This window comes from Algoriphagus terrigena DSM 22685, assembly GCF_000429445.1.
Classification (GTDB): domain Bacteria; phylum Bacteroidota; class Bacteroidia; order Cytophagales; family Cyclobacteriaceae; genus Algoriphagus; species Algoriphagus terrigena.
Window position 1 is genome coordinate 1 of the sequence record NZ_AUBW01000014.1, and the last position, 57,671, is coordinate 57,671.

The window sequence follows — 57,671 nt, forward strand, 5'->3', positions numbered from 1 at the left end:
CCCGGTTCTCTAACGATCGAAATTAAACACTCGGGACAGGCTTTCTTCTACCTCATCCCTTCCTTCTCCTTAAGGAGAAGGCGATTGAGCAGTGGTAGGCTTTGAAATGCTGGTTCTTTCAGAGCTGCTTACATCCAAAGCCGAAGCGATCAGGAGCAAGAAAAGATATGTGCCGTCCCGATCGAATTTCTCTTAAAGACACATCCCAATTGGGAGACAAGGGATAGTAATCCATCGTTTCAAATCATCCCCAGCGGATTAAACAGTCGGAACGACCTGTAAACGGGCACGTCTAAAAACCTCTGCATCGGTGAATTACTTTTATCAGTGCCTTTCCCCTCCAGCCCTTTCGAGTATTGAAAGAGACGAACTGCTCTTAAACACATTCAATTGATGACAATTAGATGAAGAACAAACAGACCTTCAGGAATGTAGCGTTATTCTTCGGACTAATCTCCGTGATTACGGCATTCCTAGCTCCTGACGTAGCAGCGCAGGCAGAAAAGAAGCCCAATATCATCGTCATTTTCGGTGACGACATCGGTTATTGGAACGTCAGTGCCTATAACCGCGGGATGATGGGGTATCGGACTCCGAACATCGACCGCATTGCGAAAGAAGGAGCCATCTTTACCGATCATTACTCCCAGCAATCATGCACGGCAGGACGCGCAGCATTTATCACCGGGCAGTCCACCTTTAGAACGGGACTCCTCAAAGTCGGTTTGCCGGGAGCCAAAGAAGGTCTTTCTGAAAAAGACCCGACCCTTGCCGAATTGCTGAAGCCTCAGGGTTATGCCACCGGCCAGTTTGGAAAAAACCACTTGGGTGACCGCAATGAGCATCTGCCCACTGTGCACGGTTTCGATGAATTCTTCGGAAACCTGTATCACCTTAACGCTGAGAATGAACCCGAGCATCCCGATTATCCCAAGAGTCCGGATTTCCGTGCGAAGTTTGGGCCACGCGGCGTATTGAGGAGCACTGCCTCGGACACGGATGATGCTACCGTAGATCCACGCTTTGGCAAGGTGGGGAAGCAGGTTATTCAGGATACGGGGCCGTTGACGACAAAGCGAATGGAAACCATAGATGAGGAAGTGCTGAATGCGTCGCTCGACTTTATGGATCGCCAGAGTAAAGCGGAGAAACCGTTTTTTATGTGGTTTAACTCGACGCGTATGCACATCTACACGCACTTGCGTCCCGAATCAGAAGGAAAAACCGGTCTCGGCCTGGTGGCAGACGGTATGACGGAGTTTGACGGGATGGTGGGCCAACTCCTAAAGAAGCTGGACGACCTTGGCATTGCAGACAATACCATTGTGATCTGGACTACCGACAACGGTGCTGAGGTCTTTTCCTGGCCTGATGGTGGGACGACGCCATTTAAGGGAGAAAAGAATACAAACTGGGAGGGTGGATATCGGTCGCCTCTGGTCATGCGGTGGCCGGGTGTAATCAAACCGGGAACCGAGATCAACGAGATCACTTCGCACGAAGACCTGCTGCCCACACTGGTAGCGGCGGCAGGTGAGCCTAACGTAAAAGAGAAATTGTTGACAGGATATCAGGCTGCCGGAAAGACGTTCAAAGTTCACCTGGATGGATATGATCAACGTGAACTGCTGGCGGGCACCGGTATCAGTAAGCGAAAGGAATTTTTCTATTGGACGGATGACGGAAGTCTCGCAGCGCTGCGCTACGATCGCTGGAAAGTTATCTTTTTGGAGCAGCGGGCAGAGGGCTTCGATGTCTGGCAAGATCCAATGGTTCAGTTGCGCTTTCCCAAACTGGTGGATCTCCGTGCAGATCCGTTTGAGCGAGCGGGAGAAGGCGGAGCGTATGAACGCTGGCGAACTGAACATGCGTTCGTGCTCGTTCCGGCACAGGTATACGTAGGACAACATCTGATGACGTACAAGGATTTTCCTCCGAGGCAAAAGGCAGGGACCTTTTCGCTAGATGCTGTGTTGGAAAAGCTCCAGCAGACTGACGGAGCTAAATAAAGACCCATTTAAAAGACCCTTTGGACCGCGAGAACAAGGGGTCTTTTAACATTATCAGTAGGAGAAAATTCGAGTTCTTCGGAAGCTTCATCGTTGGTTGTCGGGGGAATTGCTGGTCTGTATCCGTCAAAGGCCAGGGTTTGAAGTCTCTCCCCAAAGTTGGCGGAACGTACTCCGTCGGTACGGCAGATGGGTAAATGAGAGTGGCCGTGATCCGCCTCGCACATAGATATCGGGACAAGATTACCCCTCTACTTCCAAAAAATCAGAGACAGATCAACCTTCTGATAGAGGGGTTAATTTAACCGTTAAATCACTGAATTGTACAATTCAAATGCAAAATCTCGGAGCAGCTTACTCTATCTTCGAACAAATTCAAGCTAGCTATTGAAGTCACACTGCTTGATCTCACCCCGTTCGATCCTCCGTTTTAAAGATGAAAAGACTGTTACCGCAAGTCTGTTTTGCCGTTTACTTGGTTTTGCCAATCTGACGTCAATTCAAGACGGGCCTCCTTTCACTTTGACGCTGCCAAACAAGCCGGGCGCCTGGATATGCCGGGTATGCTAAAGGCCCAAAACGCCTACCATGCCGGCGGGAGGGTTTGAAAAAAGGCAGAGACTTCGATTAGATTTTGTTTGAAAAAAAGCCGCTTTCCGCCAACTCAATGTCCGAATCAATCTTCAATATCCCCTGCGCTTCTTGTTCCAGTTGGAAACACTCGCTTTTCTCCGATTTGCACGATTCCGAGCTCTGCGCGGTCTCATCACGCAAGAAATTGGCTATACACCGAAAAGGGCAGGTTCTTTATAGTGAAGGAACCAAGCCTCTGGGGCTATTCTGCATCAACTCGGGTGTAGTAAAGGTGTATAAAACAGCGTCCAACGGAAAAGACCAAATTATTCACTTCGCACAAAGGGGGGAACTACTGGGAATCGCGGCACTTTTGGGAGCGGAAAACTATTCTAATTCTGCCACAATCGTCGAGGACGCGAAGATTTGTTTTGTGCCCCAGGATGTTTTTTTTGGCTCCTTGCTTCATAACCCGGACTTGAAGGCTAGGGTGGCAAAATCCCTGAGCCATGAACTAGGCGCCTTGGAGGAGAAGTTGGTCAATGCTACGCAAAAGAACATCAGGGAGCGGCTCGCCTTTATGTTGCTACAGCTTGGCGACACCTATAGGGTTGAAGGCGGTGAAAACCCAAAGATCGATCTTACACTCAGTAGGAGCGACTTGGCGGGGATAGTGGGGACAACCACCGAGTCAATCATCCGATTGCTTTCCGAGTTTAATAAGGACCGGTTGATTGAGCTTGAGGGGAAAAATATCGTTATCAGAGACCGAACAGGCTTATCCCGGATGTCGGATTTTTACGGAAAGTAAACGGAGCATACCTCAACCCTTTGCGTTTCCTTGAAGGGCAGTTTATCTACTGAAGCAAGTCCTCTATTTGTCGCGGTCGGGGCTCTACCCTGTTATTTGGACGCTTCAATCAGCCGGATCTTTTCGGTGACGTCACGGATGACCCCATCCAGATCATTGGCGGATTCCCTGATCATCTTCATGATTTCTTCCTTGGACTGGCCACCTCCGCCCAATTCCTCAGCGAGGTAGATCAGACTCATAATCCGGGAAAGAGGCGCCCGGATGACGTGTGACTGCATCCAGGCAATCTCGCGGAGGGCGTCGTTTTGACTTTTGATCCGCTCCAGCTGTTGGCGTGAGGAAGTAATATCGAGCGCAGCTCCGATGGAGCGTACCGGGCGTGCCCTGTCATCTCTCAGGATAAAGCATCTGTCTGCGAAGTAGACGAGCGAACCGTCGTCCAGACACATCCGGTATTCCGACTTCCAGGACGTCTCGTTTTTATCCTGAAGGGCGCGTTGAAAAGAGCTCCATACCTCCTGTCGGTCCTCCGGATGAATCTTGCTGAACCAGGAGTTATCGCTGGCAAAATGTTCGTTGGACTCGTAGCGGAGGCTTTTGCTATATCCTGCGCTTTTGAACATCGTGTTGTGCGTATGGTCTACCTCCCAGATCAACTCATTGCTGACCTGCACAGCCAACTTAAACCGCTCGTTGCTGATCATCAGCTGCCGCTCAGACTCTTTCCTTTCGGTAATATCCTGGATCGTACCTTCTATGCGAACGGGAGCTGCATGTCCATCAGTCATGAGCCTGACCTCCTGATGCACCCATTTTTCCACCCCCGTGCCGGTAATAATCCGGTGCTCAAAGCTCTGCACCTGACCGGGAACCAGATGTTGGCTGGGGTCGCCTTCTACCAGATGGCGGTCATCGGGATGGAAGGTCTTGGCGAGATTTTCCATGGTGGGAGAAAAATCCTCCGGAGAATATCCGTAGATCCTATAGGTTTCCTCACTCCACACGGACACTTCCGTATCGAGATTTCTCACCCAATAGCCCAGTTTAGCGATCTTCTGGGCTGTCTTCAATCGATCGTAAGCCGCCTGCAGCTCCTGCTTAGCCAGTTTTTCCTCCGTGATATCCTTGGCAACGGCAACGATGACCCGGGATTCGGGCAGGGCTGATCCGTTCCAAACCAACCAGCGGATGTGCCCTTGCTTGGTGATAAACCTTGCTTCAAATGACTCACCTACATCCCGATGAATCGATGAGAGGAGTTTCTCCCTCGATTCCGCCTGGTCAGCTTCGTGTATGAATTTGAAGATGGGCCTCTTAAGCAACTCCTTTTTTCCATACCCCAACAGTTCGCTGAAGGCTTTGTTGAACTTTCTGATGGAGCCGTCAAATCCAATGACGCAGTGAGGATCGGGGGTGATGTCAAAGAAGTTACGGTACTCTTCCTCGGTGGTTTTAAGCTTGATGACCGCTCCGAGTTGCTCGCTGACTTTAGTGAGTAGGTTGAATTCCTCCAAAAGCTCATTTTCGGGATTTTTGGAAAAACAGACCAGGCATCCGAGAAACTTATGGTTGTGGTTGATCGGCAAGACCATGCCCGTGTTCAGCTTTGCCAACTTGGCGGCAGCGGCACGGTGGAAGTGCTCACTATGGGCGATGTCTTTCCATAGCACTGCCTTGTTTTCGTTCCAGACACTTGCAGGGAAATGGGACACCGTCTCCCAATCCATGACTTCTCTGGCTGCCTGACAGAAAAAATCAAGCTCCTCCTCGCTGCAAAAACTTGAAGTCAGGTTTAACCGTGCGGAATCCTCAGAGACAAACCAGATCTCGGCAACATCGATCTTGGGAAGCTTTGCCAACCTGTGTAAAGCCTTGCTTAGGCAGGAAGCAAGTGTGCCGGGTCGTCCTATCGCAGCGGAGAGCGTTGCGGCGAGGTCGTCGACCCTTCTTTTCTCCACCTCCGCTGTGACCTCATGGGTGTTGGCAACTATCCCCCGGATCAAAGGGGTATTGAGGTGGTTGGATAGCTCCGTGCGGATCCACCGCCAGTTGCCATTGGAGTCAGCAAAGCGGTAGGGCTCGATGGATACGTAGTCCGATGTCAAGACTTCCTTAAGCTTACGTTTTACCCTGGGCACATCACCCTTGGAGATATATTCAAAGGCATTTTTTTGCAAAAATTCTCCCGGCGAGATCCCCAGAACGGCCTCTGTGGTGGGTGCTACGTATTGGTAATCTCCATTTTTGTCTATTATCGCAATGAGGTCTTTGCCGTTTTGGATGAGTGATTTGAATCTTGCTTCACGAAACAACAACTCCTGATGCGCTTCATGTTCTTTGATGACATGGCCGAGGTTGGTCGTGAGCGAAAACAGCAACTGGCGTTCCCTTTCGGTGAATTTCCTTTTCCGACTGTAATCCTCCAGACCGATAAAGCCGCGAAAATCTTCATCCACCCAGATTGGTGACACGACTAAGGATTTGACGCCTTGGTACATCAAAACTTCCCGGGCACGTGAAGGGGGAAGCTCTTCGATTACCACCTCAAAGTGACGCTGGTTGTTGAGCCTTTCCATGGAGAGGGGAAGGTCCGAAAAGGGAATATTTTGATGCTCGGGGTTGTCGATTTGAAGCCCGGTAGTGCCCCGTGTCCATTCCAGTTTTAGGGAAGTGGATTGTTGATGGCTGTCGTTCTGAAAGTAATAGATGCGGTCTATTCCGCTGGTCTCGCCGACAATCCTGAAACACGCACCGAGTGAGTCGAGCCATTCGTCTGATTTAAGCAACAGTTCGTTGATGTCGCCAATGGCCTTCAGGTATTCCTTTTGGGCCTCTATTTCCTGTTCTCTTTCGAAGCGTTCTGTCAGATCGACTGCGGAGACAATCCCTGCCTTTCTGCCCTGATAGTCGATTAAGTTGCTCCTGATCTGACTATAGATGATCGTGCCGTCCCGCTTCTGGTGTCTGAAGAGGCCTTCGTTGTACAGTTCGCTCCGATTTCTGGCTTTTCTCACCGCTTCCTCCACCTTTGGGATATCCTCCCTGGGCCGTATGTCTTTGATGGTCATGCTCAGGAACTCCTCTTCGCTATAGCCATAGTGACGAACTGCCTCTTTGTTTACGGCCAAGAAGCGGAAAGACTCCAAGTCGTAGATCCACATCGGGAATGGTGTGAGGTCAAAAATATTGAGGCCTTGATTGGACTGGTCCGAATTGGGATGGGACATACTCTTTAACGGTCATTTTGGAGACTTTGCTTGCGCAGCAAAGAACTCTTGGGTTTAGTCAGCGCTTCCTCCATCCAGCATCTCCAGAGCCATGTAATGAAGCGGACGGGGAATGTAAATCGAGCAAAAAAAGGTCCAGAGCCCGGGTTCGATGTTTACGAATAGCCCAACTTTAATATCCCGTCAGCAAATCATTTCCGAAACGGGCGTGGTGAGATTCTAGTTTTTCAGCCTCTATTAATCTTCTTTCATCTGGTTTAATTTAAAAAAGTAATCTTAGTATTCAACAGAAATCCGACATGTCTTCGCCCATAGAGATGTGATTAAATAGAGATCCGCATGAGACAAACCGCCTCGAATTGGGGAGTTTCAGTCACTGACTGCAATGGAAAGCGGATGCCTTGGGGAAACAATATGGCAGAAGCTCAGAAATACCCCCAACAGGATGAAGTTCGGGAAATGCCGATCACATCACCTTACTCGCCAGGTATCGCTGGACTTCGTAGACGTCGATGCTTCTGTTGAACTTCTTGCTGACGGAGGGAAGGCTTTCGCTGGAGATCCAGATCTTCAGCTCCGCCTCAAGGTCGAAGGTACCGGCAGTTTCGAGGGAGAATCTGGAGATACTTTTATACGGAAAGGATTTGTACTCCATCTTGCTGCCGGTGAGTCCCTGCACATCGATCAGGATCAATCGCTTGTTGGTAAACATGAATGTGTCCCGGATCAGCTGAAATCCCAGTTCGATCTGCTCGTGATCGCTGAGCAACCTACCGTACTTCTCCACCAACTTCTCGACGGAGACCTCGCTTGCATTTCCGAGTATTTTATTGAATAAGCCCATTGGATTGTATGTCGTTTAAGTTTTGGTATTCGGATAAAAGACAATGCGGCAGCCACCTGCGTGCTGCAGCACGGCTGATGCTTTTCGCCAGCATGCGAGCCCCACCTTTGTGGTGGCAAATGCCGGAACTCGGCCGTTGTAGAAGAAGGCTTTGCGAGATGCTAGGAGATGATGATTCCTGCTAGCTTCCAGTTTGTTAACCTTGGAAAAATCCCTGAGCGACCTTTTTCTACAACGAAAAACACCTTATCTTCAGCAGCCTGTTAGTTCAATAAACGAAGACATACCACATGAAACAACTCCAATCTGCCGTTTTTTTTGTTCTGCTATCGATCTTTTTCGGATGTGAAGACAAGTCCGAGTCCCCGAAGATGAGCGTGGAGCGCTACGCCGAGCAGCTAAAAGCCGGGAAATACGACAACATGGAGCTGCCGGATTTTTCCTCCGAGGACATTCCGGAGCTCCTTTCCTACAGAAATGAAACCGAGCTGATTACCGGTTTCCCCGTTAATTTTATTTCATCTTCCCTAACACAAGAATGCGCCTTAGGCATGTATGTTTTGTGGACAGTTGAATCCATCAGAGCAAGGTCAGTAGCAAGTGAGTTTCTGGTCGGCACATTTCCCTCCCAAAATCCTGTAGTAGAGAACAGGGCAGACTTCGGATTTATTGAGCAAAATCAACAAGTGCAGAAAGAGGTGGCTGACTCTTACTTCGAATGGTGGGAAAGCAATAAGACTCAGGACTTCTCAAAATTTCACCAGATAGATCCTCTGGGGACTACTGCGTTTCGCTGGCATTGATTGGCTTCAAGTGAAAATCTCTCCAGTAGGCCATGATAATTTTTTCCTGCAATCCGGGTTTAGAAGAGATTTAGCTGTGATCCGTTTGGAGGTTTTGACTTGCCAAACACCGTACGGCCGCCATATTTGTGAGCCTCGGCGCGTTCCTTCTCGATGACTTGGTCGAACGCATCGGGCACAGGTTCAAAACCTTTTTCAAGATGCTGAGCCACGAGCGTCAAATTTTTAAGAGCGTCAAATTTCTCTCGATCGCCGATCTTGGCTTTCTCTACCGAAGTCTTGAGATGATGGATGGTCTCGTCGTACACTGTAGTGAGTACCGGAAAGGGATGCCCGTCTTTTCCACCGTGGGCGAAAGAGAAGCGCGCGGGATCAGTGAAGCGTGACGGTGTGCCGTGGATGATCTCGCTCACCAGTGTGAGCGACTGTAATGTGCGCGGGCCAAGTCCCTCCAGAAGCAAGAGCGATTCAAAATCGCCGACTTCTTTTTCATGGGCAAGTGCGAGCACGCTGCCCAGGCGCTTTAAATCGACATCTTCTGCGCGGACATCGTGATGTGTTGGCATCACAATCCTGCGAATCTCGGGCAGCATGCGAGCGGGGTCTTCCTTTGCAATGTCCAGAATACCCGCCTTGGTAGGTTGAGCTCCTGCAGCGGTCAGATTCAAGATCTCACCCTGATTTCTCCCATAGATGGAGGTATGTGGATCTTCAATGTATGACTTCATCTGCTCAGAATGCCAGTGATAGCGTCTTGCCATACCCGTCCCATCATTCATCCCCTGCTGCACGACGGCCCATTCACCCTGGTTGGTGACGAGGAAGGAGTGTAGATAAATCTGGAAGCCGTCCTGTATGGCAGTGTTGTCCACCTTGGCAGAAAGCCTGCTGGAGCGCACCAGTTCGTCGCCATTTAACCCCGTGCGATCGGCCAGGGACAGGAGCTCCTGAGGCGTGTTGCGCGAATGCTTGCCCTTGCCGCCACAGATATAGATACCCAGGTCGTTGAACCGCGGGTTGACGGCCCGCTTGAGCGCGCCCATCACCGAGGTGGTAATGCCAGACGAATGCCAGTCCATGCCCATGGCAGCGCCAAGTGCCTGAAACCAGAACGGATCGCTCAGGCGCTGCAGCAACGATGATCTTCCGTACTCAATCACAATAGACTCCACAATTGCACCTCCCAGCTTAGCCATACGCTGCGCCAGCCACGGCGGAACGCGGCCATAGTGCAGAGGCAAGTCTGCATAGCGGGTGGAGTTAAAGTACAGTTTTGGCATGCTCTTGTGTAGTTACGCTGGCTAGGCTCACCTCATCGGGGAGCGGCTATTTGAACCGTCGGATTATTTAAAGACGATTAAAAAGGAAAAAGGATGGCTTAATTGTTATCCCTTCTACCCTCCGTTTTACGAATTTGTTTATGCCAAACAGTAAGACCAATTCCTGTCAAACCTGTGACGGAAGGTTCATTGAGCACTTTCCGTCCATTTGAAACCGGGAATCGCAATAAAGAGAACCCAGGGGATTTACGCTTTATTAGTTGCCTCCGCGGGCGCGTGGACAATTGCCTTTCAAGAGAGACATTTGACAGCAAGCTCTTTATATACCGCACCATCTTCGATCTCCTCGACCGCGGCCCCGACGAGGTTTTTGCGGTACTCGGCAAAGATCCCGAAGCCATCCATTACCGCCTCCACATAGGGCAAGTTTGCCATCCGGTCTTTGTCTTCCGTGAGATCCCAGAGGCCGCTGTGATGATAGCAATAGAGATTGTCCCAGTCAGGGCGGTCGACCAGAGGATAGAGGCAGATCCCACGGAGATCGACACCCAATTGAAGTGCCTTCAGCGATTCCGAAAAGATCTCATTGATCCATAATGCCCTACCGCTGCCGAAGTGTCCTGTTTCGCTGATGAAGATGGGTTTACCATACCTTTCCCAGACCATTGCCAGCAGTTGGGAAACCGGCCGACGAAACCCACAGGGATCCGGCCAGGGCAGTGAGCCGTATCCCAGCTGCCACTGGCAATTCCAATAATAGTTGGCGCCAATGCCATCGATCAGACTGGGATCACCTCCCAATTCGGGACAGATTCTGCCCGTCACGATATCTGCGGTCTGAAACTGGTAGCCGTTTTCAAGGTCCGCATGGTGAAGGTCGGCAGGAGTGCCGGCATGCACCCAAATCAAAGGTTCGACGAGAAAAACTTCCGCAGTTGGCATTAACGACCGGATCGCTTTGATCCCTTGGATGGCAGCTTTGCAGAGCTGATACTTTAGCTCCCAGCCGTTTCTCCTCATGAAAGGCGCGGCACCCGCCACCTCTCCGGACAGCCAGGAGATAAAACTGATTTCGTTGATTGGAACGACCTTCAATCGGGCCAGAGCATGCTGGGCATAAAAAGACGTGAAAGCCTGACACAGACCGACCAACCTAGCCGTAAAAAGCGGATGGCCGGGATAGATGTCAGCCGGGTAGCCAAAGTGGACAATATCCCAGATCTGCTCGATTCCGTACTTCTGAGCGCTTTTGATCCTCCCAAGGACCTCTTCAAAGTCATAACAGCCGGGTACCGGCTCCACCCTACTCCAGCAGATTCCCTCCCGGACGGTGAGGATGCCGAGTTCGCTCAGTTCGCTGTAATCTTCATCCGCCCGCCGGCTATGCTGTGTTTCTTCCAAGAGATCTACACGTTTTCCACGTGCGTTGATCTGGTCCGCGCATTCGAAGCCGCCGAATATGAAGGACTTAAATTTATCCATCATCAATCCAGTCCGGTGTTTGTCGTCACAACCGATTCCTCTTCAAGCTGATGGTAGAGATCGAGGCTACACCTAAAGGCTTGATCCATGTTGAAGTATTTATAACTGGCCAATCTGCCTACGAAGTAGACATTACTCAGCTTGTCCGCTTCCCTTCGGTATGATTCGTACACCTGCTGATTGCGTGGGTTGGGAACAGGATAGTAAGGATCACCGTGGTCGACGGTAAACTCCCGTGAGATCGTCGTCTTGGAGGATTTCTGGTTGCCAAAATGCTTGTATTCCACGATTCTGGTAAAATCCACTTCGGTACCGGGATAGTTTACCACCGAATTTTCCTGGAAGAATTCCATATCGAGACTTTCAAACTCGAATCGTATGGATCTGTACTCGAGTTTTTCCTGCAGGTTCTTTTTAAACTCAAAGAATCGATCGATCGGTCCGGTATAAAACAGCTTTTCAAAGCCGGTAAGATCATCGCGCAGGTCCGCATAATCGGTGTTGAGCATCACTTCAATGTTGGGGTGATCCAACATTCTCTCAAATAATCTGGTATATCCACCAATTGGAATGGCCTGATATCTATCAGAAAAGTAGCGTCCATCCTCGTTGAGTCTGACAGGGATCCTGTTGAGCACAGAGGCATCCAGTTCGTCGGGATACTTGTCCCATTGCTTTTTAGTGTAATGTTTAAACAGCTTTTCGTACAGCTCCAAACCCACGCTGTTCAATACTGCCTCTTCCCCGTTTGTGGGCTGATCTATCGGGATGCGGTTTTTTTCCAGCCATTGCTTCATGTCCTGATCCGTCTGCAGGTTTTCGCCAAACATCAGGTTAACCGTGTTTCGGTTGACCGGAACAGGAACCAACTGCTCATCAACCCTTGCCACCACCTGATGCTCCCAGGGCTGCCAGATGGTAAACCGGTTTACATATTCCCAAACTTCCCGATCATTGGTATGGAAGAGGTGGGCGCCGTACTTGGAGACGATGATCCCGTTTTCATCGGTATAGTCAAAGCAATTTCCCCCGATGTGATCCCGTTTTTCTATTACCAATACTTTCTTTCCCTGACAGGCGTATCGCTCTGCCAGGACTGAGCCGGAGATGCCGGCACCTACGATCACTATTTCCTGCTGTCTCATCTTTCTCTCACTTCAGCTATCACCTGTCTCATCTTATTTACCGTGGCGTTCCAAGAGGTGTTTTTTAGGATTTCTTCATACCTCGCGGATTCGGCGGATACGCCAGTTTGCAGGAGTAGCTTTATCAACAGATCCGCAAAATCCTCGTCATCTGCGACCAGATGGACGCAGCTGGAGTAGTCGCGTTCCACATCTTTTATCCTCGTGGATACGATCGGCTTTCCGGCGGCCATGTACTCCAGCGTTTTGGTGGGACTGATGAATTTGGTTGCGTCGTTGAGCGCAAACGGCATCATCGCTATCGTAAAGGCTTTTAGATAATTGGGGAGAGTCTGATAGGGCTTCATTCCCAGATAGTGGATGTTTGGAAGCCTCGGTAGCTCAGAGTCATGGATCTTGGCCAGCGGGCCGATGAAGACGAAAGAGAACTGCGGGAGTCGAAGGGCTGTTTTTTCGACAAGTCCGAGATCCAGACGCTCGTCAATCACGCCAAAATAGCCCACAATCGGCTTCGGTATGTCCATGATGTCCAGAGGGAGAGGTATTCCGTTTTTGGCTTTGGCAAAATGGTCGAAATCTACCGAGCTCGGAAAGCAGTGGACATTAGGATGAAGAGGCCGCTTGGATTCGAAAAGTGACCGACCGCCGGTGAAAACAATATCGGAGTGTTGCAGTAGAAAGCGTTCCTGATCAAGCAGAGCAGCGGGAGCTCCCTTGAACAGAGACAGCTCGTCCATGCAATCATAGATGACATGGTCGAAGTGGATCTCCTTCAGGACACCGCTGAAGGAAGCCGAATAAAACCAGGCCAGCGGAAACTGAGAACCTACCCCCAGTGTGGCGATCGCCGCAGACAATCCCTCCAGACTGGAGATGTTTGGTCTGAAGATATGGAGGTTAGGACCCAATACCTCAAGCGAGTGGCTTTGGTCGGTACGGGCAATGGGCTCTTCTACAAAGAGTATCCTGTACTCTTGCGCAAGCCTGCTGATGATGTGCTGTGGTCTCTGGTAGACAAAGTCCCACCTTAGGTGGCAAAAGACCAAAAGATCATAGTTAGGATTCCTGGATCCCCGGCTGCCACGGTCGGCTGTTTTGGTGTCTGTTTTTGCTTCTCTTAAAGCTGTCGTGTTATCAAACATTGTAAAACTGGTTAAATTCACCTTCGTCGGTCTATTGGATGGTGACGAGCATTCGGCCCACCTCCAAAACCTTTTTTTCTTTTATCCCCAGCGGTTTCTATACCTATTCCCAGCACGTAGAGGGTGTCTTCTATTGACTGTTCCCGCAGAGGATGGCGTGCATACAGATCTGATTTCCCGTCGCCTTCGGATGAGGTTACATTAGATCAACTGGATGAAGATGCTTCCAATTAGTCCACCAGATTTTTTACAAAAAGCCAAGATTTCCTCCAACGGTTTGAAACAGGCCAAAAAGCCGAATTTTGAAGCTTCTCCCGCGGTAACTTGTTTCACTCGGTCAAAAGGAGAAAAGGTGCAACTCCCCCCGGGCCACACTTAGGCGGTTTTTTGTTATACAATGGGCATTGTTTTTCCCGGGATGAACGCGATGCAGGCGGGGTTCCGGGAGTGATTAACCGGATCTCGAAAAGATGTTTAAAAGACTGGAATCCCATCAGCGGACCAGAGAGGCACCGGAAGTACGAGAGGAGACTGATATTGAAGAGATAGCCCGGGCCGACAGTACGCTTATTCTTGAAAAGAAAGAAATCACCTCGCGTGCCTAAGCCACAAGCTCGGTTCAAAACATGAACTCGCAGACACTGCCCCTGTGTGGAAAAAGTAGTGTTGTGTAAGCTTTTTGTAACACGGATACTGAAAAATCCACAGATTCCGCGCACCCGATAGCAAGATATGTCTCTCAGAGATAGCTGAGCGGGAAGCGATGGACATGGAACGGAATTAGGAGTTTTTTCACCGGATGTTTGATTTACACATCTTGAAAAAAACTGTGACTAAAACTACCACTACCATGAAAAATCAACGATCTATCAGGGCGATGTACCTGACGCTGGGATTTTGTATGCTGATCGCCGGCTGTGATCCCAATTCCACCGGATCAAAGGATACACAACAACTTGACAACGACAACGATCCCACCAAGGTGGAAGATCCGGGTGTGACGGACGACATGTCTTCAGGTGAATTGGAAAGGAGAGAGCGGGCAGAGGAGCTGGTGTTGGTGACTGACTTCGAGGATAGTGACTGGCAGGGGATCAAAGAGGAGCTCAAGTTGGAATCTGTCGAGGATTCTATCAGGGACAGCTTTGGCTCCGGGAACGTCGGGGCTGATGCATGGAGGTCCCGCGATAATTATGAGTATCGTCTGATCTATTACAGTGAAGATGGATATCTAAAAACAAAACCTCAACTAAGGTCCAAACAAGGGCAGAAAAGCAGCATAGCTATCAATTCTCTGGATTCTCTGGCCATGGAAGATCTCTGGGAGGAAATTGAAAGAAACACATCCAGGATTTCCGACTACCAGAGATGATGTCGGAACAAGGGAGGCTGACTGGTATCAAGGAATGTCTCCGGCAAAATCCAACATAAATAGTTCAGTTCATCAAACACATTGTATCATGAAAATTATCGATTCAAAAACACACGGAGTACTCGACTATCTGACCGCGGTGCTATTCATTGCCAGCCCATGGATCTTTGACTTCCACGATATAGAGGCCGCGATGTGGACTCCCGTAGTGATAGGTATCCTGGTGATACTGATGAGTTTTATGACAAACTATGAGTTGGGGATCTTCCCGGCGATACCCTTTACTGTTCATCTTACAGTAGATGTACTCGCGGGCCTGTTTCTAATGGCCTCGCCCTGGATCTTCGGCTTTGCTGAGGCGGTGATGTGGCCGCATATCGCCTTCGGGATCACGGCGGTGGCAGTAAGCCTGATGACCCGACATGATGTCCAGGATCCGCAGTTGCGCGAGGTATGAGGCGGAAGGATAGTTTACCTTGAAGTCAGTATGTCAAGGTTCGGACCATCCGAAGATGGGGGTATGCCCTCCTATTCCTTGAGGTCCGATTCCGTGTGCATGGCACAGCGCCACTCTTCGTTTTCTTTGATCCAAGTGGAAGTGCAGGCACATCTCATCGAGGAGCTCTTCCCGTCCATGGTTGCTTCAAGCCCGACAAGATAGCCGATCAGGGCATTGTTGCCTAGGGTTTGCGTCTGAACATCGTCTATGGCGAGAACCTTCCATTTTACGCCTTTGCCTGATTCAAACATCTTTTTGAAGGTGGCTTCATCTACCGTCCTGACTCCGTCTTTACCCGCTACAATGCAGGGAAAACGGGTGAGGCTCGCCACACTGGGATAATCATGGTTCTCCATGCCTTCCCAGTATTTTTTCTCAAGTTCAAGAATGTGATTTTCCATACCAAAATGCTTTAAACCCGAAATATGCATTAGCGATTCTATTGCGGGCTGAAATTGCTTCAAAATCAGTCACTCGTTGCTGTTTTCGACTTCACCATAGCGGTGCTATGACTCAGTCTCCAAACAGCCTGATTTTCTTGTAATTTCAGCCCTCATAACGAAACCTAATGCATAATCCGAGTTAAAATTAAAACGACCCATCTTCCGGTCAATTGTCAGGTGCAGGTGGATTTGTCACGTCATTTTTACCTACCGGGGCCGACCTTCTTCTGGTATCGAAGCCATAATTGAACCAAAAGCACCTTACCAATCAATGGATTGCGAGGCATCAAGATTTCCACTGGAGGCAGAAACCGGAAAACTTGTGAAATCAATGGGCTGAATTTATGAACCGAGGTTGTTTCCGTTATCCGCCTGCAATGTGCGGATGGACCTCGGCCTATTTTCATAGATAGAGGGCACCGGATTTCTTCCCTGATCTGGCCAGCAAAATGCGCCAGCTTTTCTCTTCGCTTTTGAAAAAAGTCAGGAAAAAGGAAGGGTGTTAAAGTTCTATTCAGTGCTAAATTCTCAAGACATTCTTTGTCTGGTTTTTTTGCGGAGACAACCATCGCTGCCTTGGCGGAAGATAAATCTCCACAGTTTTGGTTAGTAAACCACCATTGTCTCAACTAGGAGATAATAGATCCTTTCAATATATTTTGACAACCAAATCTCAAACCCATGATTTCCTATTTCTCCACAATCAAAGTTCTGGCAAAGGCTTTTGTTGTTCTTCTTTTGGCAATTCCCTTTACCCAGGCTAACTGCCAGACAAACCTAACCTCAGCTAAACCCAGAATCATTATCACCGCGGACCCAGAGTTGGACGACAATAATTCCCTGATCCGATTAATCTTATATAGTTCTGATTTACAGATCGAAGGTCTAGTTTATAACAGCAGCCAATTTCATTGGTCAGGAGATGGTAAAGGCACAAAGTGGTTTGTACCCGGTAGGGAATATGATCGATTCGGAATGAACGAATGTCCATGTACTTCCTGGCGATGGACTGAGGGAGAGCGATTTATCCACGATATCGTCGAGGCCTATGAAAAATCTTACTCTAATCTGAAAATCCACAATCCGAATTACCCAGATCCGGAAAAGTTAGAATCCGTCATTAGATATGGCAATATTGAGTTTGACGGAGATTTTAGCAAGGACACACCGGGTTCAGAATTGATCCGGGAATTGATTTTGGATGATAAACCCGGCCAACTTTTCATCACCGCATGGGGTGGAGCCAGTAGTATCGCCCGAGCGCTTTATACCATCAAGAGAGATTTTGAATTCACCAATGACTGGGAAAATATCCAAGCTAAGATCAACCGGAAAGTCATCCTTTTGCCCTCTGGAGATCAAGACGATACTTTCGCAAGCTATATTCTACCCAATTGGCCTAATATCGAATACCGACAATTCAGACAGGCACCCAACTATGGGTATGGTGCCCAAATCCGGGCTACCCCAGAAAATAGTCCTTACTTAACTTCGGCTTGGATGAAGGAGAATATATCAGACCGAGGGCCTTTAGGGGAATTATACCGTGTTTGGGGAGATGGAAAACAGATGGTCAAAGGCGATAAAGTCGATTACTTTGGTTTTGCCGGATATACCAACGAGCAACTGAAGGAAATGGGCTATTTCGTCTGGATGCCAGTGCAGGAAAAAGGTTCTTGGTTGGGAGAAGGCGACAATCACACCTTCATGAACATGCTTGGAAATGGCCTTCGGGCATTTGAAAACGGAACTTTTGGAGGCTGGGGAGGCCGGGTGATTAAAGCCACCCAAGCGGAGGCGATTCCGGGGATGGGATCCTCAGGATCTGCAGATGATATGGCTGCATCTTTATCCAATCAAAACCGGGCTCAAACGGATCTGGAGCCTTTTCCCAATTATTTCCCGGATGCTCAGCGGGATTTTGCTGCCAGGATGAAATGGGCAGTAACTCCAAACTTTCAAGACGCAAATCACGCTCCAGTGATACAAGCAGTGGGACCTTTGACGCTTATGGCTTCTCCAAAGCAGAAAATCAAATTGCACGTCAACACGACAGATCCGGATGGAGACGAAGTAATGGTAAAATGGAATCAGACACCGGTGAGTGGAAATGATGTTCAAGTGAGCTTTTCGCAGTCCGAAGGAAAAAATACTGAGCTAATTATCCCGGAAAATGCCAAGCCAGGTCAGACGATCCATGTGATTGCCTCCGCTACCGATGGAGGAAGTCCTGCGTTGACCAGCTACCAAAGAATCATCATACGAATCAAGGAACAGTAATCCCGTTGATTTGGCAACTCTTGTTATCAAATTGTTCACACAAGACATCAGACTGCTATCCAGATCACTAGGATAGTCTGATTTTCATTAACTGACTGATCATCTCCATTTGCGCCGAGCAAGTCGAATTTTTCTCTGCGACTGGAATAATAAATCTGAAGAGCGGGTACTCCTCTAAAAATTAAATCGCCTGGGCAAACGCTCAGGTTTTTTTATCGGCGGTGTAAAGACTTCAGCAGCCTCCTGACTGCTAAGGGTCATTTGCTGGGAGTGACAGTCATCTCGACTGACAATTTTTCAGTGAAATTGTGACAAAATTATCGTCCGATGCCGACTGGCATATTGCTTGTTTTTTGGCCCCAAGAGAATCGCGATTTATTTGTCTTCTTGAGTCGGGATCCCTGTTACTTTCAGGAGTGTTCCGGATCAAGATCGTTTGTTGAACCATTAAATTGAAAAAGCAATGAACACACTGATGAAAAGGAACGGTCTCAGCACCTTTCCAAGTTTCTTTGAAGATTTTCCCGGCAAGGGCCTGTTTGACTGGCTGGATACTGCGGGAATTGGCCAACTGTCCGATCGCTCCACCCTTCCGCGAGTCAATGTCGTAGAGACAGGCACCGACTACAAAGTCGAGATGGCGGCGCCGGGAATGAAGAAGGACGACTTTAAGGTCCAGCTGGATAACAACACGCTGGTGATCGAGGGCGAGAAGACGGCGGATCCGGCATCGGAGACCAACGAGGGGTATACGCACCGGGAATTCAGCTACAGCGCTTTCAGACGCTCCTTCTATCTGCCAAACACCGTAGAAGGCGACAAGATAGAAGCCAAGTATGCGGACGGGATTTTGACGCTGCTGATCCCCAAGCGGGAAGAAGCACGGCAAAAACCCGTCAGAACGATCCAAATTTCTTAATTAAACACAGCCAGTCCTAGGCCGGCTGGTTCGATTCATTATCCCTGCTGCATTTTACCCCGGCTGGCATTTCGCCAGCCTGAGCGGGGATTTTTTCCGCCTCGATGCAGAGTTATCGTCGCGGGCTAATTTAAACCATCCCGGGAAACGGGTTTTTCAATTTCAATTATTTAGTGAATCAAAATAGTTCTAAGATGGGCAACAATTCATTTCTGAGTTACTATAAGACTATCCTTGAAAAAGTAAGCTTTGACAACCGATTGGTTGAAAAGGAATATTGGAAAGCAAAACAGCTCTTACAGGGTCATGAAGCGCAGGAACTTGACAATTGGCTGAGCAGTACCGGCTTGATTCATAAGATAACCGCTGCTCCGGCTGGCAAATATTCCCTACCTGCTCCGCGCAGTCCCCGCCAGTACCAAAGTCAGGCGGAGTGACGGTTTTACGGCCTACAGTCCGATTTCTGAGATCTCATGATGATACAGCTTGATTTAAAGCAGAGAGCACTGCGTACCGGGTTTAGCCAATGGGGTGAAATCACCACTGATGGAGGGATTTCCACCACCTGAAAAAAGGAAGTTTATGTGATTTTGGCAGACTGAATGCGGTAGAGACACTGAACCTGTATGATATGGTGATCGGAAGGCTATCGGAGTATGAGCTGCTTGAAAAGAGATCCGGTTGGCAAATAAATTGTTTTAACACTGGCCGGGACACTGGCTATCTGTCCGTTGTCGTGCCCCCGGATCCTTGTTGTTGCATTAAACCGGAATTCTCATGGGAATCGAACTCGTCATATTATTCTTACTGGGAGCACTTATTGTCGCGGTCCTGATCGGGTATTTTGCAAGAAAGAAGTCCTGATCTCGGTTGCAGGATCAAGTTTCCTTGCCATCCGACATGGCTCTACCACGCGTCATCGGTTCATCGTGCAGGTAGATGTCTACCCAAAAACGGAGTAAGAATGGTCCCCTCAGGAGAGCGCTATCAATGCCAGCCCGATGGATATGATGGCAATGGCCAAAAGTCGTGTCTTGAAATTTTTCTTTTCATGGAGAAAGAAGATGGCGTAGAGGATAATCAGGAGCGCGCTGGATCTTTTGATGGAGATCACATAAGCAACCAGGATGAACTGGATCGCAAACATCTGTGTGAGCACGCTGGTAGTCCGGAAGACTCCTATGCCCAAGAGCTGAAGCCATCGGCTTTTAAGTTGCGCTAGAGGTGCTTTTGATTTTAGATAGACTATAGGAATAAGGTATAAGAGAATCAGAAGATCCTTGGAAAATGCCCAAAATATCGGGGATGTCTCTTCAACGCCAACCTTGTCAATATTGGCAGTGATGCTCCATAGGAAGGCCACAATCAGCATATACCGGGAGCTCTGGCTGTAGACCAAGTTCTTGAAAGGAGCAAAAAAGCCCGCTCGGTTCCCTTCCATATTCAGCAGGTAGGTGCCCGCTACTATAAACAAAATCCCCCCTATTCCGCTCAGGTTTGGAAACTGCCCGATCAGGATCGGAGAGCTCAGCAGCATAAAGAGTGGCGTCAGGGTGACCAAAGGCACGGTCACGGAAAGCTCCGCCCGCTTGATGGCTTTCATGTAGAGTAAGATGACCGCAAGCTGTATAAAGCTCGAGGAAAATAAGGCGAGCAGAAAGCGGCCTGACACCTCTTCGACACCCATCACTACTACGACGGGAGCAAGCAAAAGAGATATTACCAGATGCATGGAAAAGGCGACGGTGTATTCGTCCACGTACCGCAGATTTTCCTTGCTGAAGATATCTTTTAAAGCTTCTGAGATAGCCGTTCCGAAAGCCAGTATCAATCCCAGCATAGTGACGCAGGTCTGTTAATCTTCCTCAATTGGATAAGCCATCCCTCCCATAAGTCCCAGTTTACCGTCCGCGGTGATCTGCTTACTCCATTGTACTATCACAGGCGCACTGCTTTCCAACACTGCGGCATACGGCAGTCCAAGCGGAATCGCGTGTGGATCGATCAGGTCGTTTATCCGAAATTGCTTTACGCGTTCCGACTTGACTGTGAGCTGGTATCCTAACACGGGGTCACGGTCTGCGTAGTAGATAGTGATCGAAATATCCGCATCCATCTGGGAGGTGTTCAGGATGGAGATTTCATCCTTGCTGAGCATCTCGGGCTCTTTCCCGGTGCTTTCTGCGGGGATAAAACCTCCCGGAAATCCCCATTTTTTTTTGCCCCAATTCTTTTCCATGTGTTTGTTCTTTTAAAGTCGCAACCTGTCCAGAATGAGACTGGATAACCAGCTCTCCCGATAAGAATGAATGCGCAGGCAGCGTTGATTTTATGTATCCAAGATTTGCTTTAAATAGTCATTGAGAAAGATCCCATCAGGATCAAACTCTCTCCGCAACTGCATAAAATCATCCCATCGTGGATAGAGGCCCCTTATCTCTTCAGCTGTGAGCGAGTGCTTTTTCCCCCAATGAGGACGCCCTCCGTGAGCTCTGAAGATCGGTTCTATGTCATCAAAATAGGATTGATATTCAAGATCTACATTTTGCAGGACGGAGATACTCACCGAATCTCTCGAAAACGAGGGACTTAAATATACCTCATCAGCAGCAATGGTCCGATACAAAATCCTCCAGCCCACGTAGTGCCGGTGTTTTTCTTTAACCCGCTTCCGGATCTCCTGAAAGCAGGCCGGGCCCGCTTCGAAAGGAAGCAGGTATTCCATCTCCTCAAATTTAAGACTCCGCTCCTGCGGCAGGATCTGATACAAAAAGCCTTTCTGGTCTTCCTTTGCGGGAACGGCATAGGCTGGCCGTTCCACCTTATCGTCTATGGGATTGCATATTCTAAGCTTTACCAAGTCGTTTCGCGGATACCAGTAAAAATCAAACATCCGGTTGCCGGCTATCAGACCATCCAGGCTTTCCATACAAGCATCTACCCGTGCCCAAAACTCCTGCCTGACAACCTTCTCCGCTGGCACCGTCTGTAGCGTAAACTGGGTGATGATTCCAAGGGCTCCGAGCGACACCTTTGCCGCATTGAGTTGATGCAGATCAGAACCATCAATCTCGTGAATCTCACCCTGTCCGTCTATCAGCCGACATCCTGTGATCATGCCGGAGAGGTTTTGGAGTTTTCTCCCCGAGCCATGAGTGCCTGTGGCAAAAGCACCGCCGATAAACTGCAGATCCACATCACCGGTATTGTGCATACTCAGATCCTTTTGGATAAGGAGTTCTCCCGCTTCCTTAATGTCTGTGCCCGGCAGCATAGCTACTTGATTGGTGGCAGGAAAGTGGTTTACGAGGCCTTTAAGCCGCTCCAAGCTCATGACGATGTGGTCAGAGACGACCAGCGGAACCGAAGAATGGCCTGCGCCTACCACGCGGATTTGCTTGCCTTCTTTTTTTGCCCGGAGGACCACTTGCCTGACTTGCTCCTCATCCCGCGGTTTTTCTATCTCCCCGGGAGTGAATGCGACACTTCCTGACCAGTTCTGCCATCTTTCTTTTATGCTCATTGGGTACATGGTTAAAAACACCGGCCTGGGCGCGCCAGTTTCGTTCAGTTCTATATGGACTAAAATCTGTGCTAGGAAATATGGTCGAGTTGGGAGGAGTTAGAGATTTCGGTTCAGTGCTCGAAAGAGTCGCCACCAGCCTTTTACTCTTCCTATCGGAGGCTTGGCCTGGCCTGTTTTTGTTTTTTAACTCCTCCTCAAGCTTGGGGAAAAAAGGAAACGTTTTGCCTATCTTTTGGTACGACGCTAGGCATACGAAGCCGGTTCTTTAGGTTGCGCTCACCCAGCGAACGCATCACTTTTTCGTCTTTCCCAGCTCCGTTTTCGGCAATGGCGAATCGCTGTGAAAGCTTTGTTTCTCCCTGCTAAGAGGCACAGGCCAGAGGCTGTTTCATCTTCACGCTCTTGCATGGTTTTGGTTAAAATTCATCATGAAATTGACCACACCGGACGCAACACTTGGAAGAGGATCATAAATTCTGAACAAGCTACGTGATCCCTAAACACAAACACATGAAGATAGGATACCACGCCTCCCACGAACAGTTTTCCCCCTCGCATTTATTAAAGCTGGTGGGAATGGCGGAGGACGCTGGATTTAAGATGGTATTGTCCTCAGACCATTTCCACCCCTGGAGCGAGAGGCAGGGAGAGAGTGGATTTGCCTGGAGTTGGTTGGGGGCGGCTATGCAGGCAACTTCACTGGAATATGGTATCGTAAACGCGCCCGGGCAGCGGTACCATCCGGCGATCATCGCCCAGGCGGTGGCAACGCTGCTAGAGATGTTTCCGGGAAGATTTTGGATGGCTGCGGGGAGTGGGCAAGCGCTCAATGAACACATAACGGGTGAACGCTGGCCTTCCAAGGCTGAACGAAATCAGCGCCTGCAGGAATCGGTGGAGATGATGCGAGAACTGTGGAAGGGGGATTATGTGAGCTTTAAAGGCAGTGTTCAAGTAGAAAATGCCAAGCTTTTCACCCCATCGAACGAAACTCCGCTGGTCTATGGAGCTGCACTGACTGAGGTTACTTCGGCATGGCTGGGGGAATGGGCCGATGGACTGATTACTGTCTCACGGCCTTTGGATGAGTTGGAAAAGATAGCCAACGCCTTCTCAGAAAACGGTGGCCAAGGAAAGCCGCTGGCTCTGAAGGTGCAGGTGTCCTATGCTGAAAACAGGGAAAAAGCACTGGAAGGTGCCTGGGACCAATGGAGGAACAACATCTTCCCGAGCAGCGTGCTCTCGGATCTAGGCACGCCGGCTCAGTTTGACGAACTCGGACAGGACGTTCACAAGAAAGATGTGGCCCAACACGTCCTTATAGGGAATGATGCGGGCACATTTATCAATGCAATCAGAGAGTATGCTACCCTGGGCTTTAGTAAGATCATTATCCACAATGTTAACGATTGGCAGGAAGATTTTATATCCTTTTTTGGGAAAGAGGTCCTTCCTAATCTGAAGTAGAATGAATAAACTCTGGTATAAGAATGCGGTGATCTACTCGCTGGATGTGGAGGTTTTTAGGGATTCCAACGGGAACGGTGTGGGAGATTTCACCGGGCTGATCCAATGCATCCCTTATCTGGCCGGGATGGGTGTAGACGCCGTATGGCTTCAGCCATTTTATGATTCGCCCAACAGGGATGACGGGTACGATGTACGGGACTATTTCAAAGTGGACAGCAGGCTTGGAGATCTCGGGCATTTTGCCGAACTGGTGGATGCCGCCGATGAAGCCGGCATACGAATTTTGATCGATCTGGTGGTAAACCATACCTCAACGGCCCATCCTTGGTTTGAGAAAGCCCGGGAGGACAGCGACTCGAAATACAGGGATTTCTATATCTGGTCGGATCACAAGCCGGAGGATGACGGAAAGCATGCCGTATTGGAGGAGCTTCAGGGGCATACTAATTGGACATACGACCGATCCGCCAAGAAGTGGTATTACCACACTTTTTTACCCAACCAGCCAGACCTCAATATCTCGAATCCTGAGGTACGGGCCGAGATCATCCGGGTGATTCATTTTTGGCTCAAGCTCGGGATATCCGGGTTTCGGATAGACGCCACTCCCCACATGTTCAGAGAGAAAGGCAGCGAAAAGTTTGATGGAGATCCTTTGCAGATTTTACGGGATTTCAGAGAGTTTACCGAGGTCCACAACCGTGACGCAATTTTGTTGGCAGAAGTGGATGTGGATCCCAAGAGATATCGGGACTTCTTTGGCGATCAGGACAAAGTCCACATGCTCTTTGATTTTCACCTGAACAATTCGATTTTTTTGGCTTTGGTCACCGGAAAAGCAATTCCTGTAAGGAAGGCACTGCGGAAACTCCCCCGGCTTGGGGCGAGGGAGCAGATGGCCAATTTCCTGCGCAACCACGACGAATTGAGCCTAGCCCAACTTAGCAAAAAGGAACAGCAGACGGTCTTCAGCGCATTTGCGCCGGAGGAAGGAATGAGGATCTTTGATCACGGCATCCGAAGGAGGCTGGCTCCTATGCTCAAGAACGACAGGAAAAGGCTGGAGATGGCGTATAGCTTACTTTTTTCTCTACCGGGCACCCCCGTGATTCGCTACGGACAGGAGCTGGGAATGGGAGAAAATCTGGAGTTGAAAGAAAGGGATAGCGTACGGACGCCCATGCAGTGGGACAGCGGGAAAAACGGCGGGTTTTCTGAAGCTCCTGAAGATCAACTGATAAAGCCGGTTTTGTCTGAAGGAGAGTTTGGATACCAAAAGCTAAACGTAACAGATCAGCACCGCGATCCGGAATCCTTCCTGAACTGGATGACACGATGCATCCGTTTTAGGAAGGAAGTGATCGAGATAGGTCACGGAAAGTGGGATCTAATCAAAGTGAGCCATCCCGCGGTATTGGCTTTAAGCTTTCACTATGAAAACCGGACATCGTTGATCTTTCACAATTTTTCCGAGAAAGAAGTCATCGTTTCTTTCGAGTTCAAATCTCAGGATGAGATGCTGGATGTATTTGGGGATGTAAGATATGGGCAGTTCGATGCTCGGTCGGGTAACATCAAACTATCCGCTTTTGGGTATCGGTGGATTCGCAAGCGGAACATATTCTAAAGCCTATTGAGGAATTTGCTCCACCAGAATTTCGTTGCCTGCCAGGTCATAATAGGTACAGGTCATCTTCTCCATGCAAACGGCCCACTTTTCGATACCAAATTTTGCACTCATCCCGATGAAAGTCGGATAATCTGTCTTGCCCTGTTGATGCTCCTTTAGGCCCACTTTGAATTGCGCTCTGTCACATTCCGGAGCAATAGTCAGAGGTTCGTACCTTCCGGGTGCGGTGGTTTTGTAGTCCCTAGCTCCGGAGTAATTGGTGTGCCCATCCGTCACGAAGGTTTCGTAATAGGTCACCCCTAACTGTTTGATTTCTTGGATGTATGCAGGAAAGTCTGCACCTGATTTGACCTTGCTGTGAGCAGCTTTGATCTGTTCTACTGTAAACATGTTCTTGTTTTTTAATTGTGAAAAGGAGTTTCTGAAAAACACGCAACGTCCTACTGTCGAAAAGCAAAATACCGATTGATTTTAACCCTGGTTTTTTGATTATCTCAGTGCTGCGATTACCCTACAAAGGTGCCTTGGTCAATATGCAGGTGATTGTAAAAAATCGTTTTTCTACAGGAAGCGCTTAAAGTTTTCCGGTGTGTCGCCTGTAAACTGTTTGAAGTCTTTGATGAAATGGGCTTGATCGAAAAACTTGTTTTCGTAGCAGATTTCCGTCAGGGATTTAGAATGGTCCAAGCTCCCCAACACGGTGTTAAACCTGACGATGGACGCAAATTTCTTGGGGGTAGTTCCTACAATTTTCCGAAAACGTTTTTCAAAGGGGCTTTGGCTGATGAAAAGTTTGCCGATCAGCTCCTGGATGCGAATGGTTCCCTTGCTTTGGTAGATGAGGCGGACAGCCTCCACGACCAGTTTGTCGGCTTGGATTTCCTTGAGCTGTGAGAGTAAAAAATGCTCTACAGTCTTCACCCGCTGCGTGTCTGTGGTGGCTGTTGCCAATTTTTCCTCCACTTCCGCTACCCTGCTCTTTTCAAAGATATCCTCAAGGGAAAGGCTAAGATTAAACAGCTCATTGGCTGGATGCGACGCAAAGTGTGTAAAGCCGACTTCTGTGAAAAACACCAACACCGTTCCGATATTCGCTGAATTTCGGAAGACTTTGTACCCGTCGGAAATGCCCGTAATCCCGGCTGATGTCAGCTTGCTTTCCGCATTGTTTCTGATCGTGGCGAGCTGTCCGCGGTATTGAAAGCCGATCACCAATCCCGAAGACGGAAAAACGCGGTATTCGCTTTCCAATTCATTCTCCGACACCACCAGATATTTGATATAGGGTTTTAGTTGCTCTTGCGGAAAGTGTTTTTCGAATTTCATGAAGGATGTAATTTACTAATACGGTTACCCGTTTTTGTACAGTATTTAAAATTACAAATGAGTCTCGATGAGCTCGACCCGACGCATTGATTTGGGCGGAGTGGAGGATGAAAAGCTGCGAAAAGGTTAATGCTTCGGTTAAATCGAGGTTAAAATGCCCCAGTATTTTGCTAATCCAGGTACCAGCCCGAAAAAAATATAGTTAATTGAATCATAGAATTTTGAAGATCCACCTTTCTACTCACCTCATCTAAGGCTGATGAAAACCGAAAAGAACCTCTATCGGAGCGCTTGACCAGCGGGAGCGGAAGTAGAATCGTTGTTCCAGATAACCTTTTAAACAACAATTAATGAAACCCAAACTATTCCTGTTTTTTGCGACTTTATTGTCAATGAATTTCTCCCTGGCATTTGCCCAAAAAAAGGTGGACCTCTCCGACTTTTCCAAAGAATCCGGAGCCACGGTAAAGCAGACAGACGAGTCCATTGAAGTGACTTGGCCCGCAGGGTCCGGCGATGTCCAAGCCGTCTTGAAACTGGACATGGGAACCGACTCACCGCTTTTTCAGAGTATTGAACTGAAGGATGAAAAGGGCCCTCATGAGGTCGCCCGACAGGTAGACCCGGCGTTTGTGCTTACGGTAGGACAACGCGACCTGAGCAAGGAGAGCGGCTGGAATATCTTTTTTGACCGCACGGCTTACAATCCCTACGAAGCGTTCAGGGTCGAATTGGAAAAACGGGATATCGTCGTAAAGAGCCATGGCAACCGGACCATTGTCCAAGTGAATACCATGAAAGCGGGGAATTTTACGGGCTGGCTCGAGATTACACTTTTCCACGGAAGTCCCCTGCTGAACATGGCCGCTGTACTGAGCACCGAGGAAGATGCCAAGGCGATACTTTACGATGCGGGCTTGGTGAGTGATAAGGCCTGGAGTGAAGTCTTTTGGTCTGACACGGAGGGCTACCTACAATCATCAAAACATATTGCTCCCGATCAGGCCGCAGAAAATCTGGCGGTGAAATATCGGACGATCGTCGGCGAGGGTATGCAGGGAAGTTTGGCAGTGTTCCCTCCTCCCCATCAGTACTTTTATCCCCTGGACAATGCCTACAATCTGAAATACGTCTGGTTTGGAAGCGGCTACCGGCAATTGGTAGACGGATTCGGCCTGGGAATCCGCCAAGACCTGATGGGAGACAACCGTCATGTGCCCTGGTTCAACGCTCCACCGAAGACCAATCAGCGACTAAATTTCTTCATGCTGCTGTCAGCTTCGAAGGACGGGCAGATTCTCGAAGATGTAAAGGCCTACACGCATGCAGACCAATACAAGCCGCTGGATGGGTACCGAACCATGGCCAGCCACTTCCATACCGAGCACATGGACGATATCCTTACGCATAAGCCAGTGCCTGCTATTCCGGGACATGTGAAGGCATTGCGTAGCATGGGCGTGAACATCATGCATCTGGGAGAATATCATCTGGCTGGAAATCCGGGAGATCCGGGTCCCAGAAGACTTCCTGAATTGGAGTTGATGTTCAAGGAAAGCGCAAGACTTTCGACCGGGGATTTTTTGATGATCCCGGGTGAGGAACCGAATGTGCATTTTGGCGGGCACTGGATGAACATGTTCCCCAAGCCCGTGTATTGGATCATGTCAAGAAAAGAGGGGCAGCCTTTTGTGGAAGAGACCGAAGCGTATGGCAAAGTCTACCGGGTGGGCAACAAGGAAGAAATGTTGAAATTACTGGAAGAAGAAAATGGCCTGGCCTGGATTGCCCACGCCAGAACGAAAGGCTCCACAGGCTATCCGGACAAATACAGAAACGAAGCCTTTTTCCATTCGGACCGCTTCAACGGAGCTGCCTGGAAGGTGATTCCGGCGGATCTGTCAATACCCAACATGGGAAGACGAGTATTGGATCTGATGGATGATATGGCCAACTGGGGAGAGCGAAAGTATGTGATCGCCGAAGCAGATTTGTTCAAGCTGGAGCCCGACTACGAGATCTACGGCCCGATGAACATCAACTATCTGCAGTTGGACAAGCTCCCGAAGTTTGAGGAAGGTTGGCAACCCGTGTTGGAAGCGCTGCAGACAGGCAAGTTCTTTTCAGGAACCGGGGAGATTTTGCTGCCGGAGTTTTCTGTGGGCGGAAAAGAAAGCGGCGATATTATCAAGTTGGGCAGTGAAGGAGAAACGACCGTAAAGGTGACCATTGACTGGACGTTTCCCCTGCATTATGCTGAACTCATCGTCGGCGACGGGACGGAAGTCGTCCGGAAGAAAATCGATCTGAGCGAGACGCAGTCCTTCGGCTCTGAGGAGTTTGAATTTACAATTGAGCTGAAAAACAAGAAGTGGGTCAGACTGGAAGTATGGGATGTCGCCGCCAACGGCGCATTCACACAGCCTGTTTGGATTGAATGAAGGCTCCGAAGTGACAGCATAAGTGTCCAGCAGCAGTAGACTGGACACACATTTTCCTGATCTCTTTTGAATCCCAAAAAGCAAACTCTGTAGCCAGCTGATTACAGAGTTTGTTTTTTTAATCCGATAGTGATCGCCTGAAATCCAGCTATACCGAGTCTGAGATTTAGTACTGACAAATCTCCAGCCCCGTGAAAAGGATTGTCCGATGAACAAAGGCAAAATCGCCGACAAAACAGAGTCCGTTAAGGCATCTGAATTTAGTACCCCTCGGCTCGGGTCAAAGTTCTCTCATTGGACCAAGATCCGCCAGTGAGCTCATAGAGCGTCCAAGTGTTGCTGTCCACTTCCTTCAGTCTCCAGCTCTTTTCGGGATTTACGAGCTCCCTTTTTATGTCTTGTGGAAATGCATTGGCTGACCTTGCGTTTTCCCAGGTTCGGATCACCTGAAAGATCGCGTCTTTTTCGGGACAGCTTTCCACATCTTTCTGATTCAAAATCAAACTATAGGTGGAGCCGATTCCCACCGACACAGCCTGGATGTGTTCGTACTCTTCCGCTTTGGAGTCAGCCTGAATCCGGAAGTTAGCGCCCATGCCTACCGGGAAAAAATTGGCATAGGTCACGTCCCGCAGGTCCTTGCCCTGACTGGTCGCACTCCCCCATTCTCTGGTCTGTGCGTCATAGAGGTTTTTACCACCGCCCACATTCCAGATACTTTGATAGTGCCAAGAACCTTCAGAAAGCGTCGCCCCCGTAAATCTGATGTAGGACATCCCGTGTTCCTTCGCCCGATCAAACATCGTCCGGAAAAAGCGTTTGGTAGAGTAGTAGCCGTGACCGTTGTGAAACAAAAACTCCTGACCGTCGAAGTCGTAATACGCGAGGCCATTGACCGCAGCCACGTCCGCATAGTGCTTGGCGATTTCATCCTGCAGCTGCAAGTTGGGCACCACGCCGGCATATCCCCAGCCGACGGTCACTTGGAGCTTGTAGATCGTATCATTTTTAGCGTGGGCTGATTTTTGGGTGTCCCAGTAGCCGCGGGTGACATTCAGCAGCCGATGAGGAGCAGATTCGGACACGCCCAGATAGTGGATCAGTTCCTTTCCGATCTTCACCATATTCAGTTCTTTGGTATGTCCCTCCCAGCTGCCGACCTCGTCCAGGTAGGTCGGATCATCGACGTAGATCAAGGTGTCGTCAGCATCGATATCCTGTGTCAACAAACGCTTCTGCTGATACCAGATGCTATCACTGGGAATCGGACTCGTGTCTTTGGTTCCGGGAGCCATCGAATTGGTGATGGTAGTCCGACCGATGGTGATTCCCGACTCCGCTGCCAGCTCGGAAAACTCTCTGTGCGACAGGGGCCCGGAGTTGAGTTTGATAGGCTTATTGTCAAAGTCTTCCCCGTCGATGTACCCACTATTTCCACGATCGGGATGGAGAAAGCCCTGATCATAAAGACTGATCGTGCTGAATCCGAGCCGCTTGGTATAGGAGACAATGCTATCATACTGACCTCCATGGGTCATGGCGTCCGGTTTGAACGCGGCGGGATCTTTCACCCACTTTCCGCCGACGGTAGGATAAGGCAAGCCTTCGTCGAGGACGATGGTCTGAATCACGTCCATCAGTGCGAGATCATCCGGACTGCCCCAAAGCGCTATGGATGAACCTATAAAATCCACTTCAGGAACCCGCTGCACCTGCAGGTGATTGGGAGTATTGGCTTTCATATTTGGGATCAGCGAAAACAACACCTCTCTGTCCCGGTCTCTATCCCGGGAATGATAGGCGATTGAAATCCTGCCCTTGTCATCTACCATGGCGGCATTGCCATACATGATCCGATAATAGGGCTCCTTGTGCGCGTAAAACGCCACATCGTTGATCCCATCCCCTCCCAGCGTAAAGATCTGCCCCTCCTGAAGATGGTCTGGCAGGGGGAACCGGTCCGAATCCGGAGAGTGGATGATGTACTGAAATGGAGCCGCGTCTCCTACCGTTGTGGACGGTCCACCAAGGGTGTTGTCATCGAGTGCCAACATGCCTATAGCATAGTTAACCGCTTCACTTGTGTCCCGGGCCACTCCGATAATTTCACCCACCAGATTGTTGATATTGGTATGGATGTATCCCCATTCGACGTCGTCGATCCCGTTGCGTGGTGTGAGGGACTCCAGGGTCAGTTTCAGATACTTTCCCTTACGACCCACACTGACCAGGGCCACGGAGCCGTTGTCATAGCTAAGCTCCAGTTCACTTTTGGCCGAATTATAAACCGATTTTACAGGTTCGAAATACTGCTGTTTGTCCTCGTCATACAGCCTCATCAGGGGCGAGGGCTTGTCCTCAGGACTAAACTCCCGGCGGGAATTGTCCGCTATATTCTGCATGCTGGTGATGAATCCCCGCTCATCAACCTTGACGCTAAAGTACTCTGTAGTGAAGATCACCTCTCTTTTCACCATGTTGCCCAAGAGGGCAATGACAACTACCAGGGCAACCACAAGACTTGCCTGATACTTTGTTTCTGTTTTCTTCATTACTCTAATCGACTCTATTAACTTAAATATCTGTGTTGGTCGATAAAAAAGAGCCGGAGAGCTTGCGCTCCTTTTACCGTGGGACGATGGATGAAACCTTCCAGTATCCGCTGTTCTTTCGATGCTGAAATTTCAATCTGATGGTTCAGGTGCAGGTTGAACTGACGATTTTATCACCGTTCAGACATTCCGCCAAGCCAAATAGAGCGTGAACTCGCAATCCGGGTCACATGAGCTCCGGTCAAAGGCTTTCACGCTAGTTCATCGTTGGAGACTCGTCCAGATCACAACGACAATTCAGGGCACTTCGCATGTCACAGCGTTTCCAAAGGCCAATAAAACCGATTTTATGTCATCGTTGAAGAAAAAGTTTCGGAAATCGAATTTGTGGCTTACACGCAAAAAATGACTTTAGCCTCCATATCTGCCATACATTTCTCACTGGACTGCTTCTGCTTGCCGAGTTCCATTACGATGAGACAGATCTATTCTCGCAGGCCTCTAGAACAACTGCTTTTAAAAAATGAAATTGCCATTTCCGTTTAATTAAAAGCCTCTCAAATCGAGTCCAAGGATATTTTCAATTTGAATTTGTAAGCGTAACCGCGAAAAAATGAACTACAGTCATAAGGCGAACAATCCGTTTCAACATTGGCAAATGTGTAGGTATCATTTGCGAGTTGTTTCAAAACGTTGATTGAAAAGCGGGAAATTTGCTCATCGTAGGGAACAACTAAACTAAAGTGTCCCTGAGCATCCGTCTCAAATGTGTCTTGTCTGATAACACGAGGCAATGAAAGAAAGGAAGTCTTCTCGTATACACTGACTAGTAGAGTGACACCGGGAATTTCTTCAGCCGTGCCCACATCCACTACGTCTACTGAAAAGGCGGTAGGCTTTTCTATCTCACAGCTCTGAATCAACAGTGCGCCAAGTATAAGCCAAACTGCCTTGAACAAATTAACGACTAAACCATTCATTCTTTTCATGCTTATTGAATTGCCCCGAAAACAAAAAAAACTCTGTAAATAGCTGATTTACAGAGTTTTGATTTTGTTTAAAATCCTATTTTGTCGGGGTGACAGGATTTGAACCTTAATTCACTATTTACTGAATACCAGATAATTAGCTATTTAAAACAAAAACAAGGTCACCTTTTTGGTCCCATTTCTTTTGAACGGTTTTGTATCTTATTTGGAAATCTAAAATAACGACTGGTAACAATAAAAGCAATCCTTCAATGATCCCGATTTCCCAAACGATTTGCTGAGTGAGAAAACTTTTTAATTCAAGCAATAATTCAACAAGAGTCTCAGTCAATTAGACTGATTTCCCAAGATTCTTATTCTTGACTCCAAGTCCCTCAATTGTTTATTTTCATTTTTCAGAAGCTCAAACTCTTCATCCTGAATCAAAAGATAAAGTGTCAACTCCTCAATCTTTTGAAGAAGCTTGGAATTGAGTACTTCGGATTCCACTCCCTTAGATTCCATTTCCGCAGCAGATCCGATATCGGTCAGATGCTTATTTGCTTTAATAAAGCTCTCCAACTCAGGCAAGGGAATCAATTCATAATCCTCTTCAAAAACAAGTCAGCACCGCTCACCTCTACTTTGACTTCAATCTTCTTCGCTTTAGCGTTTCTCCAGGCCTCATCGCCTGAAAAAAATTCATCGAAGGGAATTTGTCCAGACCGCCTGCTCCGAGGAGCTCGAAAAACGGGGGTGGATAAGCGAGCGTGTCGGGGCAAAAAATGTCTACGCCGAATTAGGCAAACCAATCTAGATGAAAACATTGTGAGTGTCGGCATTTTCTTCATTTGCACGATCCTGTTTGAGAATTTTTGTCAGCCGTTTTACATCATCTTCCTGATTCCGATCAGCTTTTTCGGGATGTTTTTAACTTTTGCAGTAGGCGGATTCAACTTTAACGGGGAGGATTTGCGGCCTTTGTGATGTTGGGCGGTCTGGCGGTGAATGTCGGTGTATTTATCCTCAATAACTGAACAACCTCGAGCCGGGTCATTAAACCGCAATATTTTGGAATCACTCGCATGGATGGCAATCCCGATCCTGCTGACGGTACTCTCGACTTGCTTTGGTTTGGTGCCATTTATCATCGAGGGACAAAGCTATATCTTTTGGTTTTTCTTAGCTATCGCGACGATCGTTGGCTTGGTATTCAGACTCGTGGGTGTGTTTTAAATACTTCCGGTGACGATGTGGAGGAAGGGGAGATTCCCGGGATCGATCACATGATAATCAGAAATTGTCCCAATCGTCTTCACCAACAGCCTAGACCAAGGTTTGTCTAGATGGATGGCCTTTTTAAAAACTATTCTTCATTGCCGTGATCGGTTTAAGAATTGATTGTAGATCGGTTTACCAAACTTTTCATAAATAAAATCTTGATTCTTGGGAGAGACGAGCCCCCTGGGAATCACAAGTCCGCTTTTTTGAATCCACCGGGTCAAAGTTCGACTAGACACTCCATATTCATGGGCAATTTCCTGTCTGGATTTCGCTTTTTGGGTCATTTTTGAAAAAACTAGATTATCCTGCAACTCAATCTTTCCAATAATAACTAAAACATCTTATCCGCTCCAACTAAAACTTAAAAAAAATCGAAAAAAAAACAGACTTCTTCAACATTTAATATGCTGGCTAAAAATTCAACGTCCTTTTGGCAAGCATCGAAACTAGTTGTCTTATAATTTTGTCTGATTTTGTCCTATTTTGTCCGGTTTTGTCCGATTTATAAAACTTTATTTCCTCCAATTTTAATAGCACAATATTTTTGACATGGAAAGGGTTCTGATTTTTACAGGTACAGCAAAGAAGGGGGACGTCGTGACGTTCCACACCATAATCCTCTACTTGGCTCTCACAGTCATCTCTTTTGTGGTCTTTTTTCCGACATTTTCAAACGAATTTCAACTTGCCTGGGATGATACTTGGCAGGTTATAGAAAATCCCCTTATCCAGAATTTTTCCATCGCCTCAGTTTTTTCTCATTTCATCCAATATTGGCAGGGACAATACTCCCCAGTCAATTCACTTCTTTATTTAGGAATCTTTTGGTTGTATGGAATGGATGCAGGAGCCTTTCATGCTATCTGTCTCTTGCTGCATCTTGTTTGCTCCTTTCTGGTACTTTCGGTTTCCCGTTCGGTATTTTCAAAACTTTTACCTTCCGTAAGTCAAAGGGACAAGAATGTTTATGCCTTTTTTACAGCAATAGCATTTGCGATCCATCCCGTGCAGGTTGAATCAGTCGCATGGATCAGTGCTTCCAAAATCCTGCTTTACGGATTCTTCACCCTGTTAGCTCTTTGGACTTATATCCGATATCTAGGAGCCCAAAGACGGATTTGGCTATTTTTGACTGCTTTCATATACATTCTTTGTTTTGGGTCCAAGGAACAGGGCATTTTGCTACCCCTCAACTTGCTTCTGATGGACTGGATCTGGGGTCGGTTCACTGTAAATGAAGAAACAAAAAAAATCCCTTATCGGGTGCTTTGGGAAAAAATCCCCTTCCTGATCCTCTGTTTAGCATTTTACTACTTTAACTGGGCAAACGGCGGGAGCCCAGGTTCATCTTCGGCCTACCCCGTTCCTCAACGCTTAGTCTTTAGTGCGTACAGTCTTGTAGAATATGTCTTTCGCTTTTTGGCACCCGTAAAGCTCTATTTCTTTCATCCTTATCCCATCAGCCCTGGTGAGCCGCTGCCTCTTTATTTCTTTGGGTATTTTTTACTGGCTGGCTTGATCATATATTTTGTATGGGAGCAAGCTCGAAAAGGAAACCGTCTGATTTTATTTGGATTCTACTTTTTTCTATTCAACCTTCTCTTGGTCTTGCACCTTATACCCTTGCCTCGACCGGTGATCACCGCAGATCGCTACTTATATCTTAGCGTGATCGGATTGGCTTGGATGCTGATCGGGTTGGCTGATCAATGGCAGGGAATTGGTAACAGAAAGATCAAGACTTCATTTCTTCTATGCGGAGGCCTTATTTGGTTGATTTTGCTGTCCTGCCAATCCCACCTCCGTACCTTGGAATGGAAGGACAGTGATACAACCAAATCCAATGTCCTGGAACTGATGGAAAAGAATCCTCTACCTGAGGATTCTGAGCCACTTTTTAACCTAGTAAAACCATGAGAAAAAGCTTGATTTCGGTTATTATCCCCTGCTACAATGAGGCTGAAAATATCCCCACCTTAATTCGGAGAATTAACAAGGCCCTTCGCAACTATCACTATGAAGTAATCTTAGTTAATGACGGTAGCACGGACAACACTCTTCTTGAACTGGAACTTGCGAGTCAAGGCAATGAACAAATTAAATATTTAAGCTTATCGAGAAACTTTGGTCATCAGACTGCACTGAAGGCGGGAATAGACTATGCCCGGGGGGACTGCTTGGTCACAATTGATGCTGATCTTCAAAAACCGCCGGAGCACATTCCTGCAATGATCACGCTTTGGCAGAAAGGATATGATATCGTCACCGCCACCTGCGAAAATCAGGGGCAGTCCACGCTTTTCAAAAAATGGAGCTCCCGTGTGTACTATCGCGTGCTGTCCTGGCTGGCGGATCATCCGGTAATCTCACAGGGGGCAGACTTTAGACTGATCGACCGAAAAGTAGCCGACATTATAAGACGCATCCAGAGCCAGAATCTCTACCTGCGGGGAATTTTTTCCTGGATGGGTTTTTCTCAGACTACATACGTCTATTGTGAGGAAAAAAGACATGCAGGAAAGACTAAGTACGGCTTGGGAAAGATGCTCAGTCTTGCCAGCAACGGGATCACTTCATTCAGCATCAAACCCTTACGACTTGCCTTGGCTTTGGGAGTGTTCTTCGCCTTCCTGGCCTTCGGCTACGGAATCTATGCGATAGTGGCGGTCTTCATAGGAAAGACCGTACAGGGGTGGGCTTCTTTAATTGCAAGCGTGGTGTTCCTATCCGGGATTCAATTGATCGTACTGGGAGTGATCGGAGAGTATGTGGGAAAGATCTATCGGGAACTTAACCAACGGCCGCTGTATCTAATTTCCAAAAGCAACTTGTCCGATCCCGTGGAAGACAACACCATTAACCAAAAATTAAAACAAGAAAGGAGGCCCGTCATGACTTAAATTCAATTTACAATTTGGAACCAATTCCTGGAGTCTGGCCCAAAACGAAACTTATTTATTTCACTATTTCACAACTTAACTAACAACAACATGAAACCCAATTTCAAAAAAATCGCAAAAGCCATGGCCATCGGCGTATTCTTTTTGGCACTATTCCTCAATATCAAAGTCAGCCTTGAAAACCCCTTTATAAGAGTGGACAACGCGGCGTTGGCGCAGACAAGTTCTAATTCACCAATCTGTTGCCAGTATACGGGAGCCTTTTGTACCGACAAACTCGGAAATGCACACTCTGATAGCATACAGAGACCCGGACCGTATTGCTCATAAGTGCATTAATTTAAATGCAAGTTTTAATGGGTGTCAATTGATTGAATTCTTGACACCCCTTATTGAATTTCACCATATGAAAAAATGAAAAAATTATATCTAGCGGCAGTTGTTATCTTAATCAGTTGTTCCCAGCCGAATAAATCGTCGGACATTCTTGAACTAAAATTATCCGACTTTCAGAAAAAAGAAAACTTAAAAGGTGAAAAAATATTTTTCGACAGTCTTTTAAATCCCAGAAGAATTTTGTTGAAAAACGATATACTAGTGATATCAAGCAGAGAATCAGGCAATTTAATCCATTTAATAGATAAAAATAAGCTAGAATATCTCTCTAGTAAAGGAATCCAAGGAGATGGACCTGGAGAGATACGGTCAAGCATTTGGGAACTTGACAGAGGATTGAATGATTCAACTTTTTGGGCATACGACTTAAGTAGCAAATCTATTCATGAATATGCTTTATATAAGCAGAGTAAATACGCATCACGTACAATAAATCAAAAGCAAGATTGGTTTATGAGTTTTTCTAACCATTGGATATCGCCGAATGAAATCATATCAAACGTTTCCCGGGATAATTATAAATTTGGAGTTTTTGACAGTTTAGGAAATAGGGTCAAATCATTTGGAAGTTGGTTCCCGGAAAAGGAAATAGACGAAAAAACCGGTCACTTGCTCTTACTTTTGAATCAAGGTCCTATCGAATTTAATTCTAAAAATCAAACACTGGTTCATAGTAGAATACAATACGAATTACTTGAAATAAGTAATTTAAAAACCGGTAAAACGTTCGGTATTTATGGACCAGAACTTTATGAAGTAAAGTACGACATTTTTGATAGCGACGGACTTCCCGTGGCCAACGTAGATATCGATACACCGCAAGGATATAGTGATGTATTTGTTGGAGAAGAGTCAATATTCGCAATTTACATCGGGAAGACTCCAGCATCAATAAAGGCATCGGGGGAGAGTTCACGAACAATCTTTGAGTTTGATTTGGCAGGGAATCCACTTTCATTATTTGAATTAAACTACCCGATACAATCAATAACAGTAGATGAAAAAGAAAAGAAAATCTATGCTATCACAGATGACAGAGAACCAGGGATTGCAGTTTTCAAATATTGAAATAAGTATGATAAATATTAATTTAATCGATCTATCTTCATATTTTTTTACTAGTTTCAATAGAACAGATCTCTTCCCGACATTGATTCGAAATCTAGTTCACATTGAACTAAACAATATGGGCAAAAGGTAGTATTTTCTTCGCAGCACAATCTCAAAATTCAATCTAACACGCTATTATTTCAAACAATTATTTCAAACTTAATTAACAAACAAAATGAAACTAAAAATCCAAAAAATCGCAAAAGCCCTAGCTATAGGCGTATTCTTTATGGCACTCTTCCTGAACATCAAAATCAGCTTGGAAGATCCATTTATCCGGATGGATAGTGCAGCTTTGGCGCAGACCAGCTCCACGTCTTATGTATGTTGCCCAAGTGTGGGTTCCATTTGCATAGATAGATATGGAACTGCATATCTCGACGTTGTTTCAAGAGCGAATTCTTGCGGGTAATTAAAAATTTCTCTTGCAGAGGAACGGCATAAGAAAGTACTTCTTTATAATGCTCGGTCTAACCGACCAAATAGATAGTTTTTTGTTCCAGGTCATAAGCTTTTAAAATGACCTGGAACTTTTACTTAACTTGAACTATTCTAAAAAGGCAAATATTTTTCACTAGTTATGCCTACATATCACTTTTGCATGACATGAATTATAATTTATACTTACTATAAGCAGAAAATCCAGCCTACACATGCCGAGTCTTTTTCGAAAAACGACTAGTATAGGCGCTTAACCTCTTCAAATTGGGCCGTGATCTGGGCGGCTTAATAGCCTGCGAAGGGACCCCGGTCAACTTCGCTCTGCTTCTCCCCCTTCTTCAAATTTTTCTTTAACTATCCTCTAGGCGCGGCACAACTTCTTTGTCCTACTTTTGCCTGCCAATCAACAAATCGGTTGTTTCAACCGAACTCCTGGTCCCATCATAGACATTGATTGACTTAAACTTCGGACTTGCCTCGATAAACATGAGCTCATCAATGCGTTTCCTCTCCAGTGGACAGCAAAGGGCGCAAAGTCATCTGCGTAAAACCATCCGGCTGGTTGTCCAGCTCAAGTGGCCAAGGCCGATGGCTCTGCAATCATAGAAGTGCTCCGACTGGAAAAGCTGAACATCTTGATCCTAAACGACTTATGGAAGTCCTGGACAGAATCGTCCACGACGCACACCACATCGAACTCCAGGGATAGTCCCTGAAAACAAAAAATCAATTCCGGAAATCAAAAACACTATAGCGATGTAAGTCCACTATTCTCACACCGAAAAATCACCTAACTCTGCAGGGAACTTTACAACGCTGATTGTGTTCACTTTGATCGCTATATGTAATTGTCTAACTTACCCCAGCCAGTACAAATGACAGAGATTTCCTCAGACAGCTTAGTGCCCGAAAAGGGAGCATTCATATCTTCGATAAGGCCTGTCAACTGTGGTATCTATAAACAATGGAGTAAAACAGGCGTATTTTTTTGTAACCCGACTCAACGACAGTACGAGCTTCGAAGTGATCAGGGAAGTCCGGCAGGAAGTTCATGAGTATTTGGCCGGCGGAGTGATTCTGGATCTGTAAATTGAGCTGAAAAACAAAAGAAAGCCATTGGGAAATGGTTTCTCCAGTATAAAATGAATTATATTAAGAAATGAAAATGGGTAATCTGTTGGTTACAAATTAACCCATTTTACCATCATTGATTACGGAAAAGGATAAAACAATTCTTAATCCTGTTCCTCCTCCCAGATTTTAGCTTCATACCCATGATAGATGTTACCTGTACCCGATGATCTGCAATCATTATTTGAAACTGGTTTACAATAATGGGTTGCTGAAGATGTAAGGTCTTTGTAATTGGTCGAAGCAGAAAAGTTGTAAGAACTTAATGAAAACGCCAAACTAAGACCGAGACATCCGAAAATTGAATAGGTTAATTTTTTCATTTTTTTTTAGTTTTGTTTAAAATATAATTTTACCTAGGTGATCAAATATATTAAAAATATAAAATTTTGCAAAAATAGTTGAGAATTTATCATGACTTTTTTCAACTTTTTATGTGATTTAAAAAATAATTGACCCTGCTACTTGTGTCACCGTTACAGTACATGGTGGAGTGGAATTAGGTTGGAGTCATTGGACGTCAGCGGAGTGCTCACACCTTGCATATTGCTCGCTATTAGTAGCTCTTTAAGCATAGCTTCCAACCAGTGAGTTTCCAGACCATAGTCAAATCCCAATTAGACTAAACATTCCTTACCATATTGTTGGTAAGTTGTATCTCGGGAAGACTTGGCCAAAGGAAAATGCTATATTTTACCGCTTCTAAACTACAATATTTTATAAATTCAACATTCAACTACAAAAAAAAACTCCATACATCAATTAAAAGTAGATTAACCATTCTATTGCTTAATTTGCGTGATAGAAAACAATTATGTAAAGAATGAAAATGGGCAAATCTGTTGGTTACAAATCCACCCATTTTACCATCATTGACTACGGAAAAGGATAAAAAAATTCTTAATCCTGCTCCTCCTCCCAGATTTTAGCTTCATACCCATGATACACGTTACCTGTACCCGATGATCTGCAATCAATATTTGAAGCCGGTTTACAATAATAGGTTGCTGAAGATGTAAGGTCCTTGTAATTGGTCGAAGCAGAAAAGTTGTAAGAACTTAATGAAAACGCCAAACTAAGACCGAAACATGCGAAAATTGAATAGGTTAATTTTTTCATTTTTTTTTAGTTTTGTTTAAATTTTAATTTTTCCTAGGTAATCAAATATATTAAAAATTTAAAATTCTGCAAAAATAGTTGAAAATTTATTATGTCTTTTTCCCAACTTTTTATGTGATTTAAGACGATCTGATCCTGAGACTTGTGTCACCTTTACAGTACATGGTGAAGTGGAATTACATTGGAGCCACTAGACATCAGCTGAGTGGTCATACCCGGCATACTACTCGCTATTAGTAGATCTTTAAGTATAGCTTCAAACCAGTGAGTTTTCCGAACATAGTCAAATTTCAGTTAAACTAAATACTGTTCACGTACCGTCGGTAAGTTATAGCTCGGGAAGACTTGGCCAAAGGAAAGTTCTATATTTTATCGCTTCTAAATGACAATATTCTCGTATTAGAGTTTCAGCAAAAAACTGATAAGGTCCTGTTTCATCTTCTTTTGATTCAGCCAAAATATAACCAGCTTGAATTTAAGAGTCTTTTTGACTGGAATTTGTTCCTACAGCTTTGAAGCTCCCTCAATTGTTGGCCATTTGAGAGTTGAATTGAAATCATCAAGTTTAAATGGTTATTATGAAAAAGTCGAAATTCACAGAAACACAGATCTTCACGGCGATCAAAGCTCATAAGGTCCACAGAAAAGTAGAAGAAATCTGCTGGGAGATGGAAATGACCCCCACCACTTTTTATAAATGGAAACAGCGTTATGGCGGGATGGAAGCCAGTGAGGTCAAAAAGCTGAAAGAACTTCAGGAAGAGAATTCCCGCTTGAAGCGGATGTTTGCCGATGAGCTGGTGCATGAGGCACTCAAGGATGCGGTGGCAAAAAAGCTCTGACGCCTGATGAAAAAGGCATGCTGGTTCAGTTCATGGTCGAAGAACATGGAGTGAGCCAACGTCAGGCGTGTAAGACGGTCAGCGTGCCGAAGAACTGGTAGAGAAATACCCTGCCATTGGTTTTTGGCATTCCCATTACCGCCTTCGCAGAAAAGGCCACCTGTGGAACCGCAAAAAAGTCTACCGCATCTATTCTGCCATGGGACTGAATATCAGGCGCAGACACAAAAAGCGGCTACCGGCAAGGACCAAACAGGCTCTATTTAGGCCAGAATCGATCAATCAGGTCTGGTCTGTCGACTTCATGAGCGATAGCCTTTGGAGCGGCAAGCACTTCCGGGTGCTCAACATTATGGATGACTATAACCGGGAAATGCTGGCCATGGAAGTGGATTTTTCGCTTCCCGCACCACGGGTGGTCCGAGTCCTGGAGTTTCTTGAGCTGGTCCGGGGACTTCCTAAAATGATCCGCGTGGACAACGGTCCTGAGTTTATCTCCCGGTTGTTGGATCAATGGTGTAGGGAAAAGGGCATCGAGCTGGTCTTTATCCAGCCAGGAAAACCGATGCAGAACGGCTATGTGGAACGCTGCAATGGATCAGTCCGAAAAGAACTGCTCAACGCCAATGTATTCAATACGCTGGATGAGGTCAGGGAAAAAGCGCAGGAATGGATGGAAGACTATAATTGGGAAAGGCCCCATGAGGCCCTCGGTTATCAGACTCCCTTTGACTTATTGGAACAACTAAAATGAATACATCTTTTTCTTTCCAACCGTTAAGCAGCGCAAAAGTGAATACGGAAAGCAGCTCAAGACCGGTTGGCCCAAGCCAACCGCTCGCCTTGGTCTTGAACTGCTTGGAGTATTCACTTACCTTCGCTTATCGGGTGAAAAGTAAACTTTTGAGTGGCCCAATTTTCGGGGGAGCTTACAGACTCCACAAACTATCCGTCATCCATTTCGAGTACTTTTTGAAAAATCTTTTTAACTTGTCTTACCTTAAAAAATCATTTGATTGAATTCAAGGCAGAACAATAAATTCTAATTTTTCAAATTTAGATATCTCAACAATAAATTATTGATAAACAGTGGAGCAAAATCACTGGTCCACTGGCTCTGGAGGCACTCCATAACCAATAAAAATATTCCCAGTTGATTCCACACGACAATCTGTGTTAGCTTTCTTTACACAAGGGATATCGCTTCCTAAAGAAGTCAGTTCCTTTAAATCCGACAACTCTGTAAAACTAAAAGAACTTAAGGACATCGAAGTTCCTAGAAACAATACGATTAATGCGGGATAGAAAATTTTTTTCATCTTTTTGACGTTGTTTTCGTTGTGAATCATTTATTTGAAATTTAAAATATATTTTTAATAATACTACTTACTTTTTAAATTTTTTTTCAAAAATACGTTCCTTCTAGATCAGGACCGGAAGTATCCAGAAAACTCCCACCAAACTGAATATCAATACTCCTATCGTTTCGATTGCCAGCGAAAATCAGAAAATCTCAATTTGCACCTCAATCAGTAATGGTACCAAAGCAAGTCGAAAACACCGTCAGGTGCAAAAAACGACGAAGTTGACCCCCGGCTGACGATTTAAACTGACCCCCGTCTGACGATACAAATTGCCCCCCGTTTGGCGGAGCAAACTGACCCCCGTCAGAAGTATTTTTTTGGAAAGGGAATAGGAGGCTTTTAGGGCCTGTTGGAAGTGTGAACAACGACACATTTTCAATGGCCAATCGCCCCCTCACTATGAATAAGATCAAGCAAATTTTACGAGGCCATTTCGAAGGTCACGGCAGCAAGCAGCTGAGCAAAATGACCGGAGTCTCCCGCAATACGGTCAAGTCCTATCTGCGGCGTTTTCAGGAGACGGGGATGCGCTTCGATGAGGTAAATCAGCTCTCCGAGCAGGCCTTGGCCGAGCTGATCCTGGGGCCTCCGGCCCCTGTTCTGCAAAGCGACCGGCTGGAAGTTCTGCTCCCGATGTTGCCAGGGTTTGTCAAAGAACTACGTGGGCAGGCAGAGTCTGACGATGCATTTTGACCACCCGGCAGGCGAAAAAGTGTTCATCGACTATGCAGGCAAAAAACTCCACGTAACCGATCCGGACACCGGCGAATATGTTCCGGCAGAGGTGTTTGTAGCCACGCTGGGCTGCAGCCAGTACACCTACGTAGAGGCCACTTACAGTCAGAAGAAGCCGGACTTTATCCAAAGCTGCCGGCGCATGCTGGAGTTCTTTGGCGGCGTGCCCCGGGTAATCGTCCCGGACAACCTCCGGTCAGCGGTCACCAAAGGCAGCAAGTATTCCCCGGTCATCAACGAGACTTTTGAAACTTTTGCCGAACACTACAATACCACGATCCTTCCCACCAGACCCCGTCAGCCCAGAGAAAAGTCCCTGGTAGAGGGTGCGGTCAGACAGGTCTATCAGCGGATCTATACCGAGCTCCACGGGAAGGTGTTTCTGTCTCTGGAAAGCCTCAACCAGGCGCTTGCCCCACTGGTAAACAAGTACAACGACTACGCCCTGCGAGGCGAGGAAAGCCGCCGGGAGCAGTTTGAAACCCTGGAACGCAGCACCCTGCTGGCACTCCCCGAGCTCCCTTACCTGCTGATGAGCGTCAAGGTCTGCACCGTGATGAAGAACACCCACATCTATCTGGGGGAGGACAAACACTACTACAGCGTACCCCATCAGTACATGGGGAAAAAAGTAAAAGTCCTCTACAATGACAACCGGGTAGAGATCTACCATCACTACCATCCGATCGCCAAACACTCCCGGGACCTGCGAAAACACAAGTACACCACCTCACAGGAGCACCTGGCCGGAAACCACCAGTATGTCTCGGGCTGGAGTTCGGAGTTCTTTGCCGGGGAAGGAAACAAAATCAGTCCCGAAGTCGGGACGTTTCTGGCAAAACTGATGGAGGCCATTCCCCATCCCGAGCAAGGCTATCGGTCCTGTTTGGGCATTCTAAATCTGTCCCGCAAAGCCGGCCCACAGCGAATCTCCGGAGCCTGCAAAAGAGCCGCTGAATATGGCGTCTACACCTATTCGATGATCATGCAGATCCTTTCCAAAAACCTCGACTCGATCCCCTTTGCCGACGAGCAGCTGGACGAATCCTCCCAGATGCCCGAACACCACAACATCCGTGGCAACAAATACTTCAGTTAATCCAAATCCCGATTCCAATGATCCAACAGACACTTGAGAAGATGAAACGAATGAAGCTCTACGGCATGCAGCGCAGCTTCAGACACGCCACCGAAACCGGCTCAATGGCGAACTTGACCCCCGATGAACTCATCAGCCTGCTGGTGGAAAACGAGTGGGACGACCGCCAAAACCGCAGCATGGAGCGCAACCTGCGCGGCGCACGGTTCCGTTACCAAGCCACCGTCGAGGAGCTCGACTTCCGTCCCGGACGGGAGCTGGACAAAAACCAGCTCCTGCGCCTTGCCGACGGCGGATACATCAAAAAAGGAGAAAACATCCTGTTGACAGGAAGCACAGGCACGGGCAAAAGCTACCTTGCCTGTGCCCTGGGCAACCAGGCCTGCAGCAAAGGACACAAAGTCCTCTACGCCAACACCACCCGGCTGCTCACCCAGTTCAAGATGGCCAAAGTCGACGGCTCGGCAATCAAGGAAATGCTCCGCCTGGAAAAGTTGGACGTCCTGATCCTGGACGACTTCGGGATACAGCCACTGGACGTGCAGAGCAGGATGCTGCTCATGGAACTCATCGAAGACCGGCATGGCAAAAAGTCCACCATCATCACCTCGCAACTACCCGTCTCCGCCTGGTATGAAATCATCGGCGACCGCACCTGGCAGATGCTATTCTGGACAGAATCGTGCACGACGCACACCGCATCGAACTACAGGGAGAATCCCTGCGGAAACAACGAAAAATCAATCCCGAAAATCTATAACTTTAACGCGACGTAAGTCCACTATTCTCACCCAAAAAAATCACTTAACTCTGGGGGGGCAGTTTGCAGCGCTGACAGGGGGTCACTTTGATCGCTATATGCAAAATCTACAATAAAAGCCATATTTCAGACCTTCAAAAACTCACGCGGATGACAATAAAAATCACATACTAGTGCCACTCACCGGATAAGGCTAAATATTCTTTTTTCATCCCATGATCCAAAATATAACACATTCCCGTTAGGTCCTAATAATAAAAAAAACGGAAATTTGTTCAACCCGATTTCTTCTGAAATATTCGATAAATCTTTATAAACAGGAAAGTCTAAATTTTGTCTGGAACTAAAGGAATTTATTACAGAGGCCTCCTCATAGGGGTTTATCGAATAAAATGACAAATCACTTTCCTTCATTAAACCTTGATTAAAATAAGATCTAATATAGTTGAAAGATTCAATTGAATAACTACAATTAGATATCCAAAAGTGAACTAAAGTAACCTGTCCTTTTTGAATTGAAATAGTATCACCGGTATTAGTATTCAACAGTTTAAAAGGTAAAGGAAGAATATCTCCCAATTTTATTTCTTTTTCAAAATTATCAATAATTTGATAATCATCCAAATAACTACTATAGAACCATTCAAATTTAGAAGAATCGGTTGAATTAAAAACTATGTTATCAAATTTAGTAATGGAAGTATCATTCTGAAAATTGGAAGTCTCAATGCCTAAAGGCAACAAATCGTTGTAGGAAAAATAAAAATTGTATCTAATTTTCCCCTTACCAGAAAGATTATGAACTTCTCCAAAGTTGTCTAAATACTGGTCAACTAATTCAAAGGAAAAAACATAGGCTTTAGTATTGTCAAATTCTTTTACATCTAGGCTAAATGGAATATTTTTATTCACCAAATTCGGAAAACCTCTTTTTACAGTAAGTAACGAGTTATAAAAAAAAGAAAAAGACTCTAAAAAATTATAATCCGGATTAGGGAAAATTTGCATTGTTTTAGAAGATTTATCAATATCGAACCTTTCACTCCCATTATAGACTAAAACAAGATTTGAATTATCAATATAGTAATTAGGAAATCCAAACTTATTATTAGATCCAAAATCAAGAAAAACGATCCCGGTCAATTCTTCATAAGTAGACGATGACTTATAATCCAAAAACCTATTATACTCGTAAGAAACAGTTTCAATAGAATCTAATTTATTCAATATTAAATTATGAACGCCTTCCTCTGAAGCCGGCTCATTCAATAGCATTATATGACTTAAAATTAAAAACAGATAGATCATTTCTTCGTTAAATTATAAATATTAATTGTGTAAAAATCTTCTTCGGAAATCGTAGAAGGGTTTGAAATTGAATAGAGGTAATCACCTGAAAAAATAGTATTATTAGGATTAAAATCCGAACTTAATTCTAACTCCTTTAAAAGATTTCCTTGGTTATCAAAATAACCAACAAAGTAAGGGTATTTATTTTTCGCTATTTCCTGAAATTCTTCAAGTTCCACGGGGCTATTCAACAGATCAAATTTCTGGCGATCAGCTTCTTCATATCCTTTTTTATAAAAAACTATAAATTCATCGTTAAAATTGTAAAAATTCTCAATACTACCGTATGTTGGATCGAACATTAACATATCCGGATTTACAAGGTCCATTGGTATGCCTTCATTAACGTAGAACCCATCTATCTTCAATGAAATTCTTCTTGGTTCTCCATTAAGATTAGCCAAATCATATTTAAAAATTGCCAATTCTTTTTTCAAGGCTACAAAAAAAATGGAATCCTTTAACCTAATTATTGCATCGAAATCGTCCAGTTGATGTGACTTCCCGTTTTTATATACAGAATTTTGAGGCAATGGTGCGGATAAATCCACTTTTTTACTCTTTTTGTCGTACACACCAATTAATTTAGAGTTTTGATAAAATTGGGGGCTATTTATACCAATTTCCAAATTAGATTGAGGATAAGAGAAATAAAATTTTTCTTCATGAGAAATAAGTGGATTTTCTGAACTAAATCTTGCCAAGCTGGGAACAAAATTTCTATCAAACTGAAATTCTTGAATAACATCGCCATTAAAGTCCATGATAAAAAACCCTTTATCTGTCCCAATAGCAAAACCATTTGAAACAAATTGAGATGACAAAAAAGGTAATCTACCTAGAACATTTGGATCAAGCTCGAATGTACTTAACAATTTACCACTAGTATCTATAATTAAAAACGACTTTTTTAAATATGAATACAATAATAACCTATCACCGTCACTATTTACGTCCATTAAATTCAAATCTGCTAAATAGTCAAATCTAACTGAATCCTGTTTTGATAATGAAAATTCTGTGGACGTCTTCAAATTTTGTTTACATGATAAACAAAAAAAAGACAGCATCAAGAAAATGGATAACCTATTCATTTCTAAATTATATTAATTTTAAACTACGGTTTGCTTTTGAATATACCAGATAGCCAATTCCAATTATTTCCGACCCAGCTATTAGCCCTACAGATCTTGAATCGTCGGAGTTACAAACATTGTCTCCAACAAAAAAATAAAAACTTTCATTAAATCCAACGTGGGAATTACCTAAATTATCCTTCCTAACAATGAATTCCTCTAAATGTGAATATGTATTATACATTTCAGAAGAAACAGAATCTTCAAATCGCGGTAGATACAAAGGCCCGAAATTATAACTATCCCAATCTTGTTTATAAACTTGTCCAAAAAAAGGATTAAAATTTGTCAAGCAGTTAATTTCAGATAAACTAATTTTAGAATTAAGATCAATTTGATACAAATCCCCTATTGAATTAGAGGCTTCGAAACGCCCATCTACTATTTTAACACTATCACCAGGAATACCAACACATCGTTTTACAAAAAAAGTATTATCCTTTTTAAAAACAACAACGTCACCCCTTTTTACCTTATTCTTGTTAAAAACGGAAATTAACAATCTATCACCATTTGAAAGAGTCTTCTCCATAGATGACCCTTTAATTAAATGAACTTGATATACGTATTTTTGAATCAAAAACACGAATAGAAAACTACATAGTACTAGAAGTGATAAACGGAAAATGGATCGAACAAAATCTCTAGCAACCATTTATAATACTGTTAAAAGCTGCAATGGCTTTCTCGTTTTCAAAAGGTGTACCAAATAAAATTAGCTCACCGTTTTTATTCATTAGAAATGTATTGAAACCAAAATCATCAAGAGGAAAATTATTAATCCTTTTGAAATTTTGAAAATTTTCATCATAAAACACCGGAAGAGCAAATTTCTTCCTTTCTACTGCTTCCTGAATATATATTTCGGTATGGGCATTAGCAATTAAAATAAATCCTAGACTTTCACTAGACAACTCCTTATATTTCTCAACTTTAGTTAGTTCGTTGACACATTTATCACAATTTGCGTCAAAATAATGAACTAAAAAATATTCATAGTTACTACTCTCTAAATTAGAAAGATCAATAAATTCAGTACCGTTGTAAAATGTCGAATTAACTTTCTGATAATTTTCAAAGTTAATCTTCTGTTTATACCAATCACCCATTAATTTCTCAGGATCTATACAATCGCTTTTTTTCATGCAGGAAACAGATACAAATAAAATAACAAGTGAATGCAAAAATGAATGGCTTAATTTCATAATTTAAAACTGGCTTTATAAACTTGATTGTCTGATGAATTAATAGTGAAAATTTCAAAGTGGTCATCAAATTGTTTTATAGCTATTGAACACATTAGAAAATCAGAATTTAGCTCGATGATTGGACTACCTTCCCAATCGAATACAAAAATCCTTTTCCCACATGTTGTATTATCATCATAACCGGCATACAACGAAAAAAAATAGGAATCAGTAGTATGTAACTCCATATGCGCATATTTGAAACCTTTCATCGGCCTCGGATCGTAGGAAAACTCGCCTTCTTTAAAAAACTCAAATTCTGGGCTAAGATTGTCAGGACCTATCAAGATCTTAGTGATAGTGTCATTTTTATATAAATCAATCCTGTCAAAATATTTGTAAGAAATGGCTTGATAATTTTTAGTCGGATGAGACCCTATTATACCAGAATAAATCACTGACTTAATTCCAAAAAAAGAGTCTTTATGTTTTTCAGGCCATGAATTCTCACCAGACGATAGCTTCCCTGTTTCTTTCAAATTCAATAGATTCTCATTTAATCCCATTGAAAAAAACCGATGTAGATCATTATCGTATGATAAAAAATAAAGTCTATTATTGAATGCCAAATCAAAAGAATATTTTCCTTTTAGAACATCTGGAAAATAAAATTCCTCTATAATTTTCAATGGAAGACTATCTGTTCTATCGTATCCTAATGATAAAATCTTTTTATTCATTATGTCATATGCATAAACGGTGTTAGAATGCCTATTTACCATAAGATCCGATATACTTAAGGCAGTCCCCTCATTTCTCCCTCTATCAATGAAAGAGCCTAGAAAAGACCTATTTTTTATATCAATAACATGAATATTTTTCTTTGCCTCTAAGTCAGCTAAAAACATTAAGCTGTCGAGAATTTCAATTGTCTCAACCCTACCTGGAGGAAAAAGATCAAGTGGCTGAAAATCCAATTCCTGGATTTGAGGAAAATCTACTTGTTTTACGTATTTAATTTCCTCTCCCAATAAATCAGGTTTATCCACTGAACAGCTTAAAAAAAAAGCTGCAATCGCAATAACTATAATATGTGAGTTTTTCTTAAACAAAATGACAATATTTTATAAATTCAACATCCAATTACAAAAAGTCAGCCCCATACAAATACCAAAGTAAATTTGGTGATACGTTAATTAGTTTACGTGGCATGAAATCAATTATGTAAAGAATGAAAATGGGTTAGTCTGTTGTTTACAAATTAACCCATTTTACCATCTTTGATTACGGAAAGGATGAATTAATCCTTATTGATCTTGCTCCTCTTCCCAGGTTTTTAACTCGTATCCAGAATAGATATTACCTGTCGCACTAGATCTGCAATCATTATTGGCTAGTATCGCACAATATTTGGTTGCTGAGGATGTAAGGTCCTTGTAATTGGTCGGAGCAGAAAAGTTGTAGGAACTTAATGAAAACGCCAAACTAAGACCGAGACATGCTAAAATTGAATAAGTTAATTTTTTCATTTTTTTTTGAGTTTTGTTTAAAATATGATTTAACCTAGGTGATCAAATATATTAAAAAAATGAAATGTTGCAAAAATAGTTAAAGAATTTTTTATGGCTTTTTATTAATTTTTAAGTGGTTTAAAACGGTTTAATCCTTCGACTTGTGTCACCATTACAGTACATGGTGGAGTGGAACTACATTGGAGACACAGGCAGTAGCTGAGTGGTCATGCCTGGTATATAAGCTCGCTATTAGTATATCTTCAATCACAGCTTTTAACCAGTGATTTTTCCCAACATAGTTAAATCCAAAGGGGACTAAACATTCTTCACCCTACTTTTGAAAATCGTGACTCGGGAAGACATGACTAAAGGAAAGTTCTATATTTTATCGCTTTCTTAGTGACGCTATTCTCGCATGAGATTCGGAAAAAATCCTCAAAGGACCGTGTTTGATATCTTTTGAGTCAGCCAAAATTTAATTATTTTGAACTTAAACTCTTTTGACAGGAATTAGCTTCTACAGACTATCTCTCATCCAATTCGAGAACTTCTTGAAAAATCTCTTTTTACTTGTCTTAACTCAAAAATAATCACTCAATTAAATTCAAGGCAGAACAAAAACTTTAATTTTTCAAATTTAGATATTTCATCACGTAATTAGATCGATAAACAGTGGAGTAAAATTACTGCTCTACTTCTTCTAGAGGCGCTCCATAGCCAAAATAAACATTCCCAGTTGAGTGCATAAGACATTCCGAATTAGCTCTTTTAACACAGAAATCAGCCCCTGAAGAAGTTAGTTCGTTTAAATCTGAAACTCCCGACAAACTAAATGAACTTAAGGACATCGATGTCCCTAAAAACAATACGATTAATGCGGAATAGAAATTTTTTTTCATCTTTTTGACGTTGTTTTCGTGGCGAAACATTTAGATGAAATTTAAAATTTAATTTTAATAATACTACTTACTTTTTAAATTTTTTTTTTCAAAAATACTTTTCTTCCACATCAGCACCGGAAGTATCCAGAAAACCCCCACCATACTGAATACCAACCCTCCTATCGTTCCAATTGCCAGCGAAAACCAGAAGATCTCTGTTTGCCCATCAATCAGAAATGGTACCAAGCCAAAGCAAGTCGACAACACTGTCAGGAGAATCGGAATTGCCTTTCCTGCCACTGATTTCAGGATGTTACGATTGAAAACCCCGGTTTTTCGATTGTTAAAATCATTCAGGATAAAAATACCCGCATTGACTGCCAGCCCGCCGAGCATCACAAACGCTGCGTAACCACCCTGATCAAAGTAGAAACCGAAGAGCGAAAAAATCAAAAATACGCCAATAAAACTGATTGGAACCAGGAAGACGATATAGAAAGGTTGCTTGAAATTCTCGAACAGAATTGTGCAGACAAAGAAAATCCCCACCACCAAAAGCGCCAGAAGTCCATATTCCCGGTTGGCTTTCTCTGAACTCCAGTTATAGGATTGCTTCTTAGCCTCATATCCAATCGGCATGATTACTTTCATTTCTCTCAGGACTTCATCCAAGTATTCGTTACCAAATTTCCCTGAACCCATGTATTCGAAGGAAATCACTCGGATATACTGCCGGTCTTCCTTGTGCAGCGCATTGGTGGTATTTTCCAAGTTTAAGGTTCCATAATCAGAGATTTTCATGATGCGATCTTCCCCTGTGATCAGCCCTTTTTGCTCGAGATCGAACTTGCTGAAGTGCTCTGCCTGACGTTCGCGCAGGATCATACCGTAATTTTGATCTGCAAGTTCCAAATAAGCCGACGGCCCCTGAGGCTTGGACAGATCCTGAAGCGTATTCAGCACTTCAAACTGATTGGTCTGTCCCAAGGCGATCTGATTTTGATCCAGCCGTAGGACATATTCTTGGGTTTTTAGTTCGTTATAACTGAGACGTTCATTGGTATTTACCTTTTGAATTCGCTTGTGCTGAAGTAGCTTATCCGCCATCAAAACCGACTGCCGCTCCAGTTCGTCGAAGTTGTAACCCTTCATTTCTACCCTGAAACTCGGAATTCCTTCCCCTCCACCTCCGGTATAAAATGCCTGACCCACTCCATAGATATTCCATTGCGCACCGCTCCAATCGGTGGACTTTACAGAAAGCTTCCCTTTCAGCTGATAGGGCAAGGCGCCTTTTTCGTAGCCTTCTTTGAAAGTGATTTCGATTTGTGCATATTGACCGGAAACCACATAGGTAACAAACTTGTCTACGCCTTCGACATCTTTCAGATAGGCCTCAAACTCACGCATGATAAAATCCATCTGATCCAGTGTATTGCCAAAGGGAAGCCTTGCAGTCACGTACAACCTTGTCTTTTCTGCTTCACGATAGGCACTTTTCTCATACACTCCACGCACAAACATCCGAAGTGAACCTCCAAGCGCTTTATCTATGTAGGGTCTGATTTCCTCCTGGTAAAAAGTGTTGCCTACTGTCTTATTATACCATTCCTGCCCTTCCCACTTAGCAGGGAGGAAAAAGATCGGTGTGCCAAAAAGCAGCAAAACACACGTCAAAAAGGACTTTTTGTACTTCGCTGTAAAGGCAATTCCAGACTCATACCGACGAAGCCAATTCAACCTTCTTCTGAGTTTGGGGAGTGTTAATTTCCTGCCTTTTTGGACAGATTCCTTGAATAACACTTCGTAAAATGCTGGTGTAAAAAACAAAGCTACGATCAGACTCACTCCCAACATCACGGAAACGACAATCGAAAACTCTGTCAAGCTTTTCCGATCCTCCTCAGGTAATAGAAATACCATCATCAATGCAACAACTGTAGTCAAGGAAGCTGCGAGTAGTGCCACAAAGACTTTTCGGTTGCGATACTTATGCAAGTGATCCATCATGATGATGGCATTGTCCACGATCAATCCAAAGCTGATCGTCAATCCCGCGATGGTGATCATGTGGATGTCAACCTTCAAAAAATAGAGCACCATTGCTGTCAGACTGAGGTTGACTACAATTCCCAGTAACAGGATGCTGAGGTACTTCCAATTGCGATTGATCAGAAAAATGAAGGTGATCAAAATCAAAATGGATAAGCCGGACCGTTCATAGATCTTTTTCAGTTCTTTTTCGAGAAACTCCGTATCATCGTTTTGCAGCCGAACCTCAAAACCTTGAGGGAGATTTACTTTCGCTGATTCGATGGCAGCCTTGAGTGTTTTTGCAAGCAAAACCTTGTTGACCCCATCCCGGTTGATGACCGTCAAAGTCACTGAGTTGTTGCCGTTGATCCGGTAATAGTTGGTGGCTTCGCTTTCCTCCATTGTCACCTGAGCAATGTCTCGAAGCCGAACTTCCATGTCTCCGACTTGACGGATACTGAGATTTTCTAGCTGATCGAGTGAATTCAGCTTGCGATCAAGTGTCACAAAGAGTGTTTCTCCTTTATTATTATAGACAGTTCCCGGAAATTCCTGCCCAAAAGCCTGGATGATTTCTGTATTGAGAGTGCTTCTGGAAATGCCAAAGGACTGCATTTTCTGCGCGTCGAATGTCACAAAAACCTGCAGGTCATTAGCTCCCCAGATCTGCACTTCCTCCACTTCGGCAAATTGCGTCAAAGCCGGCTTGAGCACATCCTCGGTGATTTTTTTAATTTCAAAAGAGGCAAAAGGCCCATTGACACTGTAAGTCAAAATCGGTGTCTTCAAATCATCCCGAGCCTGTGCCGACTGAGTCACAATCGGATAGGTGAGCCGCTCATCGAGCTGTGAGTATGCTTGTCGGATCAAGGCTAGTACTTCAAACTTCTTCAGCTCCATGTCCGACTTTTTGTCAAACCGAAGTGTGATTGAACCCCGGTCGTAGTTGGAGACTGAGGTGATTTTTTTGAGTTCAGAGAGTTGGGAAAAAGCCCCCTCCAGTGGGGAAGTAGCGAGCTTTTCGATGATTTCGGGTGAAGATAGGGGAATCCCGTAGCTGACCGTCAGTACAGGTTCCCGCTCCCTGGGATTAAAATCCACGGAAAGCAAAGGGACGACTGCAAAGCCCAAAATTCCTAAAACCACAAACGTGATCAATACCCGAAATGCAGTCATCGGTTTTCCTTTTTCACTACCACCGAATCAAAAAACCAGTACATCAGCGGTACAAAATACAATGCCGTGGCCGTTCCGATCGTCAATCCTCCGATCACCGCAAAAACCAAAGGCCGCTGCAAATCTGCGCCCAATCCGGAACTGAAAATAATCGGAATCAAGGCCAAGATCGTCGTGATCGAGGTCATCAGAATCGGCTTAAGTCTGATCTTTCCGGCTTGGTGAATGGCTTTCTCCAGAAGAACACTTCCTGACAAACCCTCATTTTCTGCAAGCTCAACTTTCAACATGTTGATTGTATCGATCTTAAGAATCGCATCATTGACCATGATGCCAAGCATTACCACAAGTCCGATGGCAGACATGACATTGAGCGAAGCGCCGCAAATCAGCAGTACCAAAAATGCCCCCGCGATCCCCATCGGCAAAGTAAACACGACGATCAGCGGCTGCACTAAACTCTCAAACTGAGCTGCCAAGATGAAATACAGCAGCAGGACTGAAATCCCCAAAATACCCAAGAGTTGGCTGATGTTTTCCCGGTCCCGGAAATACTGTCCTTTGGTCTCCAACGCGAGATTTTTGTCAGCACCCCATTGGATGAGGTCCTGTAGTTGAGCATGCGGATTTTCCGTAGTCACGAGGGCACTTTGGAAAATTCCCCCACGGTCTGCAGTCACATATTTATACTGATTGGCATAACGGTAATCGACAAATTCCCGCAAAAAAAACGAGGTGCCATCCGAAGCAAAAATTCGTGTGCTTCGCAGCAAATCCTCAAATCGATCCTGATTTTCCCGAAGACGAATCGGCGTAATCTCTCCAAATCGACGGATATCCGTGATCGTAAAAACCCCAAACAGTCGGGAAAGCTGTTCTTGCACAGTTGTCACCGGAATCTGATACAAGGCGAGTTTATCAGCCAAAAGCGTAAAAACCACCGAAGGCTCTTCCTGAAGCCCCGGTCCAGGCTCCCAGCTTGATGCCGGAAAATCCTCCAACCAAGGTTTCAACTTGGCTGCTTCGATCGGTTTCTTGGCTTTCAGATCTTTCCATCGAACCTCATAGTAAGGAAGGTTCGAGTTGAATAATTGGTCAAAAGCATTGGGCGCATCGCCTAGGACAAAAGTCGCCAAAGGGTAATCCGCCTCAAGTCGATTTCGAAGAAGCTTGAGTTGGGTTTCTTTTTCTCTTTCCGAAGGGAAAAGTAAATAAAGCAGCGACTTCTGGATGGAATTATCCCCGTCAAAAAGCAAAAACTGTCGAACCCCGATGTCCGCCTCGGCCTGGGTGAAATCTTTGATTTCTCGGATCAACCCGAGGAGTCGATCTCGATTTTGTCCTGCGGGAATGGGCTCGTTCCAGTCGATTTCAAGGGTTGCGTCCGGCTTTTCGATTTCGGGAAGACCTTCAGTCTTCAGTAAAAGACTGAGGCTCAAACCTAGGGGAATCAGAATAAAAAAGCCGATCATTGCGATTTTTTTTCGGGCAAAAACCCAATGGAAACCCCGCTCATAGATCCCCGAAACCCAAAGAAAAGCCTTAGGTTCCCCCTTGAGCGAATCCCGCTTTCCCAACCGGAAAATCAACCAATACAAAAGTGGGAGCAGCACAAAAGCCACCAAAAGCGAAACCGACAAGATCGCTGCCACAGCCACTGCCTGGTCGTAAAATAAGGCTCCGGAGATCCCGCTCAGGAAGACCAGCGGCACAAACACAGCCAGTGTCGTCAGCACCGAACTGATCAGGGCACCCATCACTTCGTTGGCTCCCTCTACGCAGGACTCAAACAATCCGAGACCGGACTCTCGCTTGCGGGTGATATTGTCCAATACAATAATGGCATTGTCAATCAACATCCCGATTCCCAAAGCCAAGCCGGAAAGTGAAATGATGTTGATGGAAATATCGAAGAAATAAAAGACCAGAAAGCTGATCAGCAAAGAAGTCGGTAGACTGATCCCCATAATCAGGGGAATTCGATAGTCCTTTATGAAAAGAAAAAGCACCCCAAAAGCGAATAGTCCTCCAAAGAGCAAGCTCGTTTGGAGGTTGGAAATCGCCGCATTGAGCAGACTGCTTTGATCCTGGGTGATCTCAAAATCGACCTGAGGATAGTCGTTCCGGAAAAGCTCCAGAGCAGCTCTCAGTTCAGGAATTAACTCATTCATCTTTGCCGAAGCCTGCTTATGCACTGTGATCACGAGTCCTTCTTTTTGCCCGAAAAGGTGATAACCCAGCATTTCCTGGGTTTCGTATTTGGCATTTGCCACTCTTCCCAAAGGAACTATTGCACCGCTTGGGGAGCGCACAGGCAGGGATTCGATGTCAGTTGGAGAGTCGACGCGGGTCGCCAATCGGAGATAGTACCGGAACTGACCGTCTTTGACACTGATCCCCGGCAACTCAGCATTTCCCGACTGAATAGCTTCAATCAATTCCTTTTGGGTCATCCCCAGTGCTGCCA

Annotated in this window: 42 protein-coding genes and 2 pseudogenes (1 of these 44 running past the window's edge); 21 read left to right on the forward strand and 23 right to left on the reverse strand. The window is 45.4% G+C overall.

Annotated features, from left to right (window positions below):
• Nucleotides 1–404: 404 nt before the first annotated feature.
• Entirely contained in the window at nt 405–2,009 is a 1,605-nt protein-coding gene (locus G459_RS0113530; RefSeq protein WP_026968135.1) for an arylsulfatase, read from the forward strand.
• A gap of 667 nt (nt 2,010–2,676) precedes the next feature.
• Nucleotides 2,677–3,393 carry a Crp/Fnr family transcriptional regulator gene (locus G459_RS0113540; protein ID WP_026968137.1) on the forward strand — a complete coding sequence of 239 codons (717 nt, stop codon included), beginning with the start codon at nt 2,677–2,679 and terminating at the stop codon, nt 3,391–3,393.
• Nucleotides 3,394–3,485: 92 nt separating this feature from the next.
• On the opposite strand, the gene G459_RS0113545 is transcribed toward G459_RS0113540, so the two are convergent.
• Together G459_RS0113545 and G459_RS0113550 are read right to left on the reverse strand one after the other, a co-directional pair.
• On the reverse strand, nt 3,486–6,623 hold the full coding sequence (locus tag G459_RS0113545) for a PAS domain S-box protein (protein WP_084454502.1): 3,138 nt from the start codon (nt 6,621–6,623) through the stop codon (nt 3,486–3,488).
• A 466-nt stretch (nt 6,624–7,089) separates the two neighbouring features.
• Nucleotides 7,090–7,467 carry a PH domain-containing protein gene (locus G459_RS0113550; RefSeq protein ID WP_026968139.1) on the reverse strand — a complete coding sequence of 126 codons (378 nt, stop codon included), beginning with the start codon at nt 7,465–7,467 and terminating at the stop codon, nt 7,090–7,092.
• A gap of 290 nt (nt 7,468–7,757) precedes the next feature.
• Between G459_RS0113550 and G459_RS28985 the strand changes: the two genes are divergently transcribed.
• Nucleotides 7,758–8,270: a DUF4943 family protein gene (locus tag G459_RS28985; protein WP_026968140.1), complete on the forward strand. Its 513-nt coding sequence runs from the start codon at nt 7,758–7,760 to the stop codon at nt 8,268–8,270.
• 59 nt (nt 8,271–8,329) lie between these two features.
• Here G459_RS28985 and G459_RS0113560 read toward each other — a convergent pair whose 3' ends face one another.
• From G459_RS0113560 to G459_RS27480, 4 genes are all read right to left on the reverse strand, one after another.
• Nucleotides 8,330–9,550, reverse strand: a complete 1,221-nt coding sequence (locus G459_RS0113560) for a DUF763 domain-containing protein (RefSeq protein ID WP_026968141.1) — start codon at nt 9,548–9,550, stop codon at nt 8,330–8,332.
• Nucleotides 9,551–9,841: 291 nt separating this feature from the next.
• Complete coding sequence (locus G459_RS27475; RefSeq protein WP_211234397.1) at nt 9,842–11,035, reverse strand: glycoside hydrolase family protein; 1,194 nt, start codon at nt 11,033–11,035, stop codon at nt 9,842–9,844.
• Nucleotides 11,035–12,177: a UDP-galactopyranose mutase gene (gene glf / locus G459_RS0113570; protein ID WP_026968142.1), complete on the reverse strand. Its 1,143-nt coding sequence runs from the start codon at nt 12,175–12,177 to the stop codon at nt 11,035–11,037. Before glf ends, G459_RS27475 begins: the two co-directional genes overlap by 1 nt.
• Entirely contained in the window at nt 12,174–13,319 is a 1,146-nt protein-coding gene (locus G459_RS27480) for a glycosyltransferase (RefSeq protein ID WP_084454504.1), read from the reverse strand. The genes glf and G459_RS27480 overlap by 4 nt, the downstream gene beginning before the upstream one ends.
• A 470-nt stretch (nt 13,320–13,789) precedes the next feature.
• On the opposite strand from G459_RS27480, the gene G459_RS30550 reads away from it, so the two are divergent.
• From G459_RS30550 to G459_RS27485, 3 genes are all read left to right on the forward strand, one after another.
• On the forward strand, nt 13,790–13,924 hold the full coding sequence (locus G459_RS30550; RefSeq protein ID WP_281171896.1) for a hypothetical protein: 135 nt from the start codon (nt 13,790–13,792) through the stop codon (nt 13,922–13,924).
• Nucleotides 13,925–14,169: 245 nt separating this feature from the next.
• Nucleotides 14,170–14,691 (forward strand): hypothetical protein, encoded by a 522-nt coding sequence (locus G459_RS0113585; RefSeq protein WP_157373336.1) that lies wholly within the window; start codon nt 14,170–14,172, stop codon nt 14,689–14,691.
• Between the two features lie 88 nt (nt 14,692–14,779).
• On the forward strand, nt 14,780–15,148 hold the full coding sequence (locus tag G459_RS27485) for an SPW repeat domain-containing protein (protein ID WP_035455957.1): 369 nt from the start codon (nt 14,780–14,782) through the stop codon (nt 15,146–15,148).
• A gap of 71 nt (nt 15,149–15,219) precedes the next feature.
• Here G459_RS27485 and G459_RS0113595 read toward each other — a convergent pair whose 3' ends face one another.
• Entirely contained in the window at nt 15,220–15,591 is a 372-nt protein-coding gene (locus G459_RS0113595; RefSeq protein WP_026968144.1) for a nuclear transport factor 2 family protein, read from the reverse strand.
• 723 nt (nt 15,592–16,314) lie between these two features.
• Between G459_RS0113595 and G459_RS0113605 the strand changes: the two genes are divergently transcribed.
• The 3 genes from G459_RS0113605 to G459_RS27490 all read left to right on the forward strand — a co-directional run bounded on the left by G459_RS0113605 (nt 16,315) and on the right by G459_RS27490 (nt 19,269).
• Nucleotides 16,315–17,913: a DUF1593 domain-containing protein gene (locus tag G459_RS0113605; RefSeq protein ID WP_051315218.1), complete on the forward strand. Its 1,599-nt coding sequence runs from the start codon at nt 16,315–16,317 to the stop codon at nt 17,911–17,913.
• A 463-nt stretch (nt 17,914–18,376) separates the two neighbouring features.
• A complete protein-coding gene (locus G459_RS0113610; RefSeq protein ID WP_026968147.1) occupies nt 18,377–18,832 on the forward strand; it encodes an Hsp20/alpha crystallin family protein in 456 nt (151 codons plus the stop codon).
• A 194-nt stretch (nt 18,833–19,026) separates the two neighbouring features.
• Complete coding sequence (locus tag G459_RS27490; protein ID WP_035455959.1) at nt 19,027–19,269, forward strand: hypothetical protein; 243 nt, start codon at nt 19,027–19,029, stop codon at nt 19,267–19,269.
• Nucleotides 19,270–19,805: 536 nt separating this feature from the next.
• Here G459_RS27490 and G459_RS0113620 read toward each other — a convergent pair.
• From G459_RS0113620 to G459_RS0113630, 3 genes are all read right to left on the reverse strand, one after another.
• Complete coding sequence (locus tag G459_RS0113620; RefSeq protein WP_026968148.1) at nt 19,806–20,672, reverse strand: EamA family transporter; 867 nt, start codon at nt 20,670–20,672, stop codon at nt 19,806–19,808.
• Nucleotides 20,673–20,687: 15 nt separating this feature from the next.
• Complete coding sequence (locus G459_RS0113625; protein ID WP_026968149.1) at nt 20,688–21,071, reverse strand: sensory rhodopsin transducer; 384 nt, start codon at nt 21,069–21,071, stop codon at nt 20,688–20,690.
• A 90-nt stretch (nt 21,072–21,161) separates the two neighbouring features.
• Nucleotides 21,162–22,355: a D-arabinono-1,4-lactone oxidase gene (locus G459_RS0113630; protein ID WP_169725032.1), complete on the reverse strand. Its 1,194-nt coding sequence runs from the start codon at nt 22,353–22,355 to the stop codon at nt 21,162–21,164.
• A 513-nt stretch (nt 22,356–22,868) separates the two neighbouring features.
• Between G459_RS0113630 and G459_RS0113640 the strand changes: the two genes are divergently transcribed.
• Nucleotides 22,869–23,825, forward strand: a complete 957-nt coding sequence (locus tag G459_RS0113640) for a TIGR03885 family FMN-dependent LLM class oxidoreductase (RefSeq protein WP_035455963.1) — start codon at nt 22,869–22,871, stop codon at nt 23,823–23,825.
• A gap of 1 nt (nt 23,826) precedes the next feature.
• The gene (locus G459_RS0113645) at nt 23,827–25,455 is read left to right on the forward strand and encodes an alpha-amylase family protein (RefSeq protein ID WP_026968153.1); all 1,629 of its coding nucleotides are present in this window, start codon (nt 23,827–23,829) and stop codon (nt 25,453–25,455) included.
• Between the two features lie 3 nt (nt 25,456–25,458).
• Here the strand turns inward: G459_RS0113645 and G459_RS0113650 are convergent, their stop codons facing one another.
• On the reverse strand, nt 25,459–25,848 hold the full coding sequence (locus tag G459_RS0113650; protein ID WP_026968154.1) for a DUF1398 domain-containing protein: 390 nt from the start codon (nt 25,846–25,848) through the stop codon (nt 25,459–25,461).
• A gap of 171 nt (nt 25,849–26,019) precedes the next feature.
• Nucleotides 26,020–26,784, reverse strand: coding sequence for a helix-turn-helix domain-containing protein (locus G459_RS0113660; protein ID WP_026968155.1), 765 nt, complete (start codon nt 26,782–26,784; stop codon nt 26,020–26,022).
• Nucleotides 26,785–27,134: 350 nt separating this feature from the next.
• On the opposite strand from G459_RS0113660, the gene G459_RS0113665 reads away from it, so the two are divergent.
• A complete protein-coding gene (locus G459_RS0113665) occupies nt 27,135–29,225 on the forward strand; it encodes a CehA/McbA family metallohydrolase domain-containing protein (protein ID WP_026968156.1) in 2,091 nt (696 codons plus the stop codon).
• A gap of 260 nt (nt 29,226–29,485) precedes the next feature.
• On the opposite strand, the gene G459_RS27495 is transcribed toward G459_RS0113665, so the two are convergent.
• The 3 genes from G459_RS27495 to G459_RS0113680 form a co-directional block, all read right to left on the reverse strand.
• Nucleotides 29,486–31,777: a hypothetical protein gene (locus tag G459_RS27495; RefSeq protein WP_051315219.1), complete on the reverse strand. Its 2,292-nt coding sequence runs from the start codon at nt 31,775–31,777 to the stop codon at nt 29,486–29,488.
• A gap of 557 nt (nt 31,778–32,334) precedes the next feature.
• Complete coding sequence (locus G459_RS0113675; protein ID WP_026968157.1) at nt 32,335–32,766, reverse strand: hypothetical protein; 432 nt, start codon at nt 32,764–32,766, stop codon at nt 32,335–32,337.
• Nucleotides 32,767–32,902: 136 nt separating this feature from the next.
• The gene (locus G459_RS0113680) at nt 32,903–33,097 is read right to left on the reverse strand and encodes a hypothetical protein (RefSeq protein WP_026968158.1); all 195 of its coding nucleotides are present in this window, start codon (nt 33,095–33,097) and stop codon (nt 32,903–32,905) included.
• A 719-nt stretch (nt 33,098–33,816) separates the two neighbouring features.
• Here G459_RS0113680 and G459_RS30600 point away from each other — a divergent pair.
• The 6 genes and pseudogenes from G459_RS30600 to G459_RS29435 all read left to right on the forward strand — a co-directional run bounded on the left by G459_RS30600 (nt 33,817) and on the right by G459_RS29435 (nt 42,722).
• Nucleotides 33,817–33,981, forward strand: a complete 165-nt coding sequence (locus G459_RS30600; protein ID WP_157373337.1) for a hypothetical protein — start codon at nt 33,817–33,819, stop codon at nt 33,979–33,981.
• A 1,251-nt stretch (nt 33,982–35,232) separates the two neighbouring features.
• On the forward strand, nt 35,233–35,946 hold the full coding sequence (locus tag G459_RS29870) for a hypothetical protein (RefSeq protein WP_157373338.1): 714 nt from the start codon (nt 35,233–35,235) through the stop codon (nt 35,944–35,946).
• Entirely contained in the window at nt 35,943–36,929 is a 987-nt protein-coding gene (locus tag G459_RS27505) for a glycosyltransferase (protein WP_035455966.1), read from the forward strand. Before G459_RS29870 ends, G459_RS27505 begins: the two co-directional genes overlap by 4 nt.
• Nucleotides 36,930–37,343: 414 nt before the next feature.
• Nucleotides 37,344–38,393: a BF3164 family lipoprotein gene (locus G459_RS0113720; protein ID WP_026968163.1), complete on the forward strand. Its 1,050-nt coding sequence runs from the start codon at nt 37,344–37,346 to the stop codon at nt 38,391–38,393.
• Nucleotides 38,394–39,824: 1,431 nt separating this feature from the next.
• Nucleotides 39,825–39,965: a hypothetical protein gene (locus G459_RS29875; protein WP_157373339.1), complete on the forward strand. Its 141-nt coding sequence runs from the start codon at nt 39,825–39,827 to the stop codon at nt 39,963–39,965.
• Between the two features lie 1,739 nt (nt 39,966–41,704).
• Nucleotides 41,705–42,722, forward strand: a pseudogene (locus tag G459_RS29435) (IS3 family transposase).
• Nucleotides 42,723–43,068: 346 nt separating this feature from the next.
• Here G459_RS29435 and G459_RS0113755 read toward each other — a convergent pair.
• Nucleotides 43,069–43,317 (reverse strand): hypothetical protein, encoded by a 249-nt coding sequence (locus G459_RS0113755; protein ID WP_026968168.1) that lies wholly within the window; start codon nt 43,315–43,317, stop codon nt 43,069–43,071.
• A 414-nt stretch (nt 43,318–43,731) separates the two neighbouring features.
• Between G459_RS0113755 and G459_RS30420 the strand changes: the two genes are divergently transcribed.
• The 3 genes and pseudogenes from G459_RS30420 (at nt 43,732) to istB (ending at nt 45,926) form a co-directional block, all read left to right on the forward strand.
• Nucleotides 43,732–44,025 (forward strand): helix-turn-helix domain-containing protein, encoded by a 294-nt coding sequence (locus tag G459_RS30420; protein WP_051315222.1) that lies wholly within the window; start codon nt 43,732–43,734, stop codon nt 44,023–44,025.
• Nucleotides 43,979–45,166: an IS21 family transposase gene (istA, locus tag G459_RS27510; protein WP_245588188.1), complete on the forward strand. Its 1,188-nt coding sequence runs from the start codon at nt 43,979–43,981 to the stop codon at nt 45,164–45,166. Before G459_RS30420 ends, istA begins: the two co-directional genes overlap by 47 nt.
• Before the next feature lie 17 nt (nt 45,167–45,183).
• Nucleotides 45,184–45,926: pseudogene (gene istB, locus G459_RS27515) on the forward strand (IS21-like element helper ATPase IstB).
• A 180-nt stretch (nt 45,927–46,106) separates the two neighbouring features.
• Here the strand turns inward: istB and G459_RS0113770 are convergent.
• From G459_RS0113770 to G459_RS27520, 7 genes are all read right to left on the reverse strand, one after another.
• Entirely contained in the window at nt 46,107–47,234 is a 1,128-nt protein-coding gene (locus G459_RS0113770; protein ID WP_026968169.1) for a TlpA family protein disulfide reductase, read from the reverse strand.
• Complete coding sequence (locus tag G459_RS0113775; protein ID WP_169725033.1) at nt 47,231–48,310, reverse strand: hypothetical protein; 1,080 nt, start codon at nt 48,308–48,310, stop codon at nt 47,231–47,233. The genes G459_RS0113770 and G459_RS0113775 overlap by 4 nt, the downstream gene beginning before the upstream one ends.
• A gap of 67 nt (nt 48,311–48,377) precedes the next feature.
• Nucleotides 48,378–49,067 (reverse strand): signal peptidase I, encoded by a 690-nt coding sequence (lepB, locus tag G459_RS0113780; RefSeq protein ID WP_026968171.1) that lies wholly within the window; start codon nt 49,065–49,067, stop codon nt 48,378–48,380.
• Complete coding sequence (locus tag G459_RS0113785) at nt 49,057–49,557, reverse strand: hypothetical protein (protein WP_026968172.1); 501 nt, start codon at nt 49,555–49,557, stop codon at nt 49,057–49,059. The genes lepB and G459_RS0113785 overlap by 11 nt, the downstream gene beginning before the upstream one ends.
• A 56-nt stretch (nt 49,558–49,613) precedes the next feature.
• Nucleotides 49,614–50,711, reverse strand: coding sequence for a BF3164 family lipoprotein (locus tag G459_RS0113790; RefSeq protein ID WP_026968173.1), 1,098 nt, complete (start codon nt 50,709–50,711; stop codon nt 49,614–49,616).
• A 1,364-nt stretch (nt 50,712–52,075) separates the two neighbouring features.
• On the reverse strand, nt 52,076–55,204 hold the full coding sequence (locus tag G459_RS0113795; protein ID WP_026968174.1) for an efflux RND transporter permease subunit: 3,129 nt from the start codon (nt 55,202–55,204) through the stop codon (nt 52,076–52,078).
• Nucleotides 55,201–57,671, reverse strand: the 3' portion of a protein-coding gene (locus tag G459_RS27520) for an efflux RND transporter permease subunit (RefSeq protein ID WP_035455972.1). Its footprint extends 574 nt past the window's final position; only the last 2,471 of its 3,045 coding nucleotides appear in the window; the start codon falls outside the window, past its right edge — the gene reads right to left on this strand; the stop codon is at nt 55,201–55,203. The genes G459_RS0113795 and G459_RS27520 overlap by 4 nt, the downstream gene beginning before the upstream one ends.

Bases quoted from the DNA above. Each gene is read 5' to 3' on its own strand.
- G459_RS0113530 (WP_026968135.1), top strand. From the start codon at position 405: ATGAAGAACAAACAGACCTTCAGGAATGTAGCGTTATTCTTCGGACTA.
- G459_RS0113540 (WP_026968137.1), top strand. From the start codon at position 2,677: ATGTCCGAATCAATCTTCAATATCCCCTGCGCTTCTTGTTCCAGTTGG.
- G459_RS0113545 (WP_084454502.1), bottom strand. From the start codon at position 6,623: ATGTCCCATCCCAATTCGGACCAGTCCAATCAAGGCCTCAATATTTTT.
- G459_RS0113550 (WP_026968139.1), bottom strand. From the start codon at position 7,467: ATGGGCTTATTCAATAAAATACTCGGAAATGCAAGCGAGGTCTCCGTC.
- G459_RS28985 (WP_026968140.1), top strand. From the start codon at position 7,758: ATGAAACAACTCCAATCTGCCGTTTTTTTTGTTCTGCTATCGATCTTT.
- G459_RS0113560 (WP_026968141.1), bottom strand. From the start codon at position 9,550: ATGCCAAAACTGTACTTTAACTCCACCCGCTATGCAGACTTGCCTCTG.
- G459_RS27475 (WP_211234397.1), bottom strand. From the start codon at position 11,035: ATGATGGATAAATTTAAGTCCTTCATATTCGGCGGCTTCGAATGCGCG.
- glf (WP_026968142.1), bottom strand. From the start codon at position 12,177: ATGAGACAGCAGGAAATAGTGATCGTAGGTGCCGGCATCTCCGGCTCA.
- G459_RS27480 (WP_084454504.1), bottom strand. From the start codon at position 13,319: ATGTTTGATAACACGACAGCTTTAAGAGAAGCAAAAACAGACACCAAA.
- G459_RS30550 (WP_281171896.1), top strand. From the start codon at position 13,790: ATGTTTAAAAGACTGGAATCCCATCAGCGGACCAGAGAGGCACCGGAA.
- G459_RS0113585 (WP_157373336.1), top strand. From the start codon at position 14,170: ATGAAAAATCAACGATCTATCAGGGCGATGTACCTGACGCTGGGATTT.
- G459_RS27485 (WP_035455957.1), top strand. From the start codon at position 14,780: ATGAAAATTATCGATTCAAAAACACACGGAGTACTCGACTATCTGACC.
- G459_RS0113595 (WP_026968144.1), bottom strand. From the start codon at position 15,591: ATGGAAAATCACATTCTTGAACTTGAGAAAAAATACTGGGAAGGCATG.
- G459_RS0113605 (WP_051315218.1), top strand. From the start codon at position 16,315: ATGATTTCCTATTTCTCCACAATCAAAGTTCTGGCAAAGGCTTTTGTT.
- G459_RS0113610 (WP_026968147.1), top strand. From the start codon at position 18,377: ATGAACACACTGATGAAAAGGAACGGTCTCAGCACCTTTCCAAGTTTC.
- G459_RS27490 (WP_035455959.1), top strand. From the start codon at position 19,027: ATGGGCAACAATTCATTTCTGAGTTACTATAAGACTATCCTTGAAAAA.
- G459_RS0113620 (WP_026968148.1), bottom strand. From the start codon at position 20,672: ATGCTGGGATTGATACTGGCTTTCGGAACGGCTATCTCAGAAGCTTTA.
- G459_RS0113625 (WP_026968149.1), bottom strand. From the start codon at position 21,071: ATGGAAAAGAATTGGGGCAAAAAAAAATGGGGATTTCCGGGAGGTTTT.
- G459_RS0113630 (WP_169725032.1), bottom strand. From the start codon at position 22,355: ATGAGCATAAAAGAAAGATGGCAGAACTGGTCAGGAAGTGTCGCATTC.
- G459_RS0113640 (WP_035455963.1), top strand. From the start codon at position 22,869: ATGAAGATAGGATACCACGCCTCCCACGAACAGTTTTCCCCCTCGCAT.
- G459_RS0113645 (WP_026968153.1), top strand. From the start codon at position 23,827: ATGAATAAACTCTGGTATAAGAATGCGGTGATCTACTCGCTGGATGTG.
- G459_RS0113650 (WP_026968154.1), bottom strand. From the start codon at position 25,848: ATGTTTACAGTAGAACAGATCAAAGCTGCTCACAGCAAGGTCAAATCA.
- G459_RS0113660 (WP_026968155.1), bottom strand. From the start codon at position 26,784: ATGAAATTCGAAAAACACTTTCCGCAAGAGCAACTAAAACCCTATATC.
- G459_RS0113665 (WP_026968156.1), top strand. From the start codon at position 27,135: ATGAAACCCAAACTATTCCTGTTTTTTGCGACTTTATTGTCAATGAAT.
- G459_RS27495 (WP_051315219.1), bottom strand. From the start codon at position 31,777: ATGAAGAAAACAGAAACAAAGTATCAGGCAAGTCTTGTGGTTGCCCTG.
- G459_RS0113675 (WP_026968157.1), bottom strand. From the start codon at position 32,766: ATGAAAAGAATGAATGGTTTAGTCGTTAATTTGTTCAAGGCAGTTTGG.
- G459_RS29870 (WP_157373338.1), top strand. From the start codon at position 35,233: ATGGACTGGATCTGGGGTCGGTTCACTGTAAATGAAGAAACAAAAAAA.
- G459_RS27505 (WP_035455966.1), top strand. From the start codon at position 35,943: ATGAGAAAAAGCTTGATTTCGGTTATTATCCCCTGCTACAATGAGGCT.
- G459_RS0113720 (WP_026968163.1), top strand. From the start codon at position 37,344: ATGAAAAAATTATATCTAGCGGCAGTTGTTATCTTAATCAGTTGTTCC.
- G459_RS0113755 (WP_026968168.1), bottom strand. From the start codon at position 43,317: ATGATTCACAACGAAAACAACGTCAAAAAGATGAAAAAAATTTTCTAT.
- G459_RS30420 (WP_051315222.1), top strand. From the start codon at position 43,732: ATGAATAAGATCAAGCAAATTTTACGAGGCCATTTCGAAGGTCACGGC.
- G459_RS0113770 (WP_026968169.1), bottom strand. From the start codon at position 47,234: ATGATCTATCTGTTTTTAATTTTAAGTCATATAATGCTATTGAATGAG.
- lepB (WP_026968171.1), bottom strand. From the start codon at position 49,067: ATGGTTGCTAGAGATTTTGTTCGATCCATTTTCCGTTTATCACTTCTA.
- G459_RS0113785 (WP_026968172.1), bottom strand. From the start codon at position 49,557: ATGAAAAAAAGCGATTGTATAGATCCTGAGAAATTAATGGGTGATTGG.
- G459_RS0113795 (WP_026968174.1), bottom strand. From the start codon at position 55,204: ATGACTGCATTTCGGGTATTGATCACGTTTGTGGTTTTAGGAATTTTG.